Raw genomic sequence first — 55,927 nt, forward strand, 5'->3', positions numbered from 1 at the left:
TGCAGCAAAGGTCGAGCCGGTATCGCCATCGCCCACCTGGGCATCCAGTTTATTCAGCTCGCTTTCGCTGGCAATCAGGGTTGCACAGATGCTGTTAACGAAAGCCGCCACCGTCGGGTTATCAGAGGGTTGGGCCGTCTGTGCTGTCGCCTCTCTGGGGGCAATAACAGGCTGCAGAGGCGCAATTTTAACAGCCGGAACCCAGCCGCTGACCTCTACCGGTGCGCAGAGCGCCTCTTTTAAAAGTGGCGTTAGCGCCATCCAGGTGACGGAAAATCCCTTCATATCCAGTGCCGTCATCAGCGGCGCCGGACCAATCAGCCACTCAGCCCCCCGACTGAGCGGCGACGCAATCACATCCCGCGTGACCAGACTCATCTCCAGCGCCGACATACCGCCAAGATTATTTACCAGCAACGCGCAGGGCTGATCGCGGCCCGGCATCACCTTCTCCAGCAGATGCTGCACAATATGCTGACTGTTTTGTGTCTGTATGACGTCAACGCCCGGCTCACCATGGATACCCAGCCCCATTTCAACGCCGCCGTCCGGCACTCGCTGCTCAGCCTGTTCTTCTGGCAGATGACAGCCAGAGAGCGCAACACCCATGGTGGCGATCGCACGACTGGCCTGCTCCGCCGCTTCAGTCACTGCCGCCAGGTCATCCCCACGTTCAGCAACAAAACCCGCCACTTTGTGCACCAGCAAGGTGCCCGCCACCCCACGTGGCTGAGGATTATCGGGTAACGCAACATCGTCACCGACAATGACCATATTAACGCTGAATCCGGCATTGCGGGCCTTTTCTGCCGCCAGACCAAAGTTGAGCCGATCGCCCGTATAGTTTTTCACAATTAACAGACATCCAGCCTCACCAGTGATATTGATGATGGCGTGATAAACCGCATCCACGCTGGGCGAGGCAAACACATCGCCACAAACCGCAGCCGTCAGCATTCCTTTGCCAATAAAGCCGACATGTGCCGGTTCGTGACCAGAGCCACCACCCGATATCAACGCGACCTGCTTCTTCTGCCAGTCATTGCGCATCACGATGCGAATGCGCGGATCGACCTGCAGCCGGACCAGATTGCGCCACGGGCTGGCGTAAATCATGCCATCTAATGCGCTGTTGACGAGATCATCCTTTTTATTCATTACGAATCGGGTCATGTCTTCATTCCTCATGGGCATGTCGGTTTGATGATGAAGCAGTGTTACATAGCTCAGGTGCCAGAGAGAAATGCATCCGCAGGGCGATACGTCTGATGTGGGAGATCCCGCACAAAACCCGCCAGGAGAGACGCCATAGCTTTTAATAATTAATTGATTTTATGGACATTTTAATTCTGCGAGAGGCGCGTCTGATCATATCCTGAGCGGTGAGTCATGGTGGGTGGAGCGGGTTAACAGAGAATATTTATTAACAGCGCAAAAATTTGAATAAAACAACCTGCTTTGATGCTGGACTGCGATGCCCATTACCTGAATGAGATTCGGGTTTCGCCAGCGATTGTTCAGAGGGCCTTGCCGCAGCAGTAGAGGTTTCAAGCGCATTTTTACAGTCTGGTTTCACCCTGAAATCGCCCACTTTCAGGATGAAACCAGAGAAAGGATCCAGAGGATTAGCCATGATTTCTTTAGATGCTAAACCCTGTACCCCCTTGATCTGGATCACAAAAATCAGCATCATGCGCAGCGAAAACGTTAATGACGCAGCGGAGATGACGATGACACTGTACCAGGGAATGCTAATTTTCTATGCCGTTGTTGCACTGGTCGCTACGCTGATCACGTTCTTCATCGCCAAAGATAAGCTGAGCATCAAACTCCTGAGCGCCTTTCTGGTGGGTGCGACCTGGCCGATGAGTTTTCCCGTCGCACTCATGTTTGCACTGTTTTAATTGACATACTGCCCTTAGCGACCACACTCAGATTAGACGTCACTGACCTGCAGACCGCCGGCAACCGACGTGGCTCGACTCATGACGGTTAAGAGGATGCGGATATGCGTATAATCAGTGTGATGGTTCTGGTTTCACTTCTCAGTGCATGTAGCGCCAGCGCCCCGTGGCACGCTGAAAAACCAGTTCCCGCAGCCGAAACCCGTCAGCAGACCTGTCAGCCCGGCACTGATCCCAGCCAGAATGAGTGCGGCCACTTCCCGGAACCTGAATTCCATTGATGACTAAACAGCAGACAGTGTGGCGAGATCGCATTTACGCTATTCCATCGCATAACAAGGCTTTACACGCCGCTACCCGGTCAGTAGAGTAGCGTCCAGACATCAATTCTGATGCGTAAGCGTTAACGTCAAGCAACGCCCCCGCAGCACTGCTGCCTGTGATGATCCCTGCCATGATGCCTGTACAACACGCCGCTAAATCTCTGACTGCGTTTTCTAGCGCTACGTTTTTTTTGTTCGTCCTGCTGCTTACTGCCGCGAACCTTCGCGCACCTATTACTGTCGCTGGCCCGGTATTGCAGGATATTCGTCAGACATTTGGACTCACTGCCGGTGAAGCGGGCCTGTTTAATTCTCTTCCACTTATCCTCTTTGCCCTGCTCGCTCCACCCGCCGCCTGGCTGGGAAATCAGCTTGGGCTGGAGCGGAGTTTGTGGGGTGCGCTGTGCCTGATCACGGCCGGTTCACTGTTGCGCTGGCACCCCGCCGAAGCAGCACTGTGGGGGGGAACGCTGCTGCTTAGCGCAGGCATTGCCGCCGCCAACGTCTTGTTGCCGCCACTGATTAAACGCGATTTCACCGCCCACACCGCTAAATATATTGGTCTCTATGCTGCAACAATGTCGATCACTGCCAGCCTGGCTTCAGGCATTGCCGTGCCGCTGAGCCAGCTTTCATCGGCCGGCTGGCGACTCTCGCTGGTCGTCTGGGCACTGCCCGGGCTGGTGGCGCTTATTGTCTGGCTGCCGATGTTGCGTCAGCGGCAGTCAACAGTCTCGGCAACCGATGCGCCCGTCGCGTATCGTCATCCCTGGAAATCAGCCGGGGGCTGGCAGATCGCGCTGTTTATGGCGCTGCAGTCACTGGCATTTTATACCCTGATCGACTGGTTTGCTGTCTTTGCTCAGGACAATGGCTTCAGTCAGACCCGTGCGGGCTGGCTGTTATTCTGGTATCAGGCGATTGCGATCATTGCCAATCTGGGCTGTATGGTGGTTCTGAAGCGGGTTAAGGACGCCCGGCTCACTGCATTCATTGCGTCATCAGGCATTTTCCTCGGCATGCTGGGTTTATTGCTCAATCCACAGTGGGCGATGATCTGGCTGACACTGGCCGGCCTTGGCGCAGGCGCATCACTGGTGCTCTGCCTTTCGCTGTTTAATCTGCGAGCCACGCATCATCGCCAGGCTTCGCAATTGTCAGGCATGGCACAATGTGTGGGTTATGCGCTGGCGGCATTTGGCCCTTTGTTTTTCGGCGTGCTCCATGAGCATAGCGGTAACTGGACGCTGCCTTTCGGTGTACTGGCCCTGCTGAGCCTGCTACAGATGCTGCTGGCTCCGCTGGCAGCGCAGTCAAAACCTATTAGCTGAGATTGCGGCGAGCCCCTAAAAAATAAAGATTTGCCGGTCGCGGCTGGATTGCTTCGTCGATCAGCAAGAATGGACGGGAGAAAAGTGCGTGTCTGAACTGAATAATGCTCTGCTGCAGGCCATCCTGGAGCAGGTTCGTCCACTGGTGCATCAGGGAAAAGTGGCTGACTATATCCCTGCGCTGTCTGATGTGGCTGCCGATAATCTGGCGATTGCGATTTGCCTGCGTGACGGCACCCTCTTTCAGGCGGGTGATGCTGAGACGCGCTTTTCGATTCAGTCGATCTCAAAGGCGCTCTCACTCACTGTGGCACTGACGCGCTATGACGACAGCGAAATCTGGCAGCGGGTCGGCAAAGAACCCTCAGGCCAGCCTTTTAATTCCCTGGTGCAGCTTGAGCTGGAACAGGGTAAGCCGCGTAACCCTTTCATCAATGCCGGTGCACTGGTGATTTGCGATCTGCTGGAAACCCGTCTGACTGCACCACGGCAGCGAATGCTGGAAATTGTGCGTCAACTCAGTCAGCAGCAAGATATCAATTATGATCGCCATGTTGCCCGTTCTGAATTTGAACACTCGGCCCGCAATGCAGCCATCGCCTGGTTAATGAAGTCGTTTGGTAATTTTGATAATGATGTCACCAGCGTGATGCAGACCTATTTCCACTATTGCTCACTTTCAATGAACTGCATTGAGCTGGCCCGCACCTTTATCTATCTGGCGAATCAGGGAAAAACGCTGGATGGCAGTCAGATGATCACGCCACGTCAGGCCCGACAGATTAACGCACTGATGATCACCAGCGGGATGTACGATGGCGCAGGCGAGTTCGCATGGCGCGTCGGAATGCCAGCTAAGTCAGGTGTGGGGGGTGGAATTATTGCTATCATTCCCGGCGAGATGAGCATCGCCGTCTGGTCACCTGGGCTGGACAGCGCGGGTAATTCACTGGCGGGAACCGCTGTGCTGGAATTGCTGACTGATAAGCTGGGACGTTCGATATTTTGATGCTGAGCGAGAATATTGAGCTCGCCGTCATAAAACACGGCGGGATTGCCGGATGTCGGTAAAGCCGTCTGATTTGAAGGGTGCCGCGCGCTGGAGATGTGAGGCATGAGGCACCAGTAATAATCAGAGCGCAAAAAATTTCTTAGTGTGAAATTTGTGCCAGATCGTCTTCATTCAGACCGGTCATCTGCATAACCGTGTTGCGATCCATACCATTCATCAGCATGTTACGCGCAATTCTCAGGCTCGCGCCACGAACACCTTCTTTTCGTCCCTGTTCAATACCCTGCTCGATGCCTTTCTCAAGACCTATCTGCTCAAGCTGTTGTGCAATAGTCATAAGTGCGTTCTCGTGTTGGGGCACATGCCGTGCCAGCTCCCGTACAAAGGCTTTGGCGTCTGATGTTTCGCCCGCCTGTACCATGTAGTGTACCAGCGATATCACCTGTGATGAAGAGTGATCGCCTGCCTTCAAAATGGATACCAGCCTGTCCATCAGATCTGTCAGATCTCGCTGCCGGATGTGCTTTTGCAACAGGGTCAGAGCCGCCATGCTGCGGTGTTGCATGATCTCATCGTCAGGAATCACCGTGACATCGATCAGCGGAAAACTGTGGCTGTAAAGCCTGTCCGCCAGCACCGGGTCATCAAACTCATCCAGCCACCGGTTCGAATAGGGATAGGGCGTGCGTCTGCCGGTGTAAAACAGAATGGGTATCACCAGCGGCAATTTCTTATGCCCGGCTTCAAGGTGGCGCTGCATAACTGCCACTGCATAGCGCATCAGCCGAAATGCCATGTGTTTGTCAGGTGCTGACTGATGCTCAATAAGTACATGGATATATCCATCGCCAGCGGTTGTTTTAAGACTGTAAAGCACGTCGCTGAAATACTGCCGAAGGTTATCCTCCACAAACGACCCCGACTCCAGCTTCAGGGTGCTGAGATCACAGCGTACGCGCAGCTCCGGCGGCAGGTGCAGCGCCATAAAATCCCGGGCAATATCCGGCTGAGTCAGAAATTGCCGGAATGTCGCATCATGAGGTGTGGGCGTGCTGTTCTTCTTTTTCACTGCCAGAATCCTTTCTGTTCCTGAAGCGCTTACAACGGCCGAGTCAGCCAGTAAAAGGCGCTAATTCCTGTAGCGCACGAACGTTTAGTCACTGATGGAGATAACGAAACTAATAGCCTGATTAATAACCACTGTAAAACGTGTCACCTGAATTCTACGAGGTTGCTCTGAATATCAACGCATGTCAGACATTAAAACTATTTCCGCCAGGCCTGACTCACCACATTAACCGGCTCGCCCTGCATAAAGGCCGCGATATTGGCCATCACGCCAGTCACCAGATTCTCCACACCGCTGCGACTCGCCCAGGCAATGTGCGGCGTCAGCAGCAGAGTTGGCAGATCCGCCAGCAGCGGATTGTCGGGCGCGGGCGGCTCGCTGCTCAGCACATCCAGCGCCGCACCCCCAATGACACCCTGTTTCAACGCGTCAGCGAGGTCGGCCTCGTTAATCAGTCCGCCGCGCGCGGTATTAATCAGCAGCGTATGCGGTTTCATTTTCTCCAGCGCATGACGATCGATCATCTGACGAGTGCTGTCACTCAACGGGCAGTGAAGCGAAATAATATCGCTGGTCGCCAGCATCTGCTCAAAGCTGACATAGCCCTCACGCACCCTGTCACTGCCTTTACGCTCGGCGTACTGCACCTGCATACCCAGGGCCTTAGCCAGCCTGCCGACCGCCTGGCCAATTTCGCCCTTGCCCACAATACCCAGCATCGCGCCGCCAATATCCCCTATCGGCTGACGATGCAGACAGAAGTGCTGAGCCTGCGGCCAGTCGATGCGGGTATTGCTGGCATAAGCCATCATCTGACGGCGCAGGGCAAAAATTGCGGCGATAACCGCCTCTGAAACGCTCTGGGTGGAGTAGCTAGGAACATTACTGACCACAATGCCGCGTGTACGACAGGCATCGAGGTCAATACAGTCATATCCGGTCGCCGCGACACAAATAAAACGCAGATCGGGTAAGAGTTTTAAGGTGTCGGCACGCAACGGCACTTTATTGGTGATCGCGACCGTGGCGCCCGTAAGCGCCGACACGATTTCACTGACCGAAGTCTGTGCACGAATTTCCCAGTCAGCATTCTGCTTTCGGGTCGGAAGTGAAACAGGCAGCGTGTCGCCATCCAGCATGACAATTTTCATTCTTAGTCCTTTATGGGTTCGGTTTAACTTCTGCCGAAACATTAATGTTATTTGTATGTGTTCTGGTGGTTACAACTACGTTAAATGATGCTGAAATTAAAGTGAATATGTTCAAAGAGTGCGAATTTTCTCGCTACAGAAGCCACTTTATTTAACCCTTTTATCCCCTTCGCGTTACACTGCCGCCCTGAATTCTGACCCCAAATGCCTGTTAAAATCATGCAGAGATCTGACATCCGACAGCGACTCACAGCCTGTATTGCGATACTGGCCGTGCTGCTGTTGTTTGTTGCCCCGATGATCTCTAAAAATCTGGCTGAACATCGCGCCATGATGCAGGATGCCTCTGCCATGAGCGCAGAGATGCCCATGATGGATCACCACAGCGAGATGGCGATGGGAGATCACGGGATGATGATGGGCCCGGGCTTTGCCTGTGGTTACTGCGATTTGCTGATTCATGTGCCGCTGATGCTCTGGGTCTTTATCCCGTTCATCTGGTGGATGTGCCTGATAAGCCGCGCCCCGCCTCCTTCTGCCATTAATCCGCCGCAATGGCGACGATTACTGCGCCTTCACCGACCGCGTGCGCCACCCTGTTTTCTGTCACAACGACAGCTAACTGATTCGATTGCGTGACAACGTCACCAGATCGCCTTTGTCTTTTGAAAAGTGTGGAATGCTATGTCCTCTAATCGGGAAATGTCCCCTGCACCACGCGGCACTGTTTTTAACCTGTTTCGCCGCCTGCATTTTTATATTGGCCTGTTTATTGCGCCGTTTATTTTCGTCGCCGCTCTCACCGGTACACTTTACGTTCTGACGCCACAGCTGGAACAGGCGATTTACCACGATGCCCTGACCACTGACGCGCAGGGTGTCGCACAACCGCTGTCAGCTCAGATTGCCGCTGCCCGTGCCCGTGCCGGTGAGTCCGCGCGCATTTACGCCGTGCGTCCCGCACCAGGCCCAAAGGATACAACCCGGGTGCAGTTTGCTGAGCCTCAGTTGGGTCCATCTGAGTCGCGCTCGCTGTTTATCGATCCCTACACCCTGCAGGTAAAAGGCGATATGACGGTGTATGGCACCAGCGGTGTGTTGCCGCTGCGAATGTGGCTGGATCAGCTGCATCGCGGCCTGCTGTTGGGAGATTTTGGTCGCAATTACAGTGAACTGGCGGCTTCGTGGCTGTGGGTCGCCGCGCTGGGTGGACTCATTTTATGGGCCGGCACGCGGCCACCACGACACCGTAAAAAAGCGCGGAGTGGCTTTGCAGTAACGCGTCACTGGCACGTCACGCTGGGTCTGATTCTGGCCATCGGCCTGGTGTTCTTTTCAGTCACGGGGCTGACCTGGTCACAGTGGGCAGGCAACAACATTGATAAGATGCGCAGCGACTTCGGCTGGACAACGCCGCAGGTTAACACCGCGCTGAAGGGTAACGTCCCTGCCGAAGCCGCCGATCCCCATGCTGACCATCGCGGTGCGATGGAAGGGATGACGATGTCCGGGATGACCATGCCAGCGAAAACCGCGCCGCCGGTGATCCTGAATCAGCCGAATGCCAGCTGGGATCAGGCCCTGGCGGCTGCACGTCAGGCCGGACTTCACGCCACGAAACTGGAATTACGTCAGCCTAAGAACGCTGAACAGGCATGGACAGTGTCAGAGATTGATCGCAGCTGGCCGAGCCAGGTCGATGCAGTTTCCATCAATCCGGTTAATTTCAGCGTGGTCGACCGCGTTGAGTTCGCCAGCTTCCCGCTGGTGGCGAAACTGACCCGCTGGGGCGTGGATGCCCATATGGGCGTGCTGTTTGGCCTGCCCAACCAGCTGATTCTGGCGCTGTTTGGCTTTGGTCTCTGCACAATGATTGTGCTGGGCTACCGCATGTGGTGGATACGTCGCCCGGCTGTTCCTCAGCTCAGCCCATCACAGACGCTGTTGTCCGCCTGGCTGTCACAGCCGCGCTACGCACAGGGTACCAGTCTGATTGTCATGCTGGCCCTGGGGTATGCCCTGCCCGTTATGGGTGTCAGCCTGATAGTGCTGATTCTGCTGGATATTCAGCGCTGGCGCAGTGCTCAGCGAGCCGCTATCGTTCAGGTGGAAATCGCCCCGGATAAGCAGTCGCCGCTGGCTATCGTTCAGTCGCGCTTCGCCGGTAAACGTAAAGAGATGCGTTATTTTCTGCGCAGCGTCACGGTGCTGGCGCTGATTGTCATCTCGGTAATGGCAAATGCGATGATTGGTGGCGTGATTGATCAGTATCAGATCCCTTTCAGCCACTGGTCACTGACCATGTATATCACTCAGGCGATGATGATCCTGCTCTACTCCACCGTCTTTACCGGACTGTTGTCGATTCCACTCTGGTATTTCTTTCTGGGTGAAAGTGACGAACAGGGCAAGTAGGCTGCCAGCCCGTCAAATTGTCTATTATTCAAAATAACTGACGAAGCCGGGCAAATCCCCCGGCTTCTCATTTTACGTCTGAGGTCTATGATCGTTGTTATTGGTCACTTTATATAAGAGCTAATCATGAACATTGTGCGAGCAAATCCTGAGCAACTTTTTGAGTACGGTCCTTTCACCGTTCGTCGCCAGCGGCCCGGCCCTGCCCTGAGCCCGCTGATCAGTGTTGACCTGATGTCGTTAAAACTGGATGCCCGAATTCCGATGCAGCAGCATCAGAATGAAGAAGTGTTCACTTATCTTTGGCGCGGTTCGATGCAACATCAGGACAGCAACGGCGAGCGCACACAGCTCTCTGCAAAGAAAGTGATGGTGGTCAATGCAGGTGAAGGTGTTCAGTACGAAGAGTCGGTGCCGCTGTATGAAGCGGAGCTGTTGCAGGCTGTGATTCGGCCTTCACAGCCGGGCGGGGAAGCGATGACTCAGGTGCTGGAACGCGACCAGGGTATTATGACCAACGGCTGGACCGAACTGGCCGGGCCAGAAACGTCTGACGCGCCACTGGAACTGCGCCAGGAGGTCTATGTCTACGACACGCTGCTGGCGCGCAACCATACGCTCAATGTGCCTTCAATGCCGGGATTTGTCGCTTATCTTACCGTGCTTGAAGGCATTATCCGCGTGGGCGATCACCGTCTGGGTCGTGGAGACGCCGTCAGCGGGCTGGATGACACCATTGAAATCGTGGGCGACCGTGAGGCTAATCTGGTCTGTTTCCTGGTGAAGCCCGATAATTTTGCATAACGAAGCGCGGGACAATCCCCGCGCTGATTAAAGCGTTTTACGTTGCTGCCTCGCCTGAAGCCGTTTATAGGCATGATCAAACTGACAGACATCGTCGCGCAGCCAGTGACGCTGCGTCAGCGGGGCATCATCCAGCGCCTGTGGCAGCGGCACGCCTCCCAGCGATCCCCGACAGCAAAAGGCGCGCGCCAGCGTTGGGGTTGCGATGCCAATATAGCGGGCAAATTCAGGTAGCGTCATCAGTGTTGTACTCATTTCACACCTCCAGTAATCAGATCTTCCCCGCTATTTTGACCCCAGTTATTAAATGCCTTTATTGATCTGAAACATAGATGTGATACTAATCTTCTGCCTGCTGATGAGATAGCTCGCCTACCGTAAACCAAAAAGAAGTGAGGAACCTGTGCGCCATTATGGATTGATGATAGCCCTTCTTTTTTCGGGTTTCGCCACTGCCCACACCCTGACAACGGGTTATCCTGTCCCCTACGTCTATGTCGCCGACAAAGGCGAAATGGTGCTGAAACAGGGCGACATACATTATCAGCGCTGGAACAGTCAGACTCTGACCGGAAAAGTGCGTCTGGTGATTCATGTGGCGGGTCGTCTCTCTGCGAAAGATCAGAGCGAGCCTTTAATCAATGCCATTCAGCAGGCCCGGCTGCCGCGAGACCGTTTCCAGACCACCACCATCGTCAATACTGACGATGCTCTGCCCGGCAGTGCCATTTTTGTAGTTCGCAGCATTGCGTCCAGTAAAAAGGCTGACCCATGGCAGCAATTCATTATCGACAGCAGTGGCGTTACCGCTCACAGCTGGCATCTTCTGCCGGAAAACGCGTCAGTGGTCGTCATTGATCCGAAGGGAATTGTGCGTTTCGCCAAAGATGGCGCATTATCTGACGAGGATGTCGCCAGCGTGATAAAAACGCTGCGCGCATTACTGGGTTGATTCAGGCAGAATGCCCCGTTAATTATCGACGTTAAACACGGAATGCTGCTGAATTTACCGACATTTTTATCTCTGTGAACTACACTTAGTTGTAATGGAATTACCCGCCGTTCTTTGAAAACCTGCCCACTATGCAAGGGCAGTCGGGGACGATTATTGAAGATGGCATCGAAGAATTTCGACCTGCTGTGACTTCCTCTGTAGATAAGGACAGCCATGATGACGGTCTGTGCAGAACAACACGTCAATTTCAACCGCAGTGAGGCTGCGAGCCTGTTGAACGACATTGAGCAACGGCTCGATCAGCTTTTACCGGTTGAAAGTGAACGTGACCTGGTCGGCGCTGCAATGCGCGACGGTGCGCTGGCACCGGGAAAGCGTATTCGTCCGCTACTGTTGCTGCTGGCCGCGCGCGATCTCGGTTGCGACGTCACGCCCACCGGTTTGCTTGATCTCGCCTGTGCAGTGGAGATGGTCCATGCCGCCTCCCTGATTCTGGATGACATGCCCTGCATGGATGATGCGCAGTTGCGTCGTGGACGTCCGACCATTCACTGTCAGTATGGCGAACATGTGGCGATTCTGGCCGCGGTTGCACTGCTGAGTAAGGCATTTGGCGTGGTCGCCATGGCAGAAGGCTTAACAGCGGCCGCCCGAGCAGACGCAGTCGCGGAGTTATCCCATGCGGTAGGTATGCAGGGACTGGTGCAGGGTCAATTCAAAGATCTCTCAGAGGGTGACAAACCACGCAGTGCTGATGCCATTCTGATGACCAATCACTATAAAACCAGCACGCTGTTCTGCGCCTCAATGCAGATGGCCTCCATTGTGGCAGAAGCGTCAGCAGAGACCCGCGAACAGCTGCACCGTTTTTCACTGAATCTCGGTCAGGCTTTCCAGTTGCTGGACGATCTTACCGACGGCATGGCCGATACCGGCAAGGATACCCATCAGGATGAGGGTAAATCGACGCTGGTGAATCTGCTTGGGCCTCAGGCAGTTGAAACGCGACTGCGAGACCATCTGCGTTGCGCCAGCGAGCACCTGCTCTCGGCCTGTCAGGACGGTTATTCCACACATCATTTTGTTCAGGCCTGGTTTGAGAAAAAACTCGCTGCCGTCAGTTAAGGATGCTGCATGAGCCACTACGCGGTCATCGCACCGCCCTTTTATAGCCATGTGCAGGCGCTTCAGCATCTTAGCCAGGCCTTAATCGCGCGCGGACACCAGATTACCTTTATCCAGCAGACGGACGTCAGCGCGCTACTCACCGACCGGCGGATTGGCTTTTTCCCGCTGGGCTTAGCCTCGCATCCCGCGGGCAGTCTGGCGCATACCCTGCAGCTGGCGGCGCATCCTCTTGGCCCGTCGATGCTGAAACTGATCAATGAGATGGCGCGCAGCACCGATATGCTCTGTCGCGAATTGCCGGTCGTGCTGAACACGCTGGCGATCGATGGCGTCATCGTCGATCAGATGGAACCTGCCGGTGCATTAGCAGCAGAGTTTCTGAATCTGCCTTTTGTTTCGGTTGCCTGTGCGCTGCCGCTAAACCGTGAGGCAGATTTCCCGCTGGCCGTGATGCCGTTTGACTATGCAGATACAGATCAGGCACGTGAACGCTATCGTACCAGTGAAAAAATCTATGACTGGCTGATGCGGCGTCACGATCGGGTGATCGCCCGCAATGCCCATGCAATGGGATTAGCACCGCGCGAAAAACTGCATCACTGTTTTTCACCGCTGGCTCAGATTAGCCAGCTTATCCCGGCACTCGATTTTCCCCGCCAGACGCTGCCCGATCATTTCCACGCGGTTGGACCTCTGCGCGCTGCGGAATCGTCATCGGCTGCGTCGCAGCCACGCTATTTCACGCAGGACGACAAACCCAGGGTTTTTGCTTCACTCGGCACGCTGCAGGGTCATCGCTACGGCCTGTTTAAAACCATTGTCCGAGCCTGTCAGGAGATCGACGCGCAGTTATTGCTGGCGCATTGCGGTCGCCTGTCACCGTTTCAGGCGGAGAAACTCGCGCAGGCCAGCCATGTTCAGGTGGTCGATTTTGCCGATCAGCCGGCGGCTCTGGCGCAGGCCGATCTGGCCATCACCCACGGCGGGATGAACACGGTGCTGGATGCGGTTAACCATCTGACGCCGCTTCTGGCGATCCCGCTGGCCTTTGATCAGCCAGGCGTTGCGGCCAGAGTGGTCTGGCACGGTATCGGACGTCGCGCATCACGCTTTACCACCAGCCACTCAATGGCCCGCCAGCTCCAGACCTTGCTGGCAGATGAGAGTTACGTTCAGCAGATGAAAACACTGCGCACCGCCCTTCGTCAGGCGGGCGGCACAACACTGGCAGCGGATATTGTCGAACAGGCGATGCTGACCCGTAAACCGGTGCTCAAGAGGAGAGATTATGCCGCGGTATGATCTTATTCTGGTGGGTGCGGGACTGGCAAACGGCCTGATTGCTTTGCGCCTGCGTCAGCAGCGGCCCTCCCTGCGCATTCTCTTAATTGATGCCGAAAGTGAGCCAGGCGCGCATCACACCTGGTCATTTCATGCGGAAGATCTGACTGAAACACAGCATCACTGGATTGCGCCACTGGTCGTTCATCACTGGCCCGGTTATGAAGTGCGCTTTCCTCAACGACATCGTTCCCTGAACAGTGGCTATTTTTGCGTGACCGCAGAGCGTTTTGCGCAGGTCATTCGTGACAGATTTGCGTCGGATCTGCTGCTAAACACAAGAGTGGCGAACATCGCTTCACGCTCGGTCACGCTGGAGGATGGCCGCGTACTGGACACTGACGCGGTGATCGATGGTCGTGGCTATCAGTCCGATACCGCGTTGCGTATGGGCTTCCAGTCGTTCGTCGGGCAGGAGTGGCAGCTCAGTGAACCACACGGACTGACTGAACCGATCATCATGGATGCAACGGTGGATCAGCAGGCAGGCTATCGTTTTGTCTACAGCCTGCCGTTTTCTGCCGATACACTGCTGATTGAAGATACCCACTATATTGATCACGCCACGCTGGAAGTCGACAGCGCCCGTCAGAATATCCGTGACTATGCCGCGCAGCAGGGCTGGAAACTGAATCAGCTACTGCGAGAAGAGCAAGGCGCGTTACCGATTACACTGACCGGCGACGTGGCTGCCTTCTGGCATAAACGCGATTTACCCTGCAGTGGTCTGCGTGCCGGGTTATTTCATCCTACCACTGGCTACTCTCTGCCATTGGCGGTCTCACTGGCTGATCGGCTGGCTCAGATGCAGTCGTTTACCTCTGAAACCCTGCACGCCACCATTGCGCATTTCGCCAGTCAGGCCTGGCAGCAACAGCGCTTCTTCCGCATGCTAAACCGGATGCTGTTTCTCGCGGGTCCGGCTGACCAGCGCTGGCAGGTAATGCAACGTTTTTATGGACTTCCCGAAGGTCTGATCGCCCGTTTTTATGCGGGAAAACTCACTTTGTCTGATCGGCTGCGTATCCTAAGCGGCAAGCCACCGGTTCCCGTACTGGCGGCATTACAGGCTATTATGACTCCTCACCGTCAACAGGCGATGCAATGAATAGAACGACAGTAATTGGCGCAGGCTTTGGTGGTCTGGCTCTGGCCATTCGCCTTCAGGCGTCCGGTATTCCCACCCGACTGCTGGAACAGCGTGACAAGCCTGGCGGCCGGGCTTATGTCTATGAGGATCAGGGCTACACCTTTGATGCCGGTCCGACGGTAATCACCGATCCGAGTGCCATTGAAGAGCTTTTTACTCTGGCGGGCAAAAGGCTCTCTGACTATGTCGAGCTGATGCCGGTAAAGCCGTTTTATCGCCTCTGCTGGGAGTCTGGCAAGGTATTCAGTTATGACAACGATCAGCCAGCGCTGGAAGCACAGATTGCCGCGTTTAACTCGCGTGATGTTGAAGGCTATCGGCGCTTTCTTGACTATTCCCGTGCGGTGTTTGCAGAAGGCTATCTGAAACTGGGCACTGTGCCGTTTCTCTCTTTCCGCGACATGTTGCGTGCTGCACCTCAGCTGGCAAAATTACAGGCGTGGCGCAGTGTTTACAGCAAAGTGGCAAGCTACATTGAAGATGAACATCTTCGTCAGGCATTCTCTTTTCACTCGCTACTGGTGGGCGGAAATCCCTTTGCCACGTCGTCAATTTACACCCTGATTCATGCACTGGAACGTGAATGGGGCGTCTGGTTCCCACGCGGCGGCACTGGCGCCCTGGTTCAGGGCATGGTGAAGCTGTTTGAGGATCTGGGCGGGGAAGTAGAGCTGAATGCCAGCGTTGCCCGTCTGGAGACGCTGGAAAATAAAATTACCGCCGTGCATCTGGATGACGGGCGGGTATTCCCGACCCGTGCGGTCGCCTCTAACGCGGATGTGGTTCACACGTATAGCGAATTACTGAGCCAGCATCCGGCATCGGTGGCGCAGGGGAAAACCCTGCAGAATAAGCGCATGAGTAATTCGCTGTTTGTCATCTATTTTGGCCTGAATCATCATCATGATCAGCTGGCGCACCATACCGTTTGCTTTGGTCCGCGCTACCGCGAATTAATTGATGAGATCTTCAACAAAGACGCGCTGGCAGAAGACTTCTCACTCTATCTGCATGCGCCCTGCGTAACCGATCCGTCACTGGCACCTGAAGGCTGCGGCAGCTACTACGTGCTGGCGCCCGTGCCGCATCTCGGCACCGCCGATATCGACTGGAGTGTTGAAGGTCCGCGCCTGCGCGATCGTATCTTCGACTATCTGGAGCAGCACTATATGCCGGGCCTGCGCAGTCAGCTCGTGACGCACCGCATCTTCACGCCGTTTGATTTTCGCGATGAGTTGAATGCCTATCAGGGCTCGGCGTTCTCGGTGGAGCCGATCCTGACGCAGAGCGCCTGGTTCCGCCCGCACAACCGCGATAAGACGATCAAAAATCTCTATCTGGTTGGGGCGGGTACGCACCCCGGCGCGGGTATTCCGGGCGTCATTGGTTCGGCTAAAGCCACCGCAGGATTAATGCTGGAGGATTTGGCTTGAACAGTCCGTCACTGCTCGACCATGCCGTAGAAACCATGGAAGTGGGTTCGAAAAGCTTCGCCACGGCATCGAAACTTTTTGATGCCAAAACACGACGCAGTGTGCTGATGCTCTACGCCTGGTGTCGACACTGTGACGACGTGATTGACGATCAGGTGCTGGGCTTCAGCAACAATACGCCGTCGCTGCAATCTGCGGAGCAGCGGCTGGCGCAGCTGGAGATGAAAACGCGTCAGGCCTATGCCGGTTCACAGATGCATGAACCTGCCTTTGCGGCCTTTCAGGAGGTGGCGATGGCGCATGATATTCTGCCTGCTTATGCCTTTGATCATCTTGCAGGTTTTGCGATGGATGTTCGCGAGACACGCTATCAGACGCTGGATGATACGCTGCGCTACTGTTATCACGTCGCGGGCGTGGTGGGTCTGATGATGGCGCAGATTATGGGCGTGCGAGACAATGCCACGCTGGATCGTGCCTGTGATCTCGGGCTGGCATTTCAGCTGACCAATATTGCGCGCGATATCGTTGAAGATGCTGAAGCGGGACGCTGCTATTTGCCCGCCGAGTGGCTGACTGAAGCGGGTCTGACACGAGAAACGCTGGCTGACCCGCATAATCGCCAGGCACTGAGTCGCGTGGCCCGTCGGCTGGTGGAGACGGCCGAGCCCTATTACCATTCATCGTTAGCCGGGCTGCCCGGTTTGCCGCTGCGCTCAGCGTGGGCGATTGCCACCGCGAAACAGGTGTATCGTAAAATTGGGATGAAAGTGGTTCAGGCGGGTCCACAGGCGTGGGATCAACGCCAGTCCACCAGCACACCCGAGAAACTGGCTATGCTGGTGGCGGCATCAGGTCAGGCGGTTACTTCCCGGATGGCACGTCCTGCTCCACGTCCCGCTTACCTCTGGCAGCGCCCCGTTTAACACCGTGACGTTCCCGCAGCGTCGCCTGCAGTTTTGACAACGGCGGCGCATAGAGGAAACCAAACGAGACGCAGTCCTCTTTGCCACGTACCGCATGATGCATGCGGTGCGCCATATAAAGTCTGCGCAGATAACCCCGGCGCGGAACATAGCGGAACGGCCAGCGTTGATGAACCAGGCCATCATGCACGATAAAATAGAGCAAACCGTAAAGCGTCATCCCCGCGCCAATCCACTGCAACGGCCAGACACCTGTGCTGCCCAGATAAATGAGCAAAATCGACAGGCAGGCGAATACCACTGCATAAAGGTCGTTAACCTCAAACCAGCCTTTATGGGGTTCATGATGTGACAAATGCCAGCCCCAACCCCAGCCGTGCATAATATATTTGTGCGCCAGTGCAGCCGTTATCTCCATACCGATAACGGTGACCAGAACAATCAGGGCATTCCAAATCCACAACATAGTTTCTCCCGAGCATGCATCCTGCAAAGTGGCGCAGAGGTTCAATTTTAACAGAAGTTGGGGAAAACCGCGTTCAGGAGATAAACAGAGGATAACGGGAACGGGGCGGGCACCTTCGTGCGTGAAACACCTTTCAGGTTAAATCGTGATCCATTGGTGTGCGAAACGCGTGACGTGCAGCAACCATTAACTGACTGGCGGTTACCGTGGCGGGCAATCGCATTAAAATTTTACTCGCCTGCCAGTAACATAAGACCATGACCTCATCCTCCTCTTTTTCTGCCAGTTCATGCAATCGGGCGCGGAGTGACAGCACATTGATACTCTGCTGCTCGTCCAGCATGTCTGAGATCGTCTGGTTAATGACGCGATGCAGAGTTTTCCAGGTGAGATCGGTATGCAAATTTAACCTCTTTTAACGCTTATCGGCTCGGGGCAGGCGATAAGCAGGAAAGTCGCAGAGATGGCTTCATCATGCAGATAGCAAACTCTGCGGGTAACTATAGCGCTCTTCAGTTCAGCTGACGATAAAGAGTCAGATAATGAGAATGCTAATGCCTTTAATTCTAGCGATCAATGGACCTGCCTGTCTCCTGTTACGCGCCGGCCAGTGATTGATTGCTGATTTTTGTAACAATTGCGGCTGATTCTCAACTGGCTGAAATAAAGAGGATTTGCCAGAGTAAATGTCTTACCTTCCTGTTTATCTTTTAGGAGTTACCGATGTATCAGCATGCTGATGTCCTGGTGTGGGGCCATGGCCCCGAAGTATTTGAAGTTTTCCTGGAACCTACCTGTCCTTTTTCGGTACGTGCATTCAATAAATTAGACGCATTACTGGCGCACGCAGGTGAAGATAAAATCACCGTGAAGATCCGGCTGCAATCTCAGCCATGGCATCTTTATTCCGGGCTGATTGTCCGCTATATCCTTGCCGCCGCCTGCGAAAGTAAAGAAGCGGCGAAGAAGGTGATGCAGGCGGTGGCCGATCATCGTGAAGAGTTCGAATTCACCGACCACTGCACCGGCCCGAATCGCGATACCACGCCAAACCAGATTCTGGACCGTCTTAAAGCGTACAGTGGCGTAGATGCCAGCGCCGCGTTTGATCAGCCTGACCTGCAGACCGCGATTAAATGGCACTGCAAGTATGCTCGTCAGAATGGTATCCACGTTTCCCCGACCTTTATGGTCAATGGTCTGGTACAACCTGAAATCAGCAGTGGTGACGACATCGAACATTGGTCGAGCTTTCTGATGCGTTAGTTTTACGTGCGCGGCCGCCGTTGCCGCGCCAGTCTTAAAACCATCACTAAGAGTGTCAGAACGCCATCTCTTTCAATGTGCTGATAATTATGGCTGTTTTCCCGTAAGCAGGCCGGGTAAGCTGTACGGCTATTAGCAGCGTTTGAGCCGTTGCTACATCCTCTAAACGGCGCCGCTGGCCTGCAGTTATGCTGGTCAGGCGCTTATTTCACTAAGGATTTGCAGATGACAATGACGCTTGAACAGATTCAGAACAAATATCCGGGTGCATTTACAGATGCATTTGGTGATTCTCCGGAATTAGCCAGCGAGCTCGCAACGCTGATTATTGCCGGAAAGAAGGTGGCTACCTGCGGTTCATTGCGGAGCTGGCAGGCGCAGGATGCCTTACCTCAGCCGGGCGGTTACAGCATTGTTCTGAACGGCGAAAAGCAGCCGGTGTGTGTTATCCGCACCACCGGACTGTTCCTGACGCGCTTTGATCGCGTGACGCCAGAGATGGCGATGCTGGAGGGTGAAGGCGATCTCAGCCTCGACTACTGGCGACAGGAACATCAGCGCTACTTCGAACGTGAAGGCTATTTCCACAGCGAAATGGAGCTGATCTTCGAGACGTTCCAGCTGGTCGAGGTGATTTAAACCCGCCTCCTACAGCGTGTTTGCTGCCATCAGCGCCAGCCGCGTAACGCCCCGCGCGGCAAGGTTCTCCGCCGCCTGGGCGGCACGCATGCCACTGGCACACACCAGCACCACGCGCTGATCGGATGGCGGCTGCCAGGCTGCTATCTGCTGCGGCAGAATCCGTAGCACCGTATCAGCCACACTTTCAGACGCCTCCTCCAGACTACGCAGCTCCACAACGCAGTCATCATCCCTGAGCATCAGACGATCGATAAAAGGCGTGCCCGACGCGTCAGGCTCAGGTGCATCGTCGAAGCGAAACTGCCTGATGTGCCAGTCCACAAAGTCACACTGGATCATGCAGCCAAGCGGCGATGGCATCAGCCTGAGTAATACACTCAGTGCCATCTGTGCCTGCATTGCACCCAGCGTCGCCACCGCAGGTCCCATTACGCCAGCGGTATTGCAGTTACCCGAGGCCACGGGCAACTGCGGGAAAACTGCGCGATAGCCGGGCGCACCGCCGCAGAATCCGCCGACATACCCTTTACGCCCCAGCACCGAGGCGCAGATCAGCGGCAGGCCGCGCGGATAGCAGGCGTCAGAAAGCTGATAAGTAATGGCGAAGTTATCCGCAGCATCCACCACCAGATCGATTCCCTCCAGCGCCTGCGGTAGCTGACTGGCGCTCAACAGGTGTGAATGCGCCTCGACAAGGCAGTCAGGATTTCGCTGCGCCAGCGCACGCTGCGCACAGAGTGCTTTGGGCTCGCCCACATCGTCGACACCAAATAACGTCTGCCGGTGAAGATTGTGCAGTTCAACACGATCGCCATCGTAAAGGCGAATAAATCCCACGCCCGCACCTGCCAGTAACGGCAGCAGGGTGGCGCTGAGGCCGCCCGCGCCCACCACCAGCACACTTGCCATTGCCAGCCGCTGCTGCCCCGCTTCGCCAATTTCAGGCAACATGGTCTGTCGCTGATAACGCGCCATTGTCTCTCCTCAGAACTGTGCCAGACCAAAAATGGGCGTAGAGGCAGAGGCCATATCACGCTGCTCCATCAGTCCCGCCTGGAATCCCTGATGTCCACCATAAATTGCAGCAGCAAACGCACCGGCCATCCGCACCGGATCGCGGGCTTTTGCCACCGCCGTGTTGAGCAGCACACCGTCGAAACCCATCTCCATAGCCTGTGCTGCCTGACCTGGCGATCCGATACCTGCGTCGATAATCAGCGGCACATCTTTAAACCACGCACGCATCGTGCGCAGCCCTTCGATATTGCGCAGCCCCTGACCGGAGCCAATTGGCGCGCCCCAGGGCATTAGCACTTCGCAACCCGCTTCCAGTAGTTTTTCACCGACAATCAGATCTTCGGTGGTATAGGGAAAAACCTGGAAACCGTCAGCGCAGAGGATCCGCGCGGCTTCAACCAGTGCAAAAGGATCGGGTTGCAGCGTGTCAGCATGGCCGATCACTTCCAGTTTGATCCATGGCGTGTCGAACAGTTCACGCGCCATTTGCGCTGTTGTCACGGCTTCTTTTACCGTGTGGCAACCGGCTGTATTCGGCAGAATGCGTTTGTTGAGCTGTTGCAGTAGCGTGCGGAAAGCACCCCCTTCGCTGCCCTCCCGTCGAAGGCTGACAGTAATGATTTCTGCACCTGAGGCGTTGATCGCCTGCTGCAGAATGTCGGGAGACGGATAGCCAGCAGTACCCAGAAGAAAGCGGGATTGCGGCGCGAATTGATAGAACATCATTAACCTCCCTGCATCGGTGACAGGATTTCCAGCTGATTACCCGCCTCAAGTTGCTGGCTGGCATACCGGCTTCGCGGCACAAACTCACCGTTCAGTGCGGCGGCGACGGAGCGCGGGTCGATCTGCTGCTCCTGCAGCAGTTCCGCCAGCGTGCCTGCATCGGTTTCAATCGTGCGTCCATTAAGTTGAACTCGCATGAGTCATCTCCTGAGTCAGTTGCAGTATGAGGTTTTCAGCCATGATCGGAGCCAGCAAAAAGCCATGGCGATACAGCCCATTGAGCGAAAAACGGCCATCCTCAAAGCGGATCTCCGGCAGGTTCTGTGGATAGGCAGGCCGCAGGCCGGTGCCGCTCTCCACAATCCGCGCTTCAGCCAGCGCCGGATGCAGACTATACGCGGCGCTTAGCAACTCCATCATGGCTCTGGCGCTAATCGAACTGCTGTCGTGACTTTCGACCATGGTGGCACCCAGCATGAAGTGCCCTTCTGCGCGCGGCACCAGATAGCAGGGAAAGCGAGGATGCAGCAGCCGGACAGGACGGGAGAGCTGAACGTCATGCGTCTGGAGGACCAGCATTTCACCCCGTACGGCGCGAAGCGCGGGCTGCTGATCCGTGGCGTGAATGCCACGGCAGTCAATGATGGTGCCGGTGGGTTTACCACTGTGTAAAGGCACGCCAGCCTGTTGTAGTGTGTCACGCAGTTGCTGCATCGCGAGGCGGGGATCGAGATGCGCCTCCGCCGCAAAATACAGACCACGGGCAAAGCGATTTTCAAGCACTGGTTCGATATCACCCGGTACGACCCACTCATGTTTTTCCGTCATGCTGGCAAAGCGTGTCAGTTCGCGGCTGTCTCGCGGCGGCGCAACCACCAGCGTGCCCTGCTGCTCCACGCCATCAACACGTTGCGACCACCAGCCTGCAGCGTGCTGGCCCCAATCAATCACCTGCTGAGGCGCGCTTTCCGCTTCGCACCAGGGCGCGAGCATGCCACCCGCCCAGTGTGAGGCGGCACGACAGTCAGGCTGCGTAATGATTTCGACGGTTTCGCCCCGCTCCATCAGCAGTGTGGCGACGCACAGCCCGGCCACGCCACTGCCAAGCACCGACCAGCGGCTCATGATGTCCACCGGCGAGGAAGAGAGGGATTCAGGTTGAGATATTCCACTTTGGCCTCGTTATCCGTTAACGAAGACCCGTGATACGGAGGGAAAAGGCAGAGACGTCGCGAATGCACCCCTGCGGCAAGTATCTGATGCGATACCCGTCTTCCTACGCCAGTATCAACTGGGTCAGGTTCTAAGGGTCGCTAAGCCGCGCGATGCGCTATTAGCCTCTCAGTCTCTCTGGCGAGACTCCCCTGACGGGTTTAGTTGTAAGTTAAGCGGGCAGCTTCGTCAAGCGCGCACGGGATGGCTGCTCTGAATTTACGGGACTGGTAAGGTTTTACGTCAGGGCCAAACGCAAAGCGTTCGCAGTCGGGAATGAGGGATGTTTAAACTGCAGTCGCCTTACAGCGCCTGCAGTGATTGTGTTAGCACGTCGGTGATTTCACGAATACGCGGTTCAGCACGACGATAATAGGTCCATTTGCCCACTTTGCTGGCTTCAACCAGCCCGGCACTGTGAAGTGCTTTCAGGCATAACGACGTGGCGGGCTGTGATAAGCCCGCCTTGTCCTGTATGAGGCTGGCACAGACGCCATACTGATCGAAGGGATAGAGCTGGGTATAGCCCGCAAACGCTTCTTCAGGATTCTTAAGCCACTTCAGCACTGCCACTCGGGTTGGATTGGACAGTAACTTCAGGGCATTTTCGGGGGACATGCCGCCTCACAGAGTATCAGGATTGAAAAACAGGATAGTCAGTATAGCCTTTCTCAGTGCCGCCATACAGGGAGGCATTATCGACCTCATTCAGCGGATAACCCGATTTAATGCGCGCAGGCAGGTCGGGATTGGCGATGAATGAACGGCCAAAACCAAACAGATCGCCCCAGCCTTTTTCCAGCACATACTGCGCTTTTTCAGCCGTGTAACGACCGGAATAGATGATCGGAGAGCGGAATGTTTCCCTCAATGCGACGCGGAAACTCTCGGGCATGTCCGGGCTATTATCCCAGTCCGCTTCGGCAATGGAGAGATAGCCGACTTCCAGCTCATTCAGCAGTTGCGCAGCACGGATGTAGGTCGCATGAGGATCGCTTTCAACCAGGCCGAGATAAACGCGCTCTTCGTCAGTACTCGAAAACAGAGGGGCAAACCGAACACCCACGCGATGGCTGCCAAAGACCGAGCTGACGGCCTCAACGACTTCACGCAGGAAGCGCAGACGATTTTCCGCTGAGCCACCATATTCATCCGTTCGCAGATTAGTATGCTCTGAAATAAACTGGTTAATCAGATAGCCGTTAGCGGAATGCAGTTCCACGCCGTCGAAACCGGCTGCTTTGGCGTTCTCCGCTGCCTGTCGGTAAAGCGCTACGATCTCTTTAACTTCCTCTGTGGTCAGTGCCCGTGGCTCGCTGGGTGCAGTCAGTATCCCCGCGCCTGGCCCGGTTTCAATAAATACCCGGACGTTATCGGCTGCGATGGCGGAAGGCGCTACCGGTGGCTGTTTACCTGGCTGAAGTTCATTGTGTGACACGCGGCCAACATGCCAGAGCTGACAGAAAATGGTGGCACCTTCCTGATGTACCGCCTCTGTAACCTTTTTCCAGCCCGCGATTTGCGCGTCGCTGTGGATCCCCGGCGTCCAGGCATAGCCCTGCCCGCGAGGCTCAATCTGGGTGCCTTCGGTGACCATCAGTCCCGCACTGGCACGCTGGCGATAATACTCCACCATCATCTCGCCGGGAATGTTGCCCGGCTGTTCACTGCGACAGCGCGTCAGCGGCGGCAGTACAATGCGGTTACGAAGCGTGAGATCGCCCAGGTTCAGGGGGGTAAAAAGTGACGGCATAACAAAAAGTCCTCTGATGTTTAAGAGGTGTCATTATATTTACACATTTAAATTTGTAAATGTGTAATCTGTGCTTTTGTTCCGGAACCGTTTATCAGGGGTTGGTCCTGCAGACGTCGCACTCAGGCAAGCTGCAGGATCTTCAGAACATTAAGAAGCGTATTTTTCAGTGAACGCCTGCCACTGCTGGCGATAGATATCCAGCTGCTTCAACGCGCCATCAATAGACGGTTGTGCAGCATTGCCGGGGTTCGGCGTTGTATGGATTATTGCCGCAAAGGCACTGAATACAGCGTTCATATCACTGCCCGGATTCATGGCTTTCATCATGCCGTTCAGCTCAACCTGAGGCCGTGCGGTGCCGCTTTCAAACCTTTTGAGATCATCACGTGCACTATCCTGCATGTCGCGAGTGCCATAACGCATAGCTAACGTCAGCGTATCCTGAGCGCCCGACAACATCGCACTATTACGAATAGCCACTTTGACGTTTATCATCTGATCAGCGATGCCCGTTGCCTGTTTCTGGTTATCTCCGGAGACATATTTTTCAATCAGTTTATGGAGCTTAGACTGAGTCAGAGTAAGCGCCATGGCTTCTGCGGTATCGCTGTTATCGTAACGACCCCGCCCCACCTGCCCTTCAGCCAGTACCTGATGTAAGGCAGCAGCAAAGTCATCCATCGCGCTCTGCGTATTGTCAGCCGTCATACTCAGGAGTGGACTCAATGTGCTGGCATCCCAGCTGGTATTGGGATCGTTGAATAAGGCATACCCGAGATTAACGGACGGCCCCTGACCGGATGATTTTAACTCTGCCAGTGCCTTGAGATTTTTTTCCTGTTGCTCAGCTGAGATCGGCTCATCCCTGGCCTGTAGCAGGCACGCTCTTGCCTCGGGGGAGATTACCACCACGCTGGCCGGTAACTCTTTAGCGGTGATACTTTCTTTAATGCTGTCTGATACAGTATTTGGTGTGATGAGCGTGGTTGTATATCCTCTTGCCACGTCTGTGGTAACGCCACTGATTAACCCCATAATGCCCTCTACGGTTTGTCTGGTTGAACAATTAATCGGCAGGATGTAACTAATCTTTACAGTCATATATTCCATCCGTGAGGGAGGCGACTTATTTGAGGTTTAAATATCAGAGCCATTACGACAGGAATTCGCTTCATCATGCTTTCAGAATTTTTAAGTTGAACCTCCAGCAGGTCAGCGCAACCAGACAGGGAATATCCAGAGGAAAAGTTGTGATTAATACACTTTCTTTAGACGCGCTCGGGCCACGCATTTGTATTATGGGGCCGTCGAATAGCGGCAAATCGACCTTAGCGGACGCTATTTCCTACAAAACAGCCTTGCCTGCCGTTCATCTGGATCAACTTCACCATATTCCAGGAACGCAATGGATTCCCAGAGCACCGGCTGAGTTTATGCATTTGCACGCTGCTGCGGTGAGTCAGGAAAAATGGGTTATGGATGGGAATTACACAAAATGTATTGAAGAACGTCTCGCGCGCGCCACAGGATTGATTCTTCTGGATGTAAAAGTGCCAGTGGCGCTGTTTCGGTATATTCGCAGATGCTACTCATCCACGCCGCGAATTGGCGGTCTCGGAATGCGCAAAGAGCATATAACCCTGGATATGCTGAAATATATTATTCTTACTGCCCCAAAGAACAGAAAGCGCCATAAGAAACTTTATGACGATGTCAGACTCCCTAAACTTCTGCTGCATTCTTCGACTGATGTGAATGCCTATATGGAATACTGGGGATTAACGTTTACGAATAACTGACCATGGCTGCTGTTATTAATCCAGTAACGTTAAGCTCGCCAATAGCGCATTCAGCGACTCAACAGGCCCGGTATGATTTGTCTCTGAACGGGTTGTGTCCCAGGGCATCGCGTCATCGGTACAGTAATCTCCGATGCACTGCATATCGGCAGGTTCATTGAGTAAACCCACTGGGATCCAGATATAGGGCCTGTCACGCAGCGCGTTGGGTACGGTCGAACCACAGCTGGAACAAAAATCGTTGCGATAACCGGTCGGTTTACGCCAGGAAGCGATCTGGCTTTCACCTGATAGCCAGCTAAAGTCTGCCTCATTCACCAGCGTTGCAAGATTATAGCCGGTTCCGCTTTGCTTTCTGCAGAGTGAACAGTGGCACCGATAAAAGTGCCTGAGTGTAACGGATAGTTCAAAAGTCACGGTTCCGCAGAGACATGCGCCTTTCATTTTTTTGCCTTGTAAGTCGGGATTCTTAAATTACCCGATCATTTCAGGTTTTAAGCCAGAAGCAAAATTCTATCACTCATCATTAAACGTCACGAGTTGCGGCTGAATATCAGTTTTAACCCTGCCAGACCAAAGCAGCAGGCTAACAGCGCATCGAGTCCCCGACGAATCCGACGGTAAAAGGCGCTCATGACGGCAGTTGAGAACAGCAGAGCATATCCGCCGAAGACAAACATGCAAATGGCCGCACAGCCGCAGATAATGATCGGTAGCGTTGACGCCATCCCCTCCGGCTTCAGTGCAAATGACATAATGGCTACCCAGGTGAGAATCGCTTTAGGATTGCCGATATGCATCAGGATCCCCTGCCGGAAAAGCCTGCCATAAGCGACACGATCATCGCTGACGGTAAAGTCACTTGCTTCCGTGCGGCGTAATGCTGATTTGCCCGCTTTAAACGCCAGCCAGAGCAGATATAAGCCACCGCCGATTTTTAACGCAATCAGTAACTGGGCGAAGGTTGCCAGCACGGTCAGCACACCGCAGGCGGCAAGCAGCGCCCAGATCATTGAACCACTCACGACACCCGCCGCCAGCGCCAGTGCGGCACCTCTGCCCTTTTTCATTGCCGTGCCCATAATGGCCATATTGCTCGGCCCGGGACTGGCCGTGGCGACAAGATAGGTGGTGAAGATCAGGACTAACTCGTGTGAAAGCGCCATCATTGCCTCGGTGATGAGTGGTTATCCGTCTGTTATATCGGCTGGTGTGTGAATTTACAATTCATTCACACGATGTCGTCCAGCCTCCAAAGGATGTCCGCCATCGCATGCGCGCGTTAACTTTCAGGCAGTGATAGTCATGGATCTTTGCGGTCATCCAGACGCAACTGCATAAATGTCAGATCCAGCCAGCGCCCGAATTTATTGCCGACTTCTTTCATGGTGCCCGCCTCCGTGAAGCCCAGCTTTTTATGCAGCGTGATTGACGCTACATTTTCCGATTCAATGCCCGCCACCATCACGTGCTTTTTGCTCTTACAGGCAAGCTGAATTAACGTCCGCATCAGGGCATCACCTATGCCTTGTCCCCGTGCGTTTTTATGAACGTAAACAGAGTGTTCAACGGTGTGGCGATATCCATCCCAGGGCCGCCAGTCACCGTATGAGGCATATCCCAGCACGCTTTCATCGTTGTCCGCTGCCACTATTACAGGAAAACCCGCCTGCTGACGACTGTGTATCCATGCAATGCGGTTCGCGACATCTACCCTGCTTTCATTCCAGATGGCCGTGGTGTTAAGCACCGCATCGTTATAAATCTCAGCAATCACATCAGCATCACTTTCATTAGCCGCACGAATAATCATGGTAGACACCCCTTTGCTCATTCACTAAAGTAGATGAATTGTACACAATGATAGTTATCCATTATGTTAGATGAAATGTCCAGCAAAGAAGATAGCCTGAATATCCGGATCGGATTAAAGGTTAAAGAGGAAAGAGAAAAGCGCGGCTGGTCACTGACTGAACTGGCAGGTCACTCCGGTGTATCGCGGGCGATGATCCACAAAATTGAGCGTGGAGAGAGCAGCCCGACGGCAGTGCTGTTAGCGCGGCTTTCGGGCTCTTTTGACATGAGCATCTCGCAGCTTCTGGCCCAGACCGAAGTTCAGACAGGAACGCTGGTCAGGCACGAAAATCAGCCGGTATGGCAGGATCCTGAAACCGGCTATTTGCGTCGGCACGTTTCACCGGGTGAGATGCCGGTCGATCTGGTCAGTGTCGAACTGCCCGCTAATACCGCTGTGCCGATGCCCGCTATCTCGTATATTTCAAGACGTCAGCTGATATGGGTACTGGAAGGGTCATTGACCTTCGAAGCCGGCTCCAGCACGTATGAAATGGCGTCTGGCGACTGTCTGGAACTGGGCGATCCGGCTGATTGTGTCTTCAGAAATAATACCAGCAAGGCGTGTCGATACGCTGTGATCGTTCTGCGGCCAGTCTGATCCGTTTAATGGCAGACATCCATATTTGATGATGGATTTATAGCGCGCTGTTGCTGAACGGATTATCGCTGTTTAGCCACGTTTATTTAACGATTATTCCCGGCATAGATATCAGGCCGCGTAATCGTCCAGATATAGTTCTCCCGGTTAACGGGTTCATAACCGAGCTTTTCATAAAGCCAGGGCGCTGTAGTCGTACAGAGCAGGATTCTGCGCAGTTTTATGAAAACCGGATGGTCATGAACAGACTGCATGAGCCATCTGCTGAGCCCTTGCCCTGATACGCTTCCAGAATATAAACATCACACAGGTAAGCGAAGGTTGCATAATCGGTAATCAGCCGGGCAAACCCTATTTGTGACTCATCATCATAGACGCCAAACGTCAGGCTGTTCTCTATCGACACGGCGACAGTATTCATGTCGATGCCTGCCGCCCAGGTTGAGCGCGTCAGATACTGATGGATAGCCTTTTGGTCTAATTTTTTCTTGTCGGTACTGATCAGATAATGGTTATGGCGCCACTCAAATATTGTATTCATCTTCGATCCTTTACCCTGATGATTGACTGACAATATCAGCTTTAACATCAGATATAACATGACGATATGAGTAAGGGATCAGGGCAGAAGATATTTTAACGATGAGGCTGGCGGGAAAAGATGAGGCGCAGAAGATAGGTAGTAGCGTACTTTTAATGCTGACACGTATTCCTGTGCAAACCCACTCCCAGCACAGGGAATAATACTCAGTCCGACTTTTGGTTTCTCACTAGCGAATCGCCAGCCGGACCGAGCCTGCTCAGGAAAAGTTTATTTCCCCAGAATCTCTCTGCGGACAATCTCTGCGCCGGCACTCAACGCATGCAGTTTGCCATTGGCCACCTGACGCGGCAGCGGGATCATGCCGCAGTTGGTAGAAGGATAGAGATTTTCAGCATCCACAAACTGCAGCGCCTTGCGCAGCGTATTTGCCACTGCTTCAGGTGTCTCAATTTCATGGGTTGCCACGTCGATAGCACCGACCATGACTTTTTTACCGCGAATCAGCTCGATCAGGTCCATCGGAACGCGCGAGTTCTGACACTCCAGTGAAACGATATCGATAGCCGAACGCTGAAGTTTTGGGAATACCTCTTCATACTGACGCCACTCTGTACCCAGCGTTTTCTTCCAGTCGGTATTCGCCTTAATGCCGTAGCCATAACAGATATGAACGGCGGTTTCGCACTTCAGACCTTCAATGGCACGCTCTAACGCAGCAATACCCCAGTCATTCACCTCATCGAAAAAGACGTTAAACGCAGGCTCATCAAACTGAATGATATCCACGCCTGCTGCTTCTAACTCTTTGGCTTCCTGATTCAGGATTTTTGCGAATTCCCAGGCCAGCTTTTCGCGACTTTTGTAGTGATTGTCATACAGGGTATCGATCATCGTCATCGGCCCCGGCAACGCCCACTTGATAGGACGATCGGTCAGTTTGCGCAGGATTTTCGCATCTTCGACAAACACAGGCTTCTGACGTGAGACTTCACCCACCACGGTCGGGACGCTCGCGTCGTAACGATTACGGATGCGGACCACTTCGCGCTTTTCAAAATCCACACCGCTGAGGTGCTCAATAAATGTCGTCACGAAGTGCTGACGGGTCTGCTCGCCATCACTGACGATATCAATACCGGCACGAACCTGATCGTCCAGACACAGACGCAGCGCATCTCTTTTGCCGTCAACTAACTCATCATCCTGCAATTTCCAGGGTGACCAGAGCACCTCTGGCTGCGCAATCCATGAAGGTTTAGGCAGGCTGCCCGCGGTGGATGTCGGTAATAAGGTTTTCATAGCAGGTGACCTTCTGGTTTTAATTAATCAAAGAACGAATTCAGCAGACCATTGTGCGAGAAGTGTCTGATTAGGCTTGATGAAATGCGCCTCAGTAAACCTGCCCTGCTCGACGGCCAGTCGGCTGCGCTCTTCGCGATCGTAAACAATGCGGGTTAATGAATAATCCTGATGCTGCAGCGTGGGTTGATAGCACTGTCCGGCTGCAGAATTGGCGTTATAAATTTCCGGGCGATAGATTTTCTGGAACGTTTCCATGGTACTGATGGTGCTGATCAGCTCAAGATTGGTGTAATCGCTAAGCAGGTCGCCATGGAAGTAGAAGGCCAGCGGCGCAACACTGCCCTGCGGCATGAAGAAGCGTACTTTCAGACCCATTTTTCCGAAGTAAACGTCAGTCAGGGAAGGCGCATCCTGCTGATATTCGATGCCCAGTACCGGATGATGGTTACCGGTGCGCACGTAGGTGTTTTTGCTCGACACGCTCAGGCAGATAACCGGCGATTTACTGAAGCTCTCTTTATAGGCCGCTGAGTTAACAAAGCTTTTAAAAATATTGCCGTGCAGCTGACCAAAATCATCCGGCAGACTGAACTCTGACTGGCCTTTATTGTGCTCTGCAAGCACGACACTGAAATCATAATCACGCACATAGGATGAGAAGTTGTTGCCGACAACCCCTTCAATGCGCTGACCGGTTTGATGATCCACGATGTGCGTTTTAAGAATTTCAATCGCCGGGAACAGCTCGTCCGAACTTTCCGGGCGAAGATTCAGCTCAGCAGAAATAATCTCAAGTTCTACAGAATAACGATCGCTTTTAGGATTGTCCCAGTGCGCCAGCGCGTTGAAACGATTGTCGATCATCGCCAGAGCGTTATGCAGATTTTCCTGACGTTTTTCGCCGCGCGCTAAATTAGCGAAGTTAGTCGTCGCCCGCGTATTTTTCGAAGGATTATAGTTTTCGTCGAAACGAATGCGCTTGAGGGTAAAGGCTAAATTGTTCATCGCTATCGGGTATCCTGGTCGCTGAGATGAATGGTTGTTTTAAGGGTTTATCCAGCGTTGCTATCCCTTTACAAGCATTCATATGACTCAAAGTTATTAACAATTCTTACTTTATGCCTCAACGCCGGGTTGAAAAAAAGTGATTAAATTTCAACGAACATGAAGGAAATTCATGTTGAGGTGGGGAAGTGGGGATTTTTTCATGACAAAAGCGAGGCTTTTAACGCCGGTGGGTTAAATCCGTGCATAAAAGCCTCGCTGCAGGCGGGTTAAGCTGGCAGCTAAATTTTATAAAAATTATCGCACATCACTTTGTGCGCGCCTGATTTGATCGAAAGCCTGCTGGCCACCTCTTTCATCAGTTTACCCAACCCACCGTCACACGTTGTCTGCGTCAGGCGTGATGCGGGCCCGGTCAGTGCCAGCGCCGCAATCAGTTTGTCACCTTCGCCAAACACCGGTACTGAGAACGCCGCGATATGCGGATCGCGTATACCTGACGTGAACAGGGGAAGCATAGGCGCAGTGTCAAACAGAGGTTCATTCAGACCCCAGTAGCGAAGCACCTGTCCGATAGCAGAATTATCCAGCGGCAGAAAGGTGCCCGGCAGGCGCGTTTCGCGTAAACCTTCCGATGGCTCGGCTCTGAAAAGGCAGAGTCGTTGCTCATTTTCAATCACATACCATGAGGCACTTTCGCCCGTCGCGGTCGCCAGTGCATGCAGTTCAGGCTGAACAATACTCGCCAGATGGAAGGACTGCTCATAGAGCTTGCCCAGATAAAGCAGTCTGGGCCCCAGAGTGTAAACGCCATTGTCGCGGCGAATCACATAGTTCATGCGCTCAAGTGAGTTCATCAGGCGATAAACCGTCGTTTTATGGTAGCCCGACAGCTGCGCCAGGGCGGTAAGCGTCAGCGACTCCTCGCCAGGTTTGAAACAATCCAGCAGCGCCAGCGCTTTTTCTACGGCAATTACGCCTTCATTCCCCATCGGTACGTCCTCCTGTGTGCGACGGCAGGCAGTTTACCGCGCAATTTGTGATTCACATCGTATTTACATCACAAATGAACGCTTAACACTGGTGCGATCGGAATTAACATAGATATAGTTGTTTTATATTGTACAACCTGATTGTACCTGGTAAAACAAGTGAGGAATGATTTATGCCTAATGCAGAGAATACCTTCATCAATCGCGACATCATCCGTGTCGCGCCAGAGCTCGTAAAACAGGCTGCTCAGTATCAGGCAGCGATACTCGCTGATGTTGCCGGACGACGAGGAACGCTGCATGGTCGCGTTAAACCTGTCTCCCCCACGATGAAAGTCGCCGGACCGGCGATTACCGTTGAAGTCAGGCCAGGCGATAACCTTGCCATTCACGCCGCACTGGCAATTGCTCAGCCAGGTGATGTGATTGTTGTCGATGGCAAAGGCGATATCAGCTGTGCCTTAATCGGTGAAATTATGTCCACTCAGGCTGAAGCTTCTGGTATCGCCGGAATCATTATTGATGGTGCGGTGCGTGATGCCGATTCTTTGAGCGCAAACGGATTCCCGGTTTTCTCTGCAGGCTTGAATCCCTGCGGCCCGACTAAATCTGTTGCGGGACGGGTTAACTTCCCTGTTTCTGTGGCGGGCGCAGCCATTCAGCCAGGCGATCTTGTCATTGGTGATATTGATGGCGTGGTGGTTCTGCCGCGTGAAGCCGTTCCCGAGCTGCTCGAACTGGCCCAGAAAAAACTGGATTTTGAGACCGGCCGCATTGCAGCCATTCGTGATGGCGACCTGCGCGCACCCTGGTTAGAGAAATCGCTTCAAATCGCAGGCATGCTGCACGAGGGGGAGACACTGTGATGACAACCTCATCTCCTGTCATTCTGGTGACCGGCAATGATCTGGCACCGCAGGCGCTGAACCTGCTGACTGAATTCCGCATCGTTTATGCTGGCAAGCAACCCGACGAAGACACGCTGTTCCAGCTCTGCCAGCAGCATAACCCGGTGGCGATTATCGTCCGCTACGGAAAAATCAACGCCCGCATCATGGATGCCGCACCTGCCCTGCGGGTGATTTCCAAACATGGCAGCGGTATTGACGTTATTGATCAAAAAGCAGCAGCAGAACGCCATATCAGTGTCCAGTCCGCGCCGGGGGCCAACGCAGCGGCAGTGGCCGAGCATACATGGGCGCTGATTCTGGCCTGCGCCAAATCGGTGATAACGCTGGATCAGCGTATGCGTCAGGGATACTGGGATAAATCCACCCATAAGTCCATTGAGCTGGAAGGCAGAACACTGGGACTGGTGGGGCTGGGCGCAATTGGTGGTCGCGTTGCCCGCATTGGCCGGGCTTTTGGCATGAAGGTGCTCGCCTATGATCCCTTTGCCAAAACCTTCCCTGATGAGTGTGAATCATCCTCACTTGACGATCTGCTGCAACAGTCTGATGTCATTTCGCTGCACTGCCCGCTCACCGAACAGACGCGCCAGATGATTAACGCAGAGAAACTGGCGTTGTTTAAAAAAGGGGCCATTCTGGTTAACACCGCACGCGGCGGACTCATTGATGATGAAGCGCTGTTAGCGGCGCTGACGAATGGCACCGTGGCCTGGGCAGCACTGGACAGTTTCCAGTCAGAACCCCTCACGGCCCCACATATCTGGCAGAATGTTGAGAACGTAATTCTGTCGCCACACATCGGCGGCGTCAGTGATAACTCTTACGTGAAGATGGGCACTGTTGCAGCACGTAACATCCTGGATGTTCTGGCGGTAACGCTTAAGGAAGGAAGTCCAGCAGCGTAATTCTGAGTTTCAAAGATTAGACATGACTCACTCAGTGCTGTATCTCATCCTTAAGGCACTCATTAGATTTAGGCTAAAAGGATGATAAGGATGATTTCTAAGGAAAACGCAGAGCACTATGTATGGGGTGAAGAATGCGACGGCTGGTATCTGTTAAATCGCCAGGATATGCTGGTCATTCATGAAAAGATGCCACCAGGCACGTCTGAAAAACGCCACTGGCACGCCGTCTCAAGACAATTTTTCTTTGTACTCAGTGGTGTTCTTACCATGGAGTCAGAGGGTGAGAAACATGACATCAAGGCTCAGCAAGGACTCGAAATCCCGCCGGGAGCAAAGCATCAGGCCAGAAATGACACCGGGTTTCCGGTGGAATTTCTTGTGATTTCGCATCCATCAACCCGTGGCGATCGTTCTGACCTCCCTGAAAACGGCTGAAAACTCATGAAAGCGTGCTATCGATTATCTTCTCTTCAGGTCAGCGTTGTGAGGATCTGATTAATCTTCAGTAGCCAGTGTTCTGAGGGGGTCACCGTGCAGAGAATAACTCACGATACTGTCGTTGATCTTTCCGCCGAGTGACTGATAAAAACGGTTTGCCCGAAGGTTGGATTTTTCTGCGTTCCAGCTCAGGCTGAGACACGCCTGCTTAAGGGCAAGTTGCGCCATAAACTGCATGAGTGATTTACCAATCCCTTTTCCTCTCTCATTTTGAGAGACGAAAAGTTCTTTGATGTGAAACTCACCGCTATACCGGGGAGAAGGATAAAGAATAGTGCAGCAGGCCAGCCCAACGATGAGGGTACCACAGCGCGCCCTGATGACCTGTGTGCCAGAGAATGTGCTGAACAGTTGAGTATGAAGATAGTTTTTCAACAGTGACTCATGAATAATTCCTTTACCGTAATAATATTCTTCCATTTCAGTAAAAATGTTCACCATTGATTCCCATTCCTCTGGAGGACACAGTTCTGCAGTTACTTCCACACCTATTCCTTTTTAAAAATTAACGACCCCGGTCATGGGACGGTGTCTTTATTAAGCCGTACACCCTTCCTGTAAACCTGATCAATGAGAATACATCCGCAATATGCAGAGACGTTCATTCCACCCGAGGAATCACGTTACTGACCCATTTAATTTTATCACGGCATGAGTGTGTTATTGACAGCATAAATCCTGCACTTCACATTCGCGGTATGCTCATACATCTGACAGTTGCTAAGCGCCCTCGCAGCAGCATCTTCCGTTGTGCGCGCCCGGTAAGACACTCCCCAAACACCTCTGACATCGGTAGCAAATGCTTTTTCATAAAGCTGTGCAGATTCATATTTTCTGAATGCTAAGGTTCCTGAGGCGCTATTGAGAGTCTGCGGCAGAGGCAGTCTTTCAATACGTGTCGCCACTATCGCCTTGTATGCCAACCGCTGTTTCTGAAGAAATTCAGCGACAGGATGCCACCAGTAATCTTCAGGTGCGGATTCTATAAAAGTATGACCGTTAGCATCATAAGGTGGCATCACGATAAAGCTGGCGAGACCACCTGCTGAAGTATAAGAATGGAAAAAAGAGATGCCGGTGAAAGGCGGGAATAATTTGTCGTTTTGCGAATAGAGCCAAAGCGAAGGAATGCGCGAAGTGGCGCCCATGGAAGCAAAGCTTTTAAGTAACCCGGCTCTGTCACACAACGACCCACCCTTTCCGGCACCCCGCCCGCCGTCAAAGTTGATGATTGCCTGAACACCTTTTGGCTGGCGGGCCCCCGTAGCCAGGACGCCAAAACCACCCGCTGACATCCCGGCGAGAATGGCTGAATGATGGGATGCCCAGGGCTCATGCCTGATAGCGTTGAGCGCTCCCAGCAGGTCTTCAGCATCCCTTTTTCCGGCAAGATCATGCCGCGGCTCAACACAGGTACTGCCGGTATATTCAGCACCGCCGCTTGAATACCCGTAACCTTCACGCATAACGACCACCGCCGCATAGCCGTGCCGGGCGAATGCCAGTGCCATTCCTGACATCCAGTTCGGGTTCATTTCCAACCGATCGAACTCAGCCGTCTCCGCCGTGCCATGGGTGATAAGGGCAACAGGCCAGCGTTTATCTCCGGCGGGTCGCGTCACGAAAGCTTCCAGGAGTGCTGGCTTACCCTCTGGCAAAGTCACAGGTAGCATGAGTGGCTCTCTGACAAGACCGTTAATCTGCTGGTTTTCTTCAGCGTTAACCGCGTTCGCATCGGGTATGGAAACTGCCAGCCCTAACGTCAATATAACTATAAGCCCGCATGCTGAATGATTCAGAGAGGGTGTAAACACGTTTAGCGGCTCCGTATGTCCGATTATATTGGATAAACTAGCCTGAGATTGTTTAAGTCAGTAGCGATGAGAAAAGGAATTTTCTTGTCAGATTGTTACTGATCACTTCCTGGACGAGGATGAGTGTTATATCGTTTTGTAGTCGTTTCAGCGCAGGTTCATGTGCACTTCTCTCAGACTTTTTAAAACCAGCCAGAAGGATGTGCAGCAGTATTGTGTTGCTGGTTTCATCATGCACTTTAGCGTTGAGGCTATCAGGCAGTTCTCACTGGTTGAGGTGTCTGCAGCAAGCGGCGCGTTAGTTACGGGGATTAAAAGCCGGGCGGTGTGACCAGCAGACATTTTGATTAATGTCTGCTGGCCTGGTGAGATTATTTTCCGACTGGCGAAGCGTTATTCTCAACGTTAATCGCCGACTCTTTTTTACGGCCCATGACCAGCACAGCGATACCTCCAGCACCGCAGAGGATAGCCAGTGGCACCATGGCAAGAGTATGACTGCCGGTTGCCTGATTAATAATGCCGTAAACGTTAACCATCAGTCCTCCCCCAATCAGATTGGCCACCGCGCCGATTGCAGCAAGGCCCGCAGCAGCGGTAGTGGATGACATCCACCCCGATGCCAGTGCCCAGAAAGGCCCTTTCATCGAATACGCGCCGATCAGAACCAGCGACAGGATGACAACGCTTCCGGTCAGACTATTGGTGATGAAGGCGGACAGCAAACCACCCGCAATCAGAAACAGCGTCAACGCGGTGTGCCAGCGACGCTCGCCGCTGCGGTCAGAACTTCTGCCCCAGACAATCATAAGAACCGATGCCAGACCATATGGAATTGCGTTGACCAAACCGGTGGTCAGGTTATCCAGACCAAACGATTTAAGCAGTTGCGGAGACCAGACGCTTAGCGTTGAGCCCGCCGCAGACGCACCTGCATAGATCAGCGCCATTACCCAGATATGTTTGTGACGCAGCAATTGCCAGAGAGAGATGTGACCAATGGCTTTCTTCTTCGCATTTTCAGCTTCAAGGGTGCTGTTCAGCCACGCTTTTTGTTCCTCATTTAACCAGCTGGCACTGGTGGGACGATTGCTTAATACGAAGAAGGCCGCAATCCCCAGAATCACCGCAGGAATGCCTTCCAGGATGAATAGCCAGTGCCAGCCACGCATGCCCAGCCAGCCATCCAGTGACAGAATCAGACCAGAAATTGGCGATCCAACAAAATTCGCTGCAGGAATAGCCACCATGAAAGTCGCAATCACGCGGGCACGGTACTTACCGGGGATCCAGTATGTCAGATACAGAATCACGCCCGGGAAAAATCCTGCCTCCGCGGCCCCCAGTAGAAAGCGCAGTACATAGAGGGTATTGGCGCTCTCTACAAAGGCGGTACAAACCGAGATGATGCCCCACGACACCATGATGCGGGAGATCCAGATTTTTGCGCCTATTTTCTGCATGGCGAGGTTGCTGGGAACCTCGAACAGGAAGTAACCGACGAAAAACAGACTGCTCGCAAAACCAAATACCGCTTTCGACAGTCCTAAATCTTCGTTCATCTGTAACGAAGCCATACCAATGTTGCCGCGATCGATAATGGCAATCAGATAACAAATAATCAGGAAGGGCAAAATGCGCCAGACCACCTTCTTAACGGTCTGCTGCTCAATATCGGCAGAGAAAGTCGTGATGTGCTGTTTTTCAGACATGATGATCCTCACAATTTTTTCATCACTTAACGCGCTAAGCGCGAAGCGCCTTGTTGTACCTGATACAACATTAATGTACTCAGTAAAACTATTATCACGATAAAAAATCATCTCCGCCGGAAGATGTAATCAGGTTGTGTTATTTGTCACAGAAAAGTATCCATCAGTTTTATTTTATGTGACGGACATGCCGTAAATGAGCAGGCAGTGGGGATCTCTGGCGCTGATTAACGGTAATCGTCAGGAGTGACGCTGATCGTCGCGAAAGGGAAGCAGAGGTTAAGTAACGCAGGCCTGCAGAGGACGGTTAACTGCCATGAGGGTGAGTCGGTTAAATGATGCGGGGCTTATCCCCCTGCTGCTGCGCTGGCGGCGGCCAGAGAAACTGTGCAGCGCTAACTATTTATTATCCCCGCCGCCGCAAGTTGCTGTCCGTTGCCCGCAGCATTCAGGCTGTGCATTCTGGACATCCCTGCAGACTGACGGCCACCGCCGTGGCGTTAAGCGATCAAGCTGATATCAAGGCGACAGGTCAGCCGCACGGCTTACCGCCCCTGCCGCTGACCGTTGGGTTCGCGACTGCCGCCAATCCCGGACAAACTTGCCAGTCAGCCCCTGCCGGCAGGCGGAGCCACCGGACTTTACAGCGTCTTAATGACCATGCCTGCCGCGGCCAGCATCATAATGAAACCGGCCGATCGGAAAAGGCGTCGTTGCGCTTTTTTGCTGGTGAGGAGGTGGCGTATTCTGAGCGCCGCCAGAATGAAAACTGCGCCAATACAGAGCAGGACAAATACGGTTAGCGGCACCAGCATTCCCCCCCACATCTGCAACGAGACATTATCCAGCGAGATCACCAGAGGTAATATCGCCATATAGAAAGCGATGGTCTTCGGATTGCCCAGCGTGATCGTCAGCCCGGAAAACCACGCCGATGCCAGTTCCCGTTTTGTCGCTTTCTGGTTGATGTTTATCGCCTGCGGCTGGTGGCACCAGAACTGCCATGCCAGCACACATAAATAGAGTGAAGCAGCCCAGTTAATTAGCGTAAAAATGGAGGTGTAGTTGTGCGCGATCACCGCCAGACCAAAGACGGCAATCGATAAATAGATCAAATCGCCAAGAATGAGGCCAGCCAGCATCGTAAAGCCGGTCACCAGACCGCCACTGACGCTACGGGCAACTAATGCGGTCATCCCCGGCCCCGGAATGGCGGCCGCGAGTCCCAGTGCAGCCATGTAAGAGAGTATCTGAGCAGTTCCTGACATTGTGATTCCTGTCGAAAGAGAGGGCTAAAAGTTATTTAAGCGTATTGTTAATAGCGGACCGGCTTCCGGCGACGATAGCCCGGGCAAAAACCAGATCCTGCACGGCAAGCTCCACGGAATTTTCAGCGTAAACATGACGATGTGCATCAACATAGGATCCGTTCATTCCTTGTTTCGTTGTTAATATTCATTAGAAATGGTGAATGTATTATGCCGTGGCGGGGCAGAAAATTGTTACCTATATCATTTACCCGATACGGATAATCAGGTAAAAATAACCCTCTAAAGGCTCTCTGAAGAAAGGAGTTTTCGCGCATGGCCCTTAGCCCGACAGATATGAAGATCCTCGAAATCCTGCAGGATGATGCGCGCGTGACGAACCAGGTGCTGGCAGAGAAAATAAACCTTTCAGCCTCGCCGTGCTGGCGCAAAGTCCGCAAGCTGGAAGAAGATAAAGTAATTCAGGGCTACCGTGCTGTACTTGACCGCAAAAAAATTGGTCTTGGCGTGATGGTTTTCATCCGGGTCGTCATCGACAGTCACAGCGAAGCCGAGGCCCGAAAATTTGAAGAGGAAGTGACTGCGCTGGAGGATGTGGTGGCCTGCTACAGTATCGGTGGCGATGCTGACTTCCTCCTGCAGGTGGTGGCGTCAGATCTCGACTCCTACGCCGATTTTGCCATGTCCGTGGTACGCCGGTTGCCCGGCATCAAAGAGATGCAGAGCATGTTTGTGCTGAAAGAGATCAAACCTCTCGTGACTTACCCTATTAAGACAATCTCTGAGTAAATATCAGTTCAGGCGTTTCGCAAAGCACACCGCGTCTTCTCGATTCACGTAGGGCCCATAATTTTCTATAAACTTATAACCCTTTCTCAGATAAAAATTGACGGCCTTATGGTTAACCGATCGCGTTTCAAGCCAGATTTGGCTATATCCCATATAAAAGGCAGAGCTTTCCAGGAAAGTGAGTAACGCGCTACCGATAGCCGGGGAACTGCGATCTGAATACATTCTTTTGAGTTCAGCAATATCTTCGGTTAACAACCTGATTGCGCCGCAACCTACTGCATCACCCTTGCTGTTTCTGGCGAGTACCCATAGCGATCTCTCGTCACCCAAAGAGTCAATGGTGAAGTTACTTTTGCCACTATCACCGGTAATCGCCGCGAGTTCTTCTGACAGTTTGGTTATCAGATGTTGAGACTCTGCTGAACGGGGATCGGCTTTTTCTACTGTTATCATGCTCATACTTTTTTCAGGATTTTCGTCAGGATAAAAGGAGATGAAGCTAAATGCATCAACGACATTCTCCGCACATTCCGATACCTGTACCCGGCTAACCCCGCACTTCGCATCTATAATTCAGTGACTCAGGCCTAAGCACTCACGCCGGCGAGTCGGTTAATCAGAAAATGGGTGTCCGGACTTTGCAGTGTCAGCGATTTACCGTCCCAGAATAATGCCTGCCGGATTCAGACGCCCATCAATTACAGAATTAAGGAAGCCTCATGATCTTTTCTCTCAAAAATCAGGTTGCGCTGGTCACCGGCGCCAGCTCAGGTCTCGGCTATGCCTGTGCTGAAGCTCTCGCCAGAGAAGGTGCCTGTGTGGTGGTTAACTACCACAGTCAGGCGGAACCGGCAGAGAAACTGGTTGAAAACATCCGTGCAGACGGTGGACGTGCCATCGCAGTCAAAGGAGATGTATCGAAAGAAGCGGAGGTACAGAACCTTTTTGACCAGACGATTGCTGAATTTGGCAGACTGGATATCCTGGTCGCAAACTCAGGCCTTCAGAAGGATGCGCCCTCCATTGAGATGACGCTTGAGGACTGGAACACCGTTATTAACGTCAACCTCACCGGCCAGTTCCTGTGCGCGCGCGCTGCGTTGCGACAGTTCCGCAGCCAGGAGCACCGCCCTGACCTCAGCCGCGCGGTGGGAAAAATTATTCATATGAGTTCGGTTCATCAGCTGATTCCCTGGGCCGGACACGTCAACTATGCCGCGTCAAAAGGCGGGGTTGATTTGCTGATGAAAAGTCTTGCACAGGAAGTGGGTGAAGATCGCATACGCGTTAACTCCGTGGCCCCCGGCGCTATTGCCACGGCCATCAACGAGGAAGCGACTCAGGGCGAGGCAGGCAAAGAGTTATTGAAACTCATTCCTTACGGGCGCATCGGTGCAGCTGAAGACGTGGCGAATGCCGTCGTCTGGCTTGCCAGCGATTTATCTGACTACGTTCATGGGACAACGCTATTTATCGATGGCGGAATGAGCCTGTATCCTGGATTTCGCGACAACGGCTGACCGTGAGTCGCTGATTCAGGAGATGGACGGCAGGTTTATATCCATCAGCCAATACGAAATCCGGAACAGGAAGTCCGGATTTCGCACGCCTGCTGCTATAAATTACACGCCAGCAAGCTGAACACTCCCGTCAGTGCGCCGTGTCTTCATACCAGTGGAGCGGAAAAATACGGACTCAATGTTCATCTTCATCTGGCGTAAGCAAACGCGTTCGGCAGACGTCCAGAATTTCATCAGCGAGCCCGGAGTTGGCCGGACAGGCACGCGAAAGCATTATCGCACCCACAAGATGCGCAATGGTATTGATCAGTTCTGCGCGCGTTGCTTTTTCTGATTCAAGAATAGCCAGTTGCCGTTCAAGCCCGGCCGCAAATGTCTCCTGAATGGATTCAGACTGACGGGCTGCATCAGTCCCCAGAGCCGACATGACACATCCCTTTCCCCTATCATCGCGATGCTGTCTGGAAAGATAGTATTCGATAAACGTTTCGCGACTCACACCCTGGGTTTTTTCTGCGGATTGCGCAAAACCGCAGCGCATCGCTTCGGCTAACAGATCAGCTTTCGACCCGAAATGCTTATAAAACCCGCCATGTGTTAACCCTGCGGCTGACATCAGTTCTGCAACGCCTACTCCATCATAACCACGCTCGCGAAAAAGCGCTGACGCGGTTTCAACGACCCGCAACCGGTTTTCACGAACCTGCTCTTTGGACACTTTCATATTTTACCTCCTGACACAGAGCCTGATTATACATTGATGATGATCATAATCAAACCAGTTGACATTAATGATTACGATCATAATCATTAAAAAGCACTTTTGCCCGTTACCTCACCGAGGAATGATCATGACCAATGACGCGCTATTTCAAACTTATGAACTGGGGTCCATCACGCTGGCAAATCGCATAGTGATGGCTCCGCTGACGCGTAACCGGGCCGAAGCAGGTACTGGTGCCGGGCGAACTGGCAGCGACTTACTACGCGCAACGTGCCACGGCAGGATTACTGATAACCGAAGCCAGGCAGATTTCTGAGCAGGCGCAGGGCTATCAGGATACGCCTGGCATCTACACCCAGGCGCAGATTGACGGCTGGCGGAAAGTGACTGACGCAGTGCACGCGAAAGGTGGGCGCATATTTGTACAGCTATGGCACGTGGGTCGGGTTTCACACGTCGATTTACAACCCGGCGGCGCTGCACCAGTCGCACCCTCGGCCATCCGCGCTGAAACTAAAACCTTTGTGAACAACGGATTCGCTGACGTCTCTGAACCCCGCGCCCTTGAACTGCATGAAATAAACGGGATTGTCGCTGACTTCAGACAGGCGTCGGCTAATGCCATTGCCGCCGGTTTTGATGGCGTAGAAATACATGGCGCGAATGGCTACCTGCTGGAACAGTTTCTGAAGGATGGTGCCAACCAGCGAACCGATGAATATGGCGGTTCTGTAGAGAATCGTGCGCGCCTGCTGCTGGAAGTCGTGCAGGCCGTCAAAGATGAGATCGGCGCTGAGCGTACGGGCGTTCGCATCTCACCTGTCTCTCCCGCCAATGCGATTTCATGCAGCGATCCACAGCCACAATATGACTATGTGGCAGACCAGCTCAATGCTTCAGGTATCGCCTATCTGCACGTCGTCGAAGGCGTAACGGGCGGTCCCCGTGATGCAACGCCGTTCGATTACACGTCGCTGCGTCGCCGCTTCAGAAACACCTATATCGGTAATAATGGCTATGACCTGGCGCTGGCATCTGAGCATCTTGCACAGGATAAAGCCGATTTATTCGCGTTCGGCCGCCCCTTCATTTCTAACCCTGATTTAGTCGAAAGACTGAAGACGGGAGCGCCTCTGGCCCCTCTCAATCCTGAAACACTGTATGGCGGTGGAGCACAAGGCTATACCGATTATCCGTCACTAAGCGGTACCAGCGAATAAATTCCTGGGGTGTATCTGCTTAACATACTTCGCCGACGGCGATTCTTACCCACTAACAAAGAAGATAAAATGATGAAAAAACCTTCAGTTCTTATCACCGGGGCATCCGCAGGAATTGGTGCGGTCTATGCAGAACGGTTTGCCCGTCGTGGACATGACCTTGTTCTGGTTGCTCGCGACAAAACAAAAATGGAAGCCCTTGCGAAACGACTGCAACAGGAACACACGATTTCCGTGGATGTTCTGCCTGCCGATCTGACACAAGCGGGTGATTTAACCACAGTAGAAACGCGCCTGCGTGAAGATGCGGGGATAGGTATTCTTATCAATAACGCGGGTATCGCTCAGTCCGGCAGTTTTACCGAGCAAACGCCGGATTCCATGGAAAAGCTTATCGCCTTAAACGTAACCGCCCTGACGCGACTTGCCAGTGTTGCGGCTACCCGTTTTGCCGACGCCGGAGAAGGTTCAATCGTCAATATCAGTTCAATCGTTGGACTCGCCCCGGAATTTGCGATGACGGTCTACGGCGCAACCAAAGCCTTTGTTCTGTTCCTGTCTCAGGGAATGAACCTAGAGCTGTCATCAAAAGGGATTTATATCCAGGCGGTACTTCCGGCGGGGACTTACACCGAAATATGGAATCGCGCCGGTATCGACATCACTAACGCGCCGAAAATGATGGAAGTCGGCGAACTGGTTGACGCCGCTCTGGCAGGCTTTGACCGCCGCGAGCTCGTGACGATTCCGCCTTTGCATCATGCTGAGCGCTGGGATGTGCTGGATACCGCCCGTCAGGGGCTGCTGTCAGACATCAGACAGGATGAAGCAGCAGAACGCTACAAAACGTTGTAATGACAATCACTTCAGCGGAACCCTAAATCGGGGTTCTGCTGAGAGTGAAGCCAATGATTAATCTGCGGCTGCGTCTATTTTCCTGCAGAAAAATCCAAACGCAAACTTAAGGTCATACTCATCATGACACCAATACGTGTAGCACTTGTGACTGGCGCATCTTCAGGAATTGGCGAAGCCTCTGCTAATAAACTTCTTGCGGCGGGTTATCGGGTCTATGGCACAAGCCGGCGTGGTCCGGCGGCAGGTGAACACGCTTTTCCCTTACTGCCACTGGATGTGACGGATGACGCGTCGGTTAAGGCTGCCATTGAGGCGTTAATCCAGCGGGAGGGCCGAATCGACCTTCTCGTGAACAACGCGGGCTTCGGGGTTTCTCCGGCAGCCGCAGAAGAGAGTTCTATTGAGCAGGCGCGGCAGATCTTCGACACCAATTTTATGGGTATTGTAAGAGTGACACGGGCCGTGCTGCCCCACATGCGCCATCAGGGCAGTGGGCGCATTATTAACATCGGTTCGATTCTCGGCATCGTGCCATTGCCCTATGTCGCCCTGTATGCCGCCAGTAAACATGCCGTAGAGGGTTACTCGGGCGCACTTGATCATGAACTGCGCACACAGGGTATCAGGGTCTCCGTCATCGAACCGGCATACATAAAAACGCAGTTTGAAGCTCACAATATAGAACCAGACGCAAAGCTTGAAGAGTACGAACTCATTCGGGCTAAGTTAACGAAGGTGGTCAGTAAGGCAATGGCTACAGCAGAAAGCGCTGAGGTGGTGGCAGAGGTCGTGGTTAACGCGGCGCAGAGCGCACGGCCAAAAGTACGCTATACAGCAGGAACGCTGGCTGCAAAACTCAATTTTATCCGCCGTTTTGCGCCCGCTTCATTGCTCGATAAAGTTGTGCGAAACAGCCTTCAGCTTGATGCGAGAAATGAATGATGAAAACCCGAACGATGAAAGCCTTTACGTTTAAACGCTACGGAAAATCACCTGAACTGGGGTTTGAAGAGAGCGATTATCCTTCTCACGGCGATGAAGAAATCCTGGTGAAGGTGTATGCCGTAGGTCTGAATCCCATCGATAACATGATCCCTGCGGGAACGTTCAAGCCAGTTTTGCATTTTAAGCTGCCCGCTACGCTCGGCAGCGATCTGGCGGGTGTGGTTGTCGCAACGGGGAGTCGCGTGACGCGTTTTAAGCCGGGTGATGAGGTTTACGCCAGCATTTTCGACACCGGTACGGGTTCTCTGGCTGAGTATGCGCGGGTTCATGAAAGTCACGCGGCAATAAAGCCAAAGAATCTGGATTTTGTTCAGGCGGCTGCGCTTCCGATGGTGAGTCTGACGTCATGGCAGGCATTCACAGAGAGAACCTCTCTGCAGCCGGGACAGAAGGTCTTCATTCCAGCAGGTTCAGGAGGCATCGGCAGCTTTGCAATTCAACTGGCGAAACATCTTGGCGCAAAGACAGGAACGACGACCAGTACGGCTAATGTGGAATGGGTCAGTCGGCTGGGTGCAGATGAAGTGGTTGACTATAAAAAACAGGAATTCGAACAGGTGCTGAGGGATTATGATGTTGTTCTCGGTACGCTCCGTGGGGATGCCATTGAGAAATCCACGCAGATCCTAAAACCCGGTGGAAAAATAGTCTCTCTGATTGGACCTTTAGACGCTGATTTCGCGCGAGCCAGACACCTGAACATCGTTCTGCGGCTAATATTGGGCCTGATGAGCCGTAAGATTGTGCGGCTTACAAAAAAACGTGGCCTGCATTATTCCTTTCATTTTGTGCGTCCCGATGGCAATCAGCTCAGCCATATAGCCAGCCTGATTGAAGCGGAACACATTAAGCCGGTGATCGACAGAGTATTCCCTTTCGCCAAAACTCAGGAGGCCCTTGACTGGCTTCAACAAGGTCGCGCAAAAGGTAAAGTCGTGGTTAAGGTTCAGCAGGAATAGCCCCCGAACTCTCATCGAAAACGAAAGATCACTCTGTACGCTGGCGGCAGAGATTGGCATCAGGATTAGGGGTCTGTGAGCGCACTCTCTGCCGGGCACCATCTCCCTCCGCTGTTCGTGCTGTGCTACTGTTGACGCATACCGGGTTTTGCTTAGAGGAGGGTGACATGTCTCCCTTTTATCAATTTAAGGCCGCCAGCCTCAATGGTGAGCTTATCTCAATGAACGACTTCGCAGGCAACGTGGTTCTGGTGGTGAATACCGCCAGCCATTGTGGATTCACGCCCCAATACGCAGGTCTTGAAGACCTCTACAAAAAGTATGCTGCTCAGGGACTGGTGGTGCTGGGATTCCCCTGCAATCAGTTCGGTAAACAGGAGCCCGGCGGAGCCGACGAGATCGCGCAGACATGCCACATCAACTATGGTGTGAGTTTTCCAATGTTCGGCAAGGTAGAGGTTAATGGCAGCGCAGCCCATCCGATTTTTCGGTACCTGAAAGAGGAATTACCCGGCGTGCTGGGTGGGCGTATTAAATGGAACTTTACTAAGTTCCTTATCGGGCGCGACGGCAAACCGATCAAACGATTTGCCCCGACCACCACGCCCGGGAAAATGGAAGCCGCCATTATTGCTGCCCTTTAAGGGGCTGCAGTAAAGGCATGCAGCCCTGTGTGAGCAAAGCGTTTATTGCAGCGGCTCTGCCAGCGTAATAATCCACAACTCGCTGTCCGATTCAGGTTTCTCTAAGGGTTCCAGGCCGATGGTCGTTGCCACGGGCTTATCATCAATCGTGAGCGCCCCCTGCCCGGTCACCTGATAATCTTTACGCTTCTTACCTTTAACCGGATTTTGCATGACCGCTCTCACGCCGAAGTCATTGTCATTGGCGATCGCGAGCGTTTTCCTGTCGATAAGCGCCAGCCCTTCAGCCTTCTCCTGCTGCCAGCCGAGTTGACGTAAATCGGCCACCAGGGTTTTATCGGCCAGCTTAATACCGCGCTGCGCCAGCGCTTTCTCGTCATTAAATTCCGGATAGTCGCCCGGCTTATCAAAGGCTGTAAGATCGGTAGCCGTGCTGAGATCAACCTTGTAGATAAGGTTGCGCATTGTGTCGTTTTTGTCGCTGCCTTGCTCAATCAACAGGATATGCTGATTGTCTAGCGCCACAATATCGCCAATTTTTGCGTCACTGTTTTTACTGTAAACCCCACTGTCGATGGGGTAGCCATACATCGCGGTTTTCCCGGTCGCCGGATCAAAGCTCACCAGACGCGTAAATCGCGCCTGCTTTTTACTTTTACCGTCAATATCCAGCGTGCTTTGTACTGCGGCGATGATGCGCCCATCCGGCATGCGGGTGATCCCTTCAAAGCCGCGATTTGGCTGACGCCATTTGAGAATATTTGGCAGACCGCCCGCCAGAGCTTTCTCTCCCTCTGCGGCCTGCGGTCCGTGAATGGCCAGAATTGTGCCACGCTCATCAACGTTAATCAGGAACGGGCCATATTCATCACATAGCCAATATCCGCCCTTTCCATCGGGCGTAATGCCTTCCGTATCCAGACCGCGGTTATCGCCATGCAGCACCTTCAACGTATCGCTTAGCGCGATTTCATTAGTTGACCCGATAACGTCATTCTGTAACGGCAATCCATTAATACTGCCTTTATTGTCATGCAACGGTCGGGCATCCGTAGCCTGAGCTTTGCCGTTCTGAACCCGAATTCTCATCAGCAGTGGCGCGAAGTCTGGCGTGACAAAGATTTTTGACTCTTTCTTACCCACATCAGGCGAATCAGCATTCGGTCCGCGATCGGTGACCGTTTCAAATGTCAGCGCATCCCCTTCCTTGCCTGTAAATAACAAACCGGAGCCAATGCCCACTGGCAACCCCTGAGGAAATGCACTGGCAAACGCGCCGTTGTAACTGACACGCGTTCCTTCCGGAAAACTGACGATGTAGCGTTCCACCTGCGGCTGCGCCGCGAATGTGGATAAAGAGAGCACACAACTGGTAACCAGAGATATCGCTTTTATTTTCATATTTCTAAAATCCATGAAGGGAAACGCACAGCGTGAAGAATGAAAATGACAGGAAAATGAAATAACCTGGAAACATTCACGGCTAAAAGCTTGATTATTACACCGTTGAGAAGAGTGGCTGGAAAGGGAGGAGTGTATAGCTTCAATGAAAGCCGTTCACGGCAGCGTACCCGTGACGCGAATCCGGCAGGCAGATTCGATGGCACACGACGGGCATGATATCGATCTGGCCTTCTCCCGGATAACAGGAGAGGACGGGCATAGTGTCTGACAGGGATGGGGTTAATCAGCCAGGCTTAACGGCGTTATGACCACTGTGATGACACCGTAAAATGATTGTTCGCCGGAGCAGGAGAAATGGAGAATTCAGGGAGCGTTCCCCGCCAGCTTGCTGATTGGCTAAGGCGCTGCTGACTCAAAAAACTGGTAAGAACCATCACGCCGTGCTTTGGCCTGATACATCGCCTTATCCGCATTTTCGAATAACATTTTGGCCGATACCGTGCCGAAGCGGGCAAGACTGATACCGATCGCTGCGCCGATGCGCACATCCATATTATTAATAGCAAATGGCGCCTGAAGACTGTCAATAATACGCTGAGCAATAGCAGATGCGGTTTCGCGATTATGACACTTCGCTGCCACGACAAACTCATCGCCGCCCAATCGCGCCACGGAATCTCCTGGACGCATGCAGCGTTGCAGCCGTTGACTCACCTGTTGCAATAGCGCATCGCCCGTCGCGTGCCCCATCAGATCATTTACCGCCTTAAAGCCGTTAAGATCAATAAACATTACGGTGGTGTAGGCCTGATCCTCCACCTGAGACAGCATGCCAACCACTTTCTCAATGATCCAGGCGCGGTTATGCAGGCCGGTCAGCGTGTCCAGGGTCGCCAGCTTCTCAAGATCACGCATCCGCTCTTTGTCTCGCGTGATGTCGCGCGACACCAGTACGGCACCAATGTTTTTTCCCGTATTAGGATTGGTGACGCCACAGGCTTTGGTGCCCAGATTGATGTAATGACCGTCACGATGCAGTTTGCGCACTTCCACCACATCCGGCCATACTCCGCCGCTAAAGATGCATGAGAGTGTTTCAGTGGCAGCGTCATGATCGTCGGGATGCAGGAAATCCAGTACTAACTTGCCCACCACCTCTTCGGCGGTCCAGCCAATCATTTCGCTATAAGAGGGTGAGATTGACACGTAGCGGCCTTCCGCATCGCAATGGGCAATAAGATCGGTGCTGTTTTCAATCAACAGACGATATTCTGCCGCTGTGCGCAGCGCATCCTCCAGCGCTTTACGCTGTCCGGTGACATCAAGAATGAAGCCGTTATATTGCAGATGAGATCGCCCGGGCAGGGAATCCGGCAGGCCAGACAAAAGGACACGGCGCGTCTTACCGTCCAGACAGTGAATAGGCACTTCGATATGAAAAGGCGTGAGTTCTTCCAGCGCTGCCGTCAGTTTCTGCGCAACTTTCGCATCGTCGTCAGCCTGCGCCAGCCTCAGCCATGAACTCAGCGTCACGCCTTTCAGTTCAGGCATCATACCCGCCGGGCTTGCCTGACTGGTGATGCAGATACCCTGGGCGTCAGTAGACCAAACAGCGGTAAAAGAGGGTTTGATCATTGTGTTCATGGTGGCCGACTCCGATGTTGCTGACGATATTAACTGTGCGCAATACTCGTCGCTACACACCTGATTATAACCTTAAGTCCCCGCCTGCATCTAAAACAGGCCTGGGAACAGGTTTATCATTGCAAAAATACCCGCCATAAACACTGGCTTAAACCGGCGCCACTGCGGCTACCGTTTTTGAGTCACCCTTTCCCTATGAGTCTGCGCAAAACGTCCATGACAGTATGCAGTGTCAGAAGTATCAGCCTGAGTATATCGGCGCATCGGGACAGAATCTTTAGTCACATCCCTGATAAATCAGGGATCTGAAACGCTGGAGGTCAGCTTATCTGAAAACCTTTACGCCGCCAGCGCCGTCCCTTTCCTCCTGTAACAAGGATTAGTCACTCTGGCTGGCCCTCACGGCATTCACAACAAGAGATTGAAAGTAATCTGAGACACTGTGTTTGGGCACTGTGATTCTTTAATTTTATTGCTTATAGATGGATATTTGTAAGAGAGTTTTATTTGCGCATGTCTGACTACCCGCATCCAATCACGAAAGCCAGCTTTCCGTCCGGATAAAAAATAACATGTGATTACATCGTGATGTGGGCGCTTCATCTGAAATTCAGGTCTTATTTCAAAACGCCCTTCCCGATTCACGCCACGTTAAAAATCCTGTTAGGGAAATATTTTTCATTCCTTCAGCTTAACATTTTCTTAAGATTAATCTCATAGAATCCCTGCGATATTAGCCCATGTTGGGCTTTTCCGGAGCACGACCTCATGCAAAATAACAACACAGCCTCTCACTCCCTAAGCAAAGTTCCGGCCGTCACCGCGGCTTTCTGGTTAACCAAAATTGCAGCGACAACCCTGGGTGAAACCGGTGGTGATGCAGTGACCATGTCGATGAATCTGGGTTATCTGACCGGGACACTGATATTTGCCATCATCTTCCTGGTCGCGGTGGTGGTGCAGATTAACCGTCACAACTTCAATAAATGGATTTACTGGTTCACCGTGGTCGCCACAACCACAGTTGGCACGACGATGGCAGACTTTGCCGATCGCTCGCTGAACATTGGCTATCCAGGGGGCACGCTGCTACTGAGCACACTACTGGTTCTCTCTCTGTTCCTGTGGAAAATCACCTGCGGCACAGTCGCAGTAAGCTCAGTAAACAATGGGGTCACGGAGTGCTTTTACTGGGTCACCATTATGTTCTCACAAACACTGGGCACAGCATTGGGTGACTGGACGGCAGACACCGAAGGGTTGGGTTACGATGGCGGGATCCTGCTGTTTGTTGGGGCACTGGCTATTATCTGGGCTGCCAGTCGCTTTACGTCACTTTCCCGCACAGCACTTTTCTGGGCAGCCTTTATTCTGACCCGACCTTTAGGTGCCGTTGTCGGCGACTTTCTGGATAAACCCCTTGCCGCAGGTGGACTGGCGCTGAGTCGATACGGTGCCTCGCTGACGCTGGCACTGATCATTATCACCTGTATGGTCGTACTGCCACAGCGACCGGCGATAAAGTCGGCAACGGTAAATTAAAAAGCGCGACCCTTAGATTTACAGGTCACGCTTTTACAGATGTCATCAGGGCCGCCAGCAATGGCGGCTTTTATATTTCTGATGCGTCATGGTCCGCACACAGCAAAATCAGACTGAGCGTTCAAAAGAGATGTTATGACCCTCGGGCGCGGTGGAGAGCACCGGCAGACTCTCTGCTTGCTCCTGCATCTTTACCCGAAATGCGGTGTTACTGGCATCAAGAAAAACGGTTCTCAGATGACGATTACAGATAAACCATATTTCATCGCGGTCATTTGAAAGAATGTAGTAAGCATCTGAAGTCTCGGAAGGGTTAAAACAGCCCAGCGCCCGATAAGCCGTCTGGGGCGTAAAACCACTCGAAAGCGGCAGCGGCCTGGGGCCATGCGCTAACTCCTCAATCCGAAGGTAAAGTCCCTGTTCGAGCCACAGCATAATGTCACTCCCTGAAGCCAATGAAATCGGGCTGAATGTATCGGAGTGCCTTAGCGCGAATCAAAATGCACGTCACGACAGCATCAGATAATCGGGCAATCTGTCCGACATTCAGAATAATTATCCTGATCTGAGCATAGCAGCGGTGCGTTCTTATGCTTTTTTATCTTCAGGAATTGCCGGGTCACTCAAGCCGGCTGGCGATCAGCCGCAACTGTTCGGCAATCTGCTTTAAATCCCGCTGCTGCTGCCCGGCGCTACCGGTTGAACTGCGCACCACCAGTTTTGCTGGCAGGATGGAAGAGGAACGCTGATCATCCTCTTCACTGGCTAACAACAGACGCGACACCGCTTCTTTACCCTGTAAATCCAGATCCAGCGATACCGTGGTTAACGCCGGATGGAAGAAGGCGCTTTCATAGGTATCGTCGTAGCCAATCACCGAAATTTGCCCCGGCACCGCCACGCCGCGCTGATGCAGTGCGCTTAGCACACCCAGCGCCATCTGGTCATTGCCCACGAGCAGCGCGCTGAATTCCGGCGCTTCCCGCAACAGTTGCAATACACCGTTATAACCACTCTGCGCATCCCAGTTGCCGTGGCTGACACTAACCGGCTTCAGACGATAACTTTCCAGCGTATCCAGCCAGCTCTTCAACCGCAGATTGGCAGAGACCGACTGCTCAGGCCCGGCCAGCAGCGCGAATTCGCGATGCCCCTGCTCATACAGATATTTGACGCTGGCGCGAGTGCCGTCAGCCGGGTTAAACGAAACGTTAAACACCGAACTGTAGGGATCAACATCCAGGAACAGACAGAGTATGTCCTGATTCTCCTCCATGACCTGTTCTGCGTCAGCACTCTCCAGCGGGACGTTGATAATGACTTTATCTACCCGCTGAGACTTCAGTTCATTGATACAGTCCTGCAGGCTTTGGTTGACGTTCTCATCAATCATCGCAATCAGTACCTGATAGTCCGCAGCATTGGCATAACGTTTAACGGCGGCGGCCACCTGAGATGGCGCATGCAGGGCGAGCGATGTTGTCACCAGACCAAGCGTGGTGCTCTGCTTACCCACCAGCTGCTGCGCCAGTCTGTTAGGCACGTAACGCAGGGTCTCAATTGAGTGCTCCACCTTGCGCCGCGTTGATTCCGAGACATTTGCCGACTTATTCAAAACCCGTGAAACCGTCTGATACGACACGCCAGCGTGACGGGCGACATCCTCTAAGGTGGCATTTTTTGATTTCATAATTCGCATCCCTGATGACCGATGTCGGCATGGTATCACAGCCGCTGTGACAGCCAGGCTGCCGCAGTCACATTGCGGGAATAAAAAGTAAAAGTAATACCTTCACATAGTAAAATTTGGTGATCCAATTCACTAATCGTTACAAATATCGCTGCTTTATTTGCAGTACGTCACACATTATCGCGATTTTATTTGTCACTAATCTGACAAAAGGCGTTTACTGCCGCTGTCATGTGAACGTATTACAAATAAAAATTGAGGATAACATGGAAACAAGGTTACGTACTGCTGCTGTGGCGCTTGCTGCGGCCCTGACCTCCCCGACACTCTATGCCGCTATCGACAACATTGATTTCCATGGCTATCTGCGTGGTGGCGTGGGCGTATCGCAGGATGGCGGTATTGAAGAGTATCAAAAAAACAAGGTTGGCCGTCTTGGCAACGAAGCTGACACCTATGGCGAGGTTGAGCTAGGCAGCGAGGTCTACAAAAAGGACGACGTGAGTTTCTATGTCGACACCATGGTCAGCATGTTCTCCGACGGCTCAAACGATAACGAAACCACCTTCGGCGATGATGCGCAGTTTGGTTTGCGTCAGCTGAACCTGCAGATAAAAGGACTGGTGCCGGGTGACAAAGATGCCGTGATCTGGGGCGGCAAACGCTACTACCAGCGCCACGATCTGCACATCATTGATACCAAATACTGGAATATTTCCGGTTCAGGTGCCGGTATCGAAAACTACACCCTGGGTCCGGGCGCTATCTCGTTTGCGTGGATTCGTGGCGACGCCAATGATGTGGATTACCGCGTGGATGGCGATAACGACGTCAACATTAACTACCTCGACCTTCGCTATGCCGGCTGGAAACCCTGGAGCGGAGCCTGGACCGAGTTTGGTGTTGACTACGCCATGCCGAACACCACGAACAAACAGAAAGAATATGGTGGCCTGTATGACGCGGATAACGGCGTTATGTTCACCAGTGAGATCAGTCAGGACATGTGGGGTGGCTATCAGAAACTGGTGTTCCAGTATGCCAACAAAGGCCTGGCACAAAACATGATCTCGCAGGGCGGCGGCTGGTATGACATGTGGAACGATACCAGCAATGCCACCGGCTATCGCGTGATCAATACCGGCCTGTTACCGATTACCGATAAATTCTCCCTGAATCAGGTCTTCACCTGGGGCTCAGCCGATGATATCACCGCGCAGACCAGCAAAAGTACGCTGCTGTCGCTGGTGGGTCGTGGACAGTATCAGTTCACACAGTATGTCCGTGGTATCGGCGAAGTCGGCAGTTTCTGGCAGAAAGATGAGAATAAAGTGGGCAGCGACTATAAAGCGGCGGGACAGAAATATACGCTGGCGCTGGGACTGGCAGCCGGCCCCGAATTTATGTCTCGTCCGGAGCTGCGTCTGTTTGCTTCTTACCTGAATGATTCAGAAGACGGACACAGCTTCAAAGATAACACCAGTAACAACACCTGGAACTTCGGCGTACAGGTCGAAGCCTGGTGGTAACAGAGCAGTCTCCTCATTGTGATCATTGTTAAGCTCTTATGCAGGGGCTTATTTGGATAACCGGCGACGGTTATCCATTTTTTTGCAGCGGCTTATTGCTCTGGCTTAAAGAAACGTTCTTCCAGCAACTGACGCAACTGGTCAGACTGCTTACCAAAGATTGCATGCACCTCATGCCCCAGGATCACCACGCCAATCGCCCCCGCTTTCTGTAATCCCGCCGTATCAACTGCCTTCAGCGACGTTACTTTTACCCGTAGCCGGGTTAAACAGGCGTCAACCTGCTGAATATTCTCACGCCCGCCAAAACAGTTCACCAGACGCTCCAGTAGTGCGCTGTCTACCTCAAGCTCTTCCACCGTCAGCGGCTGCCGACTGAAATATTGCTTAAACGATTTCAGACTCAACATGTTGTTCTCCTTCAGATAATAAAAAAGGCGGGCAATGGCCCGCCACTCACGACTGATTAATGAAAACGCGGGGGACATGCCTGGGAACGCTCACTGAATATACACGCTTCCTGCATCTATCCTGTTAGCAGCCTCTAAAAAACCGGCTCCCTATCAACAGTTAAATTCAGACCTTGGTACAGGCAACGCCAAAACCATAAGCGATCGGAGCCAGTGCCTGTAGCAAAGCATCACGGGCCATGGACAAAAACGCCGGGAGCGTTTCTGAACAACGCAACGCGTTGGACCGGTAACGGACGCACCTCAGGGATGAGGTGCGTAATAGCCTGTGTTGAGCGGACAGGGGCGGCATCTTTTGTGTCTTTGCCCAAGGCGCTGGTCCTCTGCACCTGTGCTCAAACGGCCTGCCACCGCCACTAAATTTGCCCCTGACCGCTTGCTGCCTCCGGTTATACCGCTCCCTGCGCCATAGGTCCGCTTAAAACTCTGCACCCCCACGGCCCCAGCGTCAGCGATCCCCCAACACTCATGCCATCCACCAAATCACTCAGCCCGGCGGGCAACGACAGTTGCTGCGTCTGAGCGGTAAAGTTCTGCACAAACAGAAACGCCTGCTCACCGTCAGTTCGGCGCTGAACCACCACGCCCGGCGGCAACTCGCCCGCCAGTGCACGCGGTAAACCCAGTTGCTTAATCAATGCGCCATAAAAATCCCGATGGAATGACAGGTCGTTACGCGATGCAATATACC

General features: G+C 53.1%; 60 protein-coding genes, 2 pseudogenes and 1 riboswitch (2 of these 63 only partly in view). Of the genes and pseudogenes, 29 read left to right on the forward strand and 33 right to left on the reverse strand.

Translation table 11 applies throughout. From position 1 onward, the window contains the following. Positions 1–1,173, reverse strand: the 5' portion of a protein-coding gene (locus P2R09_RS04220) for a dihydroxyacetone kinase subunit DhaK (protein WP_275767407.1). 465 nt of this gene lie to the left of the window's left edge; 1,173 of the gene's 1,638 nt are visible here — the first part of the coding sequence; the start codon lies at positions 1,171–1,173; its stop codon lies off the left edge, out of view. Between the two features lie 250 nt (positions 1,174–1,423). After that, positions 1,424–1,633, reverse strand: coding sequence for a hypothetical protein (locus tag P2R09_RS04225; RefSeq protein WP_275767409.1), 210 nt, complete (start codon positions 1,631–1,633; stop codon positions 1,424–1,426). 97 nt (positions 1,634–1,730) lie between these two features. On the opposite strand from P2R09_RS04225, the gene P2R09_RS04230 reads away from it, so the two are divergent. From P2R09_RS04230 to glsB, 4 genes are all read left to right on the forward strand, one after another. Next, entirely contained in the window at positions 1,731–1,904 is a 174-nt protein-coding gene (locus tag P2R09_RS04230; protein WP_008924737.1) for a GhoT/OrtT family toxin, read from the forward strand. Between the two features lie 104 nt (positions 1,905–2,008). Next, positions 2,009–2,185: a hypothetical protein gene (locus P2R09_RS04235; protein WP_275767411.1), complete on the forward strand. Its 177-nt coding sequence runs from the start codon at positions 2,009–2,011 to the stop codon at positions 2,183–2,185. Positions 2,186–2,358: 173 nt separating this feature from the next. Continuing rightward, on the forward strand, positions 2,359–3,558 hold the full coding sequence (locus tag P2R09_RS04240; protein ID WP_275767413.1) for an MFS transporter: 1,200 nt from the start codon (positions 2,359–2,361) through the stop codon (positions 3,556–3,558). A gap of 88 nt (positions 3,559–3,646) precedes the next feature. Beyond that, complete coding sequence (gene glsB / locus P2R09_RS04245; protein WP_275767416.1) at positions 3,647–4,567, forward strand: glutaminase B; 921 nt, start codon at positions 3,647–3,649, stop codon at positions 4,565–4,567. 142 nt (positions 4,568–4,709) lie between these two features. On the opposite strand, the gene P2R09_RS04250 is transcribed toward glsB, so the two are convergent. Further along, the gene (locus P2R09_RS04250) at positions 4,710–5,639 is read right to left on the reverse strand and encodes an Rpn family recombination-promoting nuclease/putative transposase (RefSeq protein WP_275767418.1); all 930 of its coding nucleotides are present in this window, start codon (positions 5,637–5,639) and stop codon (positions 4,710–4,712) included. A 197-nt stretch (positions 5,640–5,836) separates the two neighbouring features. Beyond that, positions 5,837–6,790, reverse strand: coding sequence for a D-2-hydroxyacid dehydrogenase (locus P2R09_RS04255; protein WP_275767420.1), 954 nt, complete (start codon positions 6,788–6,790; stop codon positions 5,837–5,839). A 219-nt stretch (positions 6,791–7,009) separates the two neighbouring features. Between P2R09_RS04255 and P2R09_RS04260 the strand changes: the two genes are divergently transcribed. From P2R09_RS04260 to P2R09_RS04270, 3 genes are all read left to right on the forward strand, one after another. Continuing rightward, entirely contained in the window at positions 7,010–7,429 is a 420-nt protein-coding gene (locus P2R09_RS04260; protein ID WP_275767422.1) for a DUF2946 domain-containing protein, read from the forward strand. Positions 7,430–7,474: 45 nt separating this feature from the next. Further along, positions 7,475–9,205: a DUF2534 family protein gene (locus P2R09_RS04265; RefSeq protein WP_275767424.1), complete on the forward strand. Its 1,731-nt coding sequence runs from the start codon at positions 7,475–7,477 to the stop codon at positions 9,203–9,205. Between the two features lie 126 nt (positions 9,206–9,331). Continuing rightward, a complete protein-coding gene (locus tag P2R09_RS04270) occupies positions 9,332–10,009 on the forward strand; it encodes a pirin family protein (protein WP_275767426.1) in 678 nt (225 codons plus the stop codon). A 27-nt stretch (positions 10,010–10,036) separates the two neighbouring features. Here P2R09_RS04270 and P2R09_RS04275 read toward each other — a convergent pair whose 3' ends face one another. Then, positions 10,037–10,264, reverse strand: coding sequence for a hypothetical protein (locus P2R09_RS04275; RefSeq protein ID WP_275767428.1), 228 nt, complete (start codon positions 10,262–10,264; stop codon positions 10,037–10,039). Between the two features lie 166 nt (positions 10,265–10,430). Between P2R09_RS04275 and P2R09_RS04280 the strand changes: the two genes are divergently transcribed. The 6 genes from P2R09_RS04280 (at position 10,431) to crtB (ending at position 16,942) form a co-directional block, all read left to right on the forward strand. Further along, positions 10,431–10,961 (forward strand): YtfJ family protein, encoded by a 531-nt coding sequence (locus P2R09_RS04280; RefSeq protein WP_275767430.1) that lies wholly within the window; start codon positions 10,431–10,433, stop codon positions 10,959–10,961. A 219-nt stretch (positions 10,962–11,180) separates the two neighbouring features. Next, positions 11,181–12,089: a polyprenyl synthetase family protein gene (locus P2R09_RS04285; RefSeq protein ID WP_033742919.1), complete on the forward strand. Its 909-nt coding sequence runs from the start codon at positions 11,181–11,183 to the stop codon at positions 12,087–12,089. A 9-nt stretch (positions 12,090–12,098) separates the two neighbouring features. Further along, a complete protein-coding gene (locus P2R09_RS04290) occupies positions 12,099–13,394 on the forward strand; it encodes a glycosyltransferase (RefSeq protein WP_275767432.1) in 1,296 nt (431 codons plus the stop codon). Further along, positions 13,381–14,541, forward strand: a complete 1,161-nt coding sequence (crtY, locus tag P2R09_RS04295) for a lycopene beta-cyclase CrtY (RefSeq protein ID WP_275767434.1) — start codon at positions 13,381–13,383, stop codon at positions 14,539–14,541. Before P2R09_RS04290 ends, crtY begins: the two co-directional genes overlap by 14 nt. Continuing rightward, entirely contained in the window at positions 14,538–16,016 is a 1,479-nt protein-coding gene (locus P2R09_RS04300; RefSeq protein WP_275767436.1) for a phytoene desaturase, read from the forward strand. The genes crtY and P2R09_RS04300 overlap by 4 nt, the downstream gene beginning before the upstream one ends. Next, positions 16,013–16,942: a 15-cis-phytoene synthase CrtB gene (gene crtB, locus P2R09_RS04305; protein WP_275767438.1), complete on the forward strand. Its 930-nt coding sequence runs from the start codon at positions 16,013–16,015 to the stop codon at positions 16,940–16,942. The genes P2R09_RS04300 and crtB overlap by 4 nt, the downstream gene beginning before the upstream one ends. On the opposite strand, the gene P2R09_RS04310 is transcribed toward crtB, so the two are convergent. Together P2R09_RS04310 and P2R09_RS04315 are read right to left on the reverse strand one after the other, a co-directional pair. Further along, entirely contained in the window at positions 16,881–17,408 is a 528-nt protein-coding gene (locus P2R09_RS04310) for a sterol desaturase family protein (RefSeq protein ID WP_275767440.1), read from the reverse strand. The genes crtB and P2R09_RS04310 overlap by 62 nt on opposite strands. A gap of 133 nt (positions 17,409–17,541) precedes the next feature. Continuing rightward, complete coding sequence (locus P2R09_RS04315; RefSeq protein WP_003851569.1) at positions 17,542–17,811, reverse strand: hypothetical protein; 270 nt, start codon at positions 17,809–17,811, stop codon at positions 17,542–17,544. Between the two features lie 320 nt (positions 17,812–18,131). Here P2R09_RS04315 and P2R09_RS04320 point away from each other — a divergent pair, with 320 nt between their 5' ends. Further along, positions 18,132–18,674: a thioredoxin domain-containing protein gene (locus tag P2R09_RS04320; protein ID WP_275767444.1), complete on the forward strand. Its 543-nt coding sequence runs from the start codon at positions 18,132–18,134 to the stop codon at positions 18,672–18,674. Between the two features lie 225 nt (positions 18,675–18,899). Next, positions 18,900–19,313 carry an ASCH domain-containing protein gene (locus tag P2R09_RS04325; protein ID WP_275767446.1) on the forward strand — a complete coding sequence of 138 codons (414 nt, stop codon included), beginning with the start codon at positions 18,900–18,902 and terminating at the stop codon, positions 19,311–19,313. A 9-nt stretch (positions 19,314–19,322) separates the two neighbouring features. On the opposite strand, the gene P2R09_RS04330 is transcribed toward P2R09_RS04325, so the two are convergent. The 7 genes from P2R09_RS04330 to P2R09_RS04360 all read right to left on the reverse strand — a co-directional run bounded on the left by P2R09_RS04330 (position 19,323) and on the right by P2R09_RS04360 (position 25,128). Beyond that, positions 19,323–20,291, reverse strand: a complete 969-nt coding sequence (locus tag P2R09_RS04330; RefSeq protein ID WP_275767448.1) for a HesA/MoeB/ThiF family protein — start codon at positions 20,289–20,291, stop codon at positions 19,323–19,325. Positions 20,292–20,300: 9 nt separating this feature from the next. Further along, entirely contained in the window at positions 20,301–21,056 is a 756-nt protein-coding gene (locus tag P2R09_RS04335) for a thiazole synthase (RefSeq protein WP_275768090.1), read from the reverse strand. A 2-nt stretch (positions 21,057–21,058) separates the two neighbouring features. After that, positions 21,059–21,256 carry a sulfur carrier protein ThiS gene (thiS, locus tag P2R09_RS04340; RefSeq protein ID WP_003851578.1) on the reverse strand — a complete coding sequence of 66 codons (198 nt, stop codon included), beginning with the start codon at positions 21,254–21,256 and terminating at the stop codon, positions 21,059–21,061. Continuing rightward, positions 21,240–22,184, reverse strand: a complete 945-nt coding sequence (locus P2R09_RS04345) for an FAD-dependent oxidoreductase (protein WP_275767451.1) — start codon at positions 22,182–22,184, stop codon at positions 21,240–21,242. Before P2R09_RS04345 ends, thiS begins: the two co-directional genes overlap by 17 nt. Positions 22,185–22,315: 131 nt before the next feature. After that, a riboswitch (TPP riboswitch) is annotated at positions 22,316–22,435 on the reverse strand. 139 nt (positions 22,436–22,574) lie between these two features. Next, positions 22,575–22,889, reverse strand: a complete 315-nt coding sequence (locus P2R09_RS04350) for a helix-turn-helix transcriptional regulator (RefSeq protein ID WP_275767453.1) — start codon at positions 22,887–22,889, stop codon at positions 22,575–22,577. Between the two features lie 16 nt (positions 22,890–22,905). Further along, positions 22,906–24,024: an alkene reductase gene (locus P2R09_RS04355; protein WP_275767455.1), complete on the reverse strand. Its 1,119-nt coding sequence runs from the start codon at positions 24,022–24,024 to the stop codon at positions 22,906–22,908. Between the two features lie 150 nt (positions 24,025–24,174). Then, positions 24,175–25,128 (reverse strand): hypothetical protein, encoded by a 954-nt coding sequence (locus P2R09_RS04360; RefSeq protein ID WP_275767457.1) that lies wholly within the window; start codon positions 25,126–25,128, stop codon positions 24,175–24,177. Between the two features lie 152 nt (positions 25,129–25,280). Here P2R09_RS04360 and P2R09_RS04365 point away from each other — a divergent pair, with 152 nt between their 5' ends. Further along, complete coding sequence (locus P2R09_RS04365) at positions 25,281–25,826, forward strand: AAA family ATPase (protein ID WP_275768092.1); 546 nt, start codon at positions 25,281–25,283, stop codon at positions 25,824–25,826. Between the two features lie 15 nt (positions 25,827–25,841). Here P2R09_RS04365 and P2R09_RS04370 read toward each other — a convergent pair whose 3' ends face one another. The 3 genes from P2R09_RS04370 to P2R09_RS04380 all read right to left on the reverse strand — a co-directional run bounded on the left by P2R09_RS04370 (position 25,842) and on the right by P2R09_RS04380 (position 27,639). Next, a complete protein-coding gene (locus tag P2R09_RS04370) occupies positions 25,842–26,270 on the reverse strand; it encodes a GFA family protein (protein WP_275767459.1) in 429 nt (142 codons plus the stop codon). An 89-nt stretch (positions 26,271–26,359) separates the two neighbouring features. After that, a complete protein-coding gene (locus P2R09_RS04375; RefSeq protein ID WP_275768094.1) occupies positions 26,360–26,992 on the reverse strand; it encodes a LysE family translocator in 633 nt (210 codons plus the stop codon). 137 nt (positions 26,993–27,129) lie between these two features. Next, positions 27,130–27,639: a GNAT family N-acetyltransferase gene (locus P2R09_RS04380; protein WP_275768096.1), complete on the reverse strand. Its 510-nt coding sequence runs from the start codon at positions 27,637–27,639 to the stop codon at positions 27,130–27,132. 63 nt (positions 27,640–27,702) lie between these two features. Between P2R09_RS04380 and P2R09_RS04385 the strand changes: the two genes are divergently transcribed. Then, positions 27,703–28,281 (forward strand): XRE family transcriptional regulator, encoded by a 579-nt coding sequence (locus P2R09_RS04385; RefSeq protein ID WP_275767461.1) that lies wholly within the window; start codon positions 27,703–27,705, stop codon positions 28,279–28,281. Between the two features lie 86 nt (positions 28,282–28,367). Here P2R09_RS04385 and P2R09_RS04390 read toward each other — a convergent pair. The 4 genes and pseudogenes from P2R09_RS04390 to P2R09_RS04405 all read right to left on the reverse strand — a co-directional run bounded on the left by P2R09_RS04390 (position 28,368) and on the right by P2R09_RS04405 (position 32,124). Then, a pseudogene (locus P2R09_RS04390) lies at positions 28,368–28,822 on the reverse strand (GNAT family N-acetyltransferase). A gap of 270 nt (positions 28,823–29,092) precedes the next feature. Then, on the reverse strand, positions 29,093–30,124 hold the full coding sequence (locus tag P2R09_RS04395) for a methionine synthase (protein ID WP_003851594.1): 1,032 nt from the start codon (positions 30,122–30,124) through the stop codon (positions 29,093–29,095). A 27-nt stretch (positions 30,125–30,151) separates the two neighbouring features. Next, positions 30,152–31,132 carry a DUF1852 domain-containing protein gene (locus P2R09_RS04400; protein ID WP_275767463.1) on the reverse strand — a complete coding sequence of 327 codons (981 nt, stop codon included), beginning with the start codon at positions 31,130–31,132 and terminating at the stop codon, positions 30,152–30,154. Positions 31,133–31,413: 281 nt separating this feature from the next. Further along, a complete protein-coding gene (locus P2R09_RS04405; protein WP_275767465.1) occupies positions 31,414–32,124 on the reverse strand; it encodes an IclR family transcriptional regulator in 711 nt (236 codons plus the stop codon). Between the two features lie 173 nt (positions 32,125–32,297). Here P2R09_RS04405 and P2R09_RS04410 point away from each other — a divergent pair, with 173 nt between their 5' ends. The 3 genes from P2R09_RS04410 (at position 32,298) to P2R09_RS04420 (ending at position 34,378) form a co-directional block, all read left to right on the forward strand. Continuing rightward, on the forward strand, positions 32,298–32,990 hold the full coding sequence (locus P2R09_RS04410; RefSeq protein ID WP_003851600.1) for a demethylmenaquinone methyltransferase: 693 nt from the start codon (positions 32,298–32,300) through the stop codon (positions 32,988–32,990). After that, entirely contained in the window at positions 32,990–33,940 is a 951-nt protein-coding gene (locus P2R09_RS04415; protein WP_275767468.1) for a hydroxyacid dehydrogenase, read from the forward strand. Before P2R09_RS04410 ends, P2R09_RS04415 begins: the two co-directional genes overlap by 1 nt. 90 nt (positions 33,941–34,030) lie before the next feature. Next, the gene (locus P2R09_RS04420) at positions 34,031–34,378 is read left to right on the forward strand and encodes a cupin domain-containing protein (RefSeq protein ID WP_275767470.1); all 348 of its coding nucleotides are present in this window, start codon (positions 34,031–34,033) and stop codon (positions 34,376–34,378) included. Between the two features lie 60 nt (positions 34,379–34,438). On the opposite strand, the gene P2R09_RS04425 is transcribed toward P2R09_RS04420, so the two are convergent. The 4 genes from P2R09_RS04425 to P2R09_RS04440 form a co-directional block, all read right to left on the reverse strand. Beyond that, entirely contained in the window at positions 34,439–34,927 is a 489-nt protein-coding gene (locus P2R09_RS04425) for a GNAT family N-acetyltransferase (protein WP_275767472.1), read from the reverse strand. A gap of 158 nt (positions 34,928–35,085) precedes the next feature. Then, entirely contained in the window at positions 35,086–36,207 is a 1,122-nt protein-coding gene (locus tag P2R09_RS04430; protein ID WP_275767474.1) for a CocE/NonD family hydrolase, read from the reverse strand. A gap of 419 nt (positions 36,208–36,626) precedes the next feature. Then, entirely contained in the window at positions 36,627–37,967 is a 1,341-nt protein-coding gene (locus P2R09_RS04435; protein WP_140033829.1) for an MFS transporter, read from the reverse strand. Between the two features lie 641 nt (positions 37,968–38,608). Next, complete coding sequence (locus P2R09_RS04440) at positions 38,609–39,235, reverse strand: LysE family translocator (RefSeq protein WP_275767477.1); 627 nt, start codon at positions 39,233–39,235, stop codon at positions 38,609–38,611. A gap of 315 nt (positions 39,236–39,550) precedes the next feature. Between P2R09_RS04440 and P2R09_RS04445 the strand changes: the two genes are divergently transcribed. Continuing rightward, complete coding sequence (locus P2R09_RS04445) at positions 39,551–40,024, forward strand: Lrp/AsnC family transcriptional regulator (protein ID WP_275767479.1); 474 nt, start codon at positions 39,551–39,553, stop codon at positions 40,022–40,024. Positions 40,025–40,027: 3 nt separating this feature from the next. Here the strand turns inward: P2R09_RS04445 and P2R09_RS04450 are convergent, their stop codons facing one another. Next, positions 40,028–40,480, reverse strand: coding sequence for a GNAT family N-acetyltransferase (locus P2R09_RS04450; protein ID WP_275768098.1), 453 nt, complete (start codon positions 40,478–40,480; stop codon positions 40,028–40,030). Between the two features lie 266 nt (positions 40,481–40,746). Between P2R09_RS04450 and P2R09_RS04455 the strand changes: the two genes are divergently transcribed. Beyond that, entirely contained in the window at positions 40,747–41,547 is an 801-nt protein-coding gene (locus tag P2R09_RS04455) for an SDR family oxidoreductase (protein ID WP_187513040.1), read from the forward strand. A gap of 175 nt (positions 41,548–41,722) precedes the next feature. On the opposite strand, the gene P2R09_RS04460 is transcribed toward P2R09_RS04455, so the two are convergent. Then, complete coding sequence (locus P2R09_RS04460) at positions 41,723–42,271, reverse strand: TetR/AcrR family transcriptional regulator (protein WP_275767483.1); 549 nt, start codon at positions 42,269–42,271, stop codon at positions 41,723–41,725. Between the two features lie 127 nt (positions 42,272–42,398). Here P2R09_RS04460 and P2R09_RS04465 point away from each other — a divergent pair. From P2R09_RS04465 to P2R09_RS04485, 5 genes and pseudogenes are all read left to right on the forward strand, one after another. Next, positions 42,399–43,491, forward strand: a pseudogene (locus P2R09_RS04465) (alkene reductase). A 72-nt stretch (positions 43,492–43,563) separates the two neighbouring features. Continuing rightward, positions 43,564–44,346 carry an SDR family oxidoreductase gene (locus P2R09_RS04470; protein WP_275768100.1) on the forward strand — a complete coding sequence of 261 codons (783 nt, stop codon included), beginning with the start codon at positions 43,564–43,566 and terminating at the stop codon, positions 44,344–44,346. 123 nt (positions 44,347–44,469) lie between these two features. Continuing rightward, positions 44,470–45,291 carry an oxidoreductase gene (locus P2R09_RS04475; RefSeq protein WP_275767485.1) on the forward strand — a complete coding sequence of 274 codons (822 nt, stop codon included), beginning with the start codon at positions 44,470–44,472 and terminating at the stop codon, positions 45,289–45,291. Next, on the forward strand, positions 45,291–46,313 hold the full coding sequence (locus P2R09_RS04480; protein ID WP_275768102.1) for an NADP-dependent oxidoreductase: 1,023 nt from the start codon (positions 45,291–45,293) through the stop codon (positions 46,311–46,313). The genes P2R09_RS04475 and P2R09_RS04480 overlap by 1 nt, the downstream gene beginning before the upstream one ends. 167 nt (positions 46,314–46,480) lie before the next feature. Further along, positions 46,481–46,957, forward strand: a complete 477-nt coding sequence (locus P2R09_RS04485) for a glutathione peroxidase (protein WP_275767487.1) — start codon at positions 46,481–46,483, stop codon at positions 46,955–46,957. Positions 46,958–46,999: 42 nt separating this feature from the next. Here the strand turns inward: P2R09_RS04485 and P2R09_RS04490 are convergent, their stop codons facing one another. After that, positions 47,000–48,358 carry an esterase-like activity of phytase family protein gene (locus P2R09_RS04490; protein ID WP_275767489.1) on the reverse strand — a complete coding sequence of 453 codons (1,359 nt, stop codon included), beginning with the start codon at positions 48,356–48,358 and terminating at the stop codon, positions 47,000–47,002. Between the two features lie 399 nt (positions 48,359–48,757). Next, on the reverse strand, positions 48,758–50,005 hold the full coding sequence (locus P2R09_RS04495) for a sensor domain-containing diguanylate cyclase (RefSeq protein ID WP_275767491.1): 1,248 nt from the start codon (positions 50,003–50,005) through the stop codon (positions 48,758–48,760). Positions 50,006–50,773: 768 nt separating this feature from the next. Here P2R09_RS04495 and P2R09_RS04500 point away from each other — a divergent pair. Further along, positions 50,774–51,547 carry a hypothetical protein gene (locus P2R09_RS04500; protein ID WP_275767493.1) on the forward strand — a complete coding sequence of 258 codons (774 nt, stop codon included), beginning with the start codon at positions 50,774–50,776 and terminating at the stop codon, positions 51,545–51,547. A gap of 108 nt (positions 51,548–51,655) precedes the next feature. On the opposite strand, the gene P2R09_RS04505 is transcribed toward P2R09_RS04500, so the two are convergent. Further along, positions 51,656–51,982: a hypothetical protein gene (locus P2R09_RS04505; protein ID WP_275767496.1), complete on the reverse strand. Its 327-nt coding sequence runs from the start codon at positions 51,980–51,982 to the stop codon at positions 51,656–51,658. A 184-nt stretch (positions 51,983–52,166) separates the two neighbouring features. Then, positions 52,167–53,237 carry a LacI family DNA-binding transcriptional regulator gene (locus tag P2R09_RS04510; protein ID WP_275767498.1) on the reverse strand — a complete coding sequence of 357 codons (1,071 nt, stop codon included), beginning with the start codon at positions 53,235–53,237 and terminating at the stop codon, positions 52,167–52,169. Between the two features lie 266 nt (positions 53,238–53,503). Here P2R09_RS04510 and P2R09_RS04515 point away from each other — a divergent pair, with 266 nt between their 5' ends. Further along, a complete protein-coding gene (locus P2R09_RS04515; protein WP_275767500.1) occupies positions 53,504–54,766 on the forward strand; it encodes a maltoporin in 1,263 nt (420 codons plus the stop codon). 92 nt (positions 54,767–54,858) lie between these two features. On the opposite strand, the gene P2R09_RS04520 is transcribed toward P2R09_RS04515, so the two are convergent. Both P2R09_RS04520 and P2R09_RS04525 read right to left on the reverse strand, forming a co-directional pair. Next, positions 54,859–55,176 carry a glucose PTS transporter subunit EIIB gene (locus P2R09_RS04520; protein WP_003851663.1) on the reverse strand — a complete coding sequence of 106 codons (318 nt, stop codon included), beginning with the start codon at positions 55,174–55,176 and terminating at the stop codon, positions 54,859–54,861. A gap of 449 nt (positions 55,177–55,625) precedes the next feature. Beyond that, positions 55,626–55,927, reverse strand: the 3' portion of a protein-coding gene (locus P2R09_RS04525) for a beta-galactosidase (protein WP_275767504.1). It continues 1,771 nt past the right edge of the window; 302 of the gene's 2,073 nt are visible here — the last part of the coding sequence; its start codon lies beyond the right edge, outside the window; its stop codon occupies positions 55,626–55,628.

Origin of the sequence: Pantoea sp. Cr_R13 (assembly GCF_029222565.1) — a bacterium.
GTDB classification, from domain to species: Bacteria; Pseudomonadota; Gammaproteobacteria; order Enterobacterales; family Enterobacteriaceae; genus Pantoea; species Pantoea eucalypti.

Excerpts from the sequence above, each read along its gene's own strand:
- P2R09_RS04225 (WP_275767409.1), bottom strand. The coding sequence starts at position 1,633 with ATGGCTAATCCTCTGGATCCTTTCTCTGGTTTCATCCTGAAAGTGGGC.
- P2R09_RS04230 (WP_008924737.1), top strand. The coding sequence starts at position 1,731 with ATGACACTGTACCAGGGAATGCTAATTTTCTATGCCGTTGTTGCACTG.
- P2R09_RS04235 (WP_275767411.1), top strand. The coding sequence starts at position 2,009 with ATGCGTATAATCAGTGTGATGGTTCTGGTTTCACTTCTCAGTGCATGT.
- P2R09_RS04240 (WP_275767413.1), top strand. The coding sequence starts at position 2,359 with ATGATGCCTGTACAACACGCCGCTAAATCTCTGACTGCGTTTTCTAGC.
- P2R09_RS04255 (WP_275767420.1), bottom strand. The coding sequence starts at position 6,790 with ATGAAAATTGTCATGCTGGATGGCGACACGCTGCCTGTTTCACTTCCG.
- P2R09_RS04260 (WP_275767422.1), top strand. The coding sequence starts at position 7,010 with ATGCAGAGATCTGACATCCGACAGCGACTCACAGCCTGTATTGCGATA.
- P2R09_RS04265 (WP_275767424.1), top strand. The coding sequence starts at position 7,475 with ATGTCCTCTAATCGGGAAATGTCCCCTGCACCACGCGGCACTGTTTTT.
- P2R09_RS04270 (WP_275767426.1), top strand. The coding sequence starts at position 9,332 with ATGAACATTGTGCGAGCAAATCCTGAGCAACTTTTTGAGTACGGTCCT.
- P2R09_RS04275 (WP_275767428.1), bottom strand. The coding sequence starts at position 10,264 with ATGAGTACAACACTGATGACGCTACCTGAATTTGCCCGCTATATTGGC.
- P2R09_RS04280 (WP_275767430.1), top strand. The coding sequence starts at position 10,431 with ATGATAGCCCTTCTTTTTTCGGGTTTCGCCACTGCCCACACCCTGACA.
- P2R09_RS04285 (WP_033742919.1), top strand. The coding sequence starts at position 11,181 with ATGACGGTCTGTGCAGAACAACACGTCAATTTCAACCGCAGTGAGGCT.
- P2R09_RS04290 (WP_275767432.1), top strand. The coding sequence starts at position 12,099 with ATGAGCCACTACGCGGTCATCGCACCGCCCTTTTATAGCCATGTGCAG.
- crtY (WP_275767434.1), top strand. The coding sequence starts at position 13,381 with ATGCCGCGGTATGATCTTATTCTGGTGGGTGCGGGACTGGCAAACGGC.
- P2R09_RS04300 (WP_275767436.1), top strand. The coding sequence starts at position 14,538 with ATGAATAGAACGACAGTAATTGGCGCAGGCTTTGGTGGTCTGGCTCTG.
- P2R09_RS04310 (WP_275767440.1), bottom strand. The coding sequence starts at position 17,408 with ATGTTGTGGATTTGGAATGCCCTGATTGTTCTGGTCACCGTTATCGGT.
- P2R09_RS04320 (WP_275767444.1), top strand. The coding sequence starts at position 18,132 with ATGTATCAGCATGCTGATGTCCTGGTGTGGGGCCATGGCCCCGAAGTA.
- P2R09_RS04325 (WP_275767446.1), top strand. The coding sequence starts at position 18,900 with ATGACAATGACGCTTGAACAGATTCAGAACAAATATCCGGGTGCATTT.
- P2R09_RS04330 (WP_275767448.1), bottom strand. The coding sequence starts at position 20,291 with ATGGCGCGTTATCAGCGACAGACCATGTTGCCTGAAATTGGCGAAGCG.
- P2R09_RS04335 (WP_275768090.1), bottom strand. The coding sequence starts at position 21,056 with ATGTTCTATCAATTCGCGCCGCAATCCCGCTTTCTTCTGGGTACTGCT.
- thiS (WP_003851578.1), bottom strand. The coding sequence starts at position 21,256 with ATGCGAGTTCAACTTAATGGACGCACGATTGAAACCGATGCAGGCACG.
- P2R09_RS04345 (WP_275767451.1), bottom strand. The coding sequence starts at position 22,184 with ATGAGCCGCTGGTCGGTGCTTGGCAGTGGCGTGGCCGGGCTGTGCGTC.
- P2R09_RS04350 (WP_275767453.1), bottom strand. The coding sequence starts at position 22,889 with ATGTCCCCCGAAAATGCCCTGAAGTTACTGTCCAATCCAACCCGAGTG.
- P2R09_RS04355 (WP_275767455.1), bottom strand. The coding sequence starts at position 24,024 with ATGCCGTCACTTTTTACCCCCCTGAACCTGGGCGATCTCACGCTTCGT.
- P2R09_RS04360 (WP_275767457.1), bottom strand. The coding sequence starts at position 25,128 with ATGACTGTAAAGATTAGTTACATCCTGCCGATTAATTGTTCAACCAGA.
- P2R09_RS04370 (WP_275767459.1), bottom strand. The coding sequence starts at position 26,270 with ATGAAAGGCGCATGTCTCTGCGGAACCGTGACTTTTGAACTATCCGTT.
- P2R09_RS04375 (WP_275768094.1), bottom strand. The coding sequence starts at position 26,992 with ATGGCGCTTTCACACGAGTTAGTCCTGATCTTCACCACCTATCTTGTC.
- P2R09_RS04380 (WP_275768096.1), bottom strand. The coding sequence starts at position 27,639 with ATGATTATTCGTGCGGCTAATGAAAGTGATGCTGATGTGATTGCTGAG.
- P2R09_RS04385 (WP_275767461.1), top strand. The coding sequence starts at position 27,703 with ATGTTAGATGAAATGTCCAGCAAAGAAGATAGCCTGAATATCCGGATC.
- P2R09_RS04395 (WP_003851594.1), bottom strand. The coding sequence starts at position 30,124 with ATGAAAACCTTATTACCGACATCCACCGCGGGCAGCCTGCCTAAACCT.
- P2R09_RS04400 (WP_275767463.1), bottom strand. The coding sequence starts at position 31,132 with ATGAACAATTTAGCCTTTACCCTCAAGCGCATTCGTTTCGACGAAAAC.
- P2R09_RS04405 (WP_275767465.1), bottom strand. The coding sequence starts at position 32,124 with ATGGGGAATGAAGGCGTAATTGCCGTAGAAAAAGCGCTGGCGCTGCTG.
- P2R09_RS04410 (WP_003851600.1), top strand. The coding sequence starts at position 32,298 with ATGCCTAATGCAGAGAATACCTTCATCAATCGCGACATCATCCGTGTC.
- P2R09_RS04415 (WP_275767468.1), top strand. The coding sequence starts at position 32,990 with ATGACAACCTCATCTCCTGTCATTCTGGTGACCGGCAATGATCTGGCA.
- P2R09_RS04420 (WP_275767470.1), top strand. The coding sequence starts at position 34,031 with ATGATTTCTAAGGAAAACGCAGAGCACTATGTATGGGGTGAAGAATGC.
- P2R09_RS04435 (WP_140033829.1), bottom strand. The coding sequence starts at position 37,967 with ATGTCTGAAAAACAGCACATCACGACTTTCTCTGCCGATATTGAGCAG.
- P2R09_RS04440 (WP_275767477.1), bottom strand. The coding sequence starts at position 39,235 with ATGTCAGGAACTGCTCAGATACTCTCTTACATGGCTGCACTGGGACTC.
- P2R09_RS04445 (WP_275767479.1), top strand. The coding sequence starts at position 39,551 with ATGGCCCTTAGCCCGACAGATATGAAGATCCTCGAAATCCTGCAGGAT.
- P2R09_RS04450 (WP_275768098.1), bottom strand. The coding sequence starts at position 40,480 with ATGATAACAGTAGAAAAAGCCGATCCCCGTTCAGCAGAGTCTCAACAT.
- P2R09_RS04455 (WP_187513040.1), top strand. The coding sequence starts at position 40,747 with ATGATCTTTTCTCTCAAAAATCAGGTTGCGCTGGTCACCGGCGCCAGC.
- P2R09_RS04460 (WP_275767483.1), bottom strand. The coding sequence starts at position 42,271 with ATGAAAGTGTCCAAAGAGCAGGTTCGTGAAAACCGGTTGCGGGTCGTT.
- P2R09_RS04470 (WP_275768100.1), top strand. The coding sequence starts at position 43,564 with ATGAAAAAACCTTCAGTTCTTATCACCGGGGCATCCGCAGGAATTGGT.
- P2R09_RS04475 (WP_275767485.1), top strand. The coding sequence starts at position 44,470 with ATGACACCAATACGTGTAGCACTTGTGACTGGCGCATCTTCAGGAATT.
- P2R09_RS04480 (WP_275768102.1), top strand. The coding sequence starts at position 45,291 with ATGAAAACCCGAACGATGAAAGCCTTTACGTTTAAACGCTACGGAAAA.
- P2R09_RS04485 (WP_275767487.1), top strand. The coding sequence starts at position 46,481 with ATGTCTCCCTTTTATCAATTTAAGGCCGCCAGCCTCAATGGTGAGCTT.
- P2R09_RS04490 (WP_275767489.1), bottom strand. The coding sequence starts at position 48,358 with ATGAAAATAAAAGCGATATCTCTGGTTACCAGTTGTGTGCTCTCTTTA.
- P2R09_RS04495 (WP_275767491.1), bottom strand. The coding sequence starts at position 50,005 with ATGAACACAATGATCAAACCCTCTTTTACCGCTGTTTGGTCTACTGAC.
- P2R09_RS04500 (WP_275767493.1), top strand. The coding sequence starts at position 50,774 with ATGCAAAATAACAACACAGCCTCTCACTCCCTAAGCAAAGTTCCGGCC.
- P2R09_RS04505 (WP_275767496.1), bottom strand. The coding sequence starts at position 51,982 with ATGCTGTGGCTCGAACAGGGACTTTACCTTCGGATTGAGGAGTTAGCG.
- P2R09_RS04510 (WP_275767498.1), bottom strand. The coding sequence starts at position 53,237 with ATGAAATCAAAAAATGCCACCTTAGAGGATGTCGCCCGTCACGCTGGC.
- P2R09_RS04515 (WP_275767500.1), top strand. The coding sequence starts at position 53,504 with ATGGAAACAAGGTTACGTACTGCTGCTGTGGCGCTTGCTGCGGCCCTG.
- P2R09_RS04520 (WP_003851663.1), bottom strand. The coding sequence starts at position 55,176 with ATGTTGAGTCTGAAATCGTTTAAGCAATATTTCAGTCGGCAGCCGCTG.